This window comes from Micromonospora sp. LOL_024 (assembly GCF_048060415.1).
In the GTDB taxonomy this organism is placed as follows: domain Bacteria; phylum Actinomycetota; class Actinomycetes; order Mycobacteriales; family Micromonosporaceae; genus Micromonospora.
Genome location: NZ_JBHMIS010000035.1, coordinates 1 through 46,150, shown reverse-complemented (window position 1 = coordinate 46,150; position 46,150 = coordinate 1). Strand labels below are relative to the sequence as shown.

The 46,150-nt window shown below is 71.0% G+C and carries 42 protein-coding genes, 5 tRNA genes and 1 pseudogene; 23 read left to right on the top strand and 25 right to left on the bottom strand.

Features of this window, described 5'->3' with window-relative positions:
* The first annotated feature begins 173 nt into the window (after positions 1–173).
* The 3 genes and pseudogenes from ACFHWY_RS24300 to ACFHWY_RS24290 all read left to right on the top strand — a co-directional run.
* Entirely contained in the window at positions 174–428 is a 255-nt protein-coding gene (locus tag ACFHWY_RS24300) for a hypothetical protein (RefSeq protein WP_416582563.1), read from the top strand.
* Positions 428–1,075, top strand: a complete 648-nt coding sequence (locus ACFHWY_RS24295) for a hypothetical protein (RefSeq protein ID WP_416582562.1) — start codon at positions 428–430, stop codon at positions 1,073–1,075. Before ACFHWY_RS24300 ends, ACFHWY_RS24295 begins: the two co-directional genes overlap by 1 nt.
* Before the next feature lie 283 nt (positions 1,076–1,358).
* A pseudogene (locus ACFHWY_RS24290) lies at positions 1,359–1,598 on the top strand (winged helix-turn-helix transcriptional regulator); the annotation flags it as partial.
* Between the two features lie 255 nt (positions 1,599–1,853).
* On the opposite strand, the gene ACFHWY_RS24285 reads toward ACFHWY_RS24290, so the two are convergent.
* The gene (locus ACFHWY_RS24285) at positions 1,854–3,419 is read right to left on the bottom strand and encodes an alpha/beta hydrolase (protein WP_416582561.1); all 1,566 of its coding nucleotides are present in this window, start codon (positions 3,417–3,419) and stop codon (positions 1,854–1,856) included.
* 33 nt (positions 3,420–3,452) lie between these two features.
* The gene (locus ACFHWY_RS24280) at positions 3,453–4,553 is read right to left on the bottom strand and encodes an ATP-dependent DNA ligase (protein ID WP_416582560.1); all 1,101 of its coding nucleotides are present in this window, start codon (positions 4,551–4,553) and stop codon (positions 3,453–3,455) included.
* 136 nt (positions 4,554–4,689) lie between these two features.
* Here ACFHWY_RS24280 and ACFHWY_RS24275 point away from each other — a divergent pair, with 136 nt between their 5' ends.
* On the top strand, positions 4,690–4,902 hold the full coding sequence (locus ACFHWY_RS24275) for a hypothetical protein (RefSeq protein WP_416582566.1): 213 nt from the start codon (positions 4,690–4,692) through the stop codon (positions 4,900–4,902).
* A gap of 17 nt (positions 4,903–4,919) precedes the next feature.
* Here ACFHWY_RS24275 and ACFHWY_RS24270 read toward each other — a convergent pair whose 3' ends face one another.
* From ACFHWY_RS24270 to ACFHWY_RS24225, 10 genes are all read right to left on the bottom strand, one after another.
* Positions 4,920–5,837, bottom strand: a complete 918-nt coding sequence (locus ACFHWY_RS24270) for a DNA-3-methyladenine glycosylase family protein (RefSeq protein WP_416582559.1) — start codon at positions 5,835–5,837, stop codon at positions 4,920–4,922.
* A 114-nt stretch (positions 5,838–5,951) separates the two neighbouring features.
* Complete coding sequence (locus ACFHWY_RS24265; RefSeq protein WP_416582558.1) at positions 5,952–6,611, bottom strand: hypothetical protein; 660 nt, start codon at positions 6,609–6,611, stop codon at positions 5,952–5,954.
* Positions 6,612–6,808: 197 nt separating this feature from the next.
* Positions 6,809–7,591, bottom strand: a complete 783-nt coding sequence (locus ACFHWY_RS24260; protein ID WP_416582557.1) for an anti-sigma factor family protein — start codon at positions 7,589–7,591, stop codon at positions 6,809–6,811.
* Positions 7,588–8,280, bottom strand: coding sequence for a sigma-70 family RNA polymerase sigma factor (locus ACFHWY_RS24255; RefSeq protein WP_416582556.1), 693 nt, complete (start codon positions 8,278–8,280; stop codon positions 7,588–7,590). The genes ACFHWY_RS24260 and ACFHWY_RS24255 overlap by 4 nt, the downstream gene beginning before the upstream one ends.
* Positions 8,281–8,363: 83 nt before the next feature.
* Positions 8,364–9,221, bottom strand: a complete 858-nt coding sequence (locus ACFHWY_RS24250) for a spermidine synthase (RefSeq protein ID WP_416582555.1) — start codon at positions 9,219–9,221, stop codon at positions 8,364–8,366.
* Positions 9,221–10,189: a hypothetical protein gene (locus ACFHWY_RS24245; protein WP_416582565.1), complete on the bottom strand. Its 969-nt coding sequence runs from the start codon at positions 10,187–10,189 to the stop codon at positions 9,221–9,223. Before ACFHWY_RS24245 ends, ACFHWY_RS24250 begins: the two co-directional genes overlap by 1 nt.
* A gap of 50 nt (positions 10,190–10,239) precedes the next feature.
* Positions 10,240–12,714, bottom strand: a complete 2,475-nt coding sequence (locus ACFHWY_RS24240; RefSeq protein ID WP_416582554.1) for an AAA family ATPase — start codon at positions 12,712–12,714, stop codon at positions 10,240–10,242.
* Positions 12,714–13,862 carry an exonuclease SbcCD subunit D gene (locus ACFHWY_RS24235; RefSeq protein WP_416582553.1) on the bottom strand — a complete coding sequence of 383 codons (1,149 nt, stop codon included), beginning with the start codon at positions 13,860–13,862 and terminating at the stop codon, positions 12,714–12,716. Before ACFHWY_RS24235 ends, ACFHWY_RS24240 begins: the two co-directional genes overlap by 1 nt.
* 11 nt (positions 13,863–13,873) lie before the next feature.
* Entirely contained in the window at positions 13,874–15,625 is a 1,752-nt protein-coding gene (locus ACFHWY_RS24230; protein ID WP_416582552.1) for an ATP-binding protein, read from the bottom strand.
* Positions 15,626–15,897: 272 nt separating this feature from the next.
* Positions 15,898–16,644 (bottom strand): pyrimidine reductase family protein, encoded by a 747-nt coding sequence (locus ACFHWY_RS24225; protein WP_416582551.1) that lies wholly within the window; start codon positions 16,642–16,644, stop codon positions 15,898–15,900.
* 153 nt (positions 16,645–16,797) lie between these two features.
* Here ACFHWY_RS24225 and ACFHWY_RS24220 point away from each other — a divergent pair, with 153 nt between their 5' ends.
* The 6 genes from ACFHWY_RS24220 (at position 16,798) to ACFHWY_RS24195 (ending at position 23,378) form a co-directional block, all read left to right on the top strand.
* Positions 16,798–17,343 (top strand): plasmid pRiA4b ORF-3 family protein, encoded by a 546-nt coding sequence (locus tag ACFHWY_RS24220; RefSeq protein WP_416582550.1) that lies wholly within the window; start codon positions 16,798–16,800, stop codon positions 17,341–17,343.
* Positions 17,344–17,601: 258 nt separating this feature from the next.
* Positions 17,602–18,891 carry an ABC transporter substrate-binding protein gene (locus ACFHWY_RS24215; RefSeq protein ID WP_416582549.1) on the top strand — a complete coding sequence of 430 codons (1,290 nt, stop codon included), beginning with the start codon at positions 17,602–17,604 and terminating at the stop codon, positions 18,889–18,891.
* Positions 18,892–19,001: 110 nt separating this feature from the next.
* Positions 19,002–19,967, top strand: a complete 966-nt coding sequence (locus ACFHWY_RS24210) for a carbohydrate ABC transporter permease (RefSeq protein WP_416582548.1) — start codon at positions 19,002–19,004, stop codon at positions 19,965–19,967.
* 10 nt (positions 19,968–19,977) lie between these two features.
* The gene (locus ACFHWY_RS24205; RefSeq protein WP_416582547.1) at positions 19,978–20,820 is read left to right on the top strand and encodes a carbohydrate ABC transporter permease; all 843 of its coding nucleotides are present in this window, start codon (positions 19,978–19,980) and stop codon (positions 20,818–20,820) included.
* Positions 20,817–22,250 (top strand): GH1 family beta-glucosidase, encoded by a 1,434-nt coding sequence (locus ACFHWY_RS24200; RefSeq protein WP_416582546.1) that lies wholly within the window; start codon positions 20,817–20,819, stop codon positions 22,248–22,250. Before ACFHWY_RS24205 ends, ACFHWY_RS24200 begins: the two co-directional genes overlap by 4 nt.
* 81 nt (positions 22,251–22,331) lie before the next feature.
* Positions 22,332–23,378: a LacI family DNA-binding transcriptional regulator gene (locus tag ACFHWY_RS24195; protein WP_416582545.1), complete on the top strand. Its 1,047-nt coding sequence runs from the start codon at positions 22,332–22,334 to the stop codon at positions 23,376–23,378.
* 143 nt (positions 23,379–23,521) lie between these two features.
* Here ACFHWY_RS24195 and ACFHWY_RS24190 read toward each other — a convergent pair whose 3' ends face one another.
* Both ACFHWY_RS24190 and ACFHWY_RS24185 read right to left on the bottom strand, forming a co-directional pair.
* A complete protein-coding gene (locus ACFHWY_RS24190; protein WP_416582544.1) occupies positions 23,522–24,742 on the bottom strand; it encodes an acyl-CoA dehydrogenase family protein in 1,221 nt (406 codons plus the stop codon).
* Positions 24,742–25,815, bottom strand: a complete 1,074-nt coding sequence (locus tag ACFHWY_RS24185; RefSeq protein WP_416582543.1) for a phosphotransferase family protein — start codon at positions 25,813–25,815, stop codon at positions 24,742–24,744. Before ACFHWY_RS24185 ends, ACFHWY_RS24190 begins: the two co-directional genes overlap by 1 nt.
* A 150-nt stretch (positions 25,816–25,965) precedes the next feature.
* Here ACFHWY_RS24185 and ACFHWY_RS24180 point away from each other — a divergent pair, with 150 nt between their 5' ends.
* From ACFHWY_RS24180 to ACFHWY_RS24170, 3 genes are all read left to right on the top strand, one after another.
* A complete protein-coding gene (locus tag ACFHWY_RS24180; protein WP_416582542.1) occupies positions 25,966–26,667 on the top strand; it encodes an amino acid-binding protein in 702 nt (233 codons plus the stop codon).
* A gap of 105 nt (positions 26,668–26,772) precedes the next feature.
* Positions 26,773–27,834, top strand: coding sequence for a GNAT family N-acetyltransferase (locus ACFHWY_RS24175; protein ID WP_416582541.1), 1,062 nt, complete (start codon positions 26,773–26,775; stop codon positions 27,832–27,834).
* 366 nt (positions 27,835–28,200) lie between these two features.
* Positions 28,201–30,849, top strand: coding sequence for a glycoside hydrolase family 9 protein (locus ACFHWY_RS24170; protein WP_416582564.1), 2,649 nt, complete (start codon positions 28,201–28,203; stop codon positions 30,847–30,849).
* A gap of 117 nt (positions 30,850–30,966) precedes the next feature.
* Here ACFHWY_RS24170 and ACFHWY_RS24165 read toward each other — a convergent pair whose 3' ends face one another.
* From ACFHWY_RS24165 to bioB, 4 genes are all read right to left on the bottom strand, one after another.
* Complete coding sequence (locus ACFHWY_RS24165; protein WP_416582540.1) at positions 30,967–31,926, bottom strand: endonuclease domain-containing protein; 960 nt, start codon at positions 31,924–31,926, stop codon at positions 30,967–30,969.
* A gap of 115 nt (positions 31,927–32,041) precedes the next feature.
* On the bottom strand, positions 32,042–32,551 hold the full coding sequence (locus tag ACFHWY_RS24160) for a GNAT family N-acetyltransferase (RefSeq protein ID WP_416582539.1): 510 nt from the start codon (positions 32,549–32,551) through the stop codon (positions 32,042–32,044).
* A 2-nt stretch (positions 32,552–32,553) separates the two neighbouring features.
* A complete protein-coding gene (locus tag ACFHWY_RS24155) occupies positions 32,554–32,772 on the bottom strand; it encodes a hypothetical protein (RefSeq protein ID WP_416582538.1) in 219 nt (72 codons plus the stop codon).
* 5 nt (positions 32,773–32,777) lie between these two features.
* Positions 32,778–33,773 carry a biotin synthase BioB gene (bioB, locus tag ACFHWY_RS24150; protein WP_416582537.1) on the bottom strand — a complete coding sequence of 332 codons (996 nt, stop codon included), beginning with the start codon at positions 33,771–33,773 and terminating at the stop codon, positions 32,778–32,780.
* 179 nt (positions 33,774–33,952) lie between these two features.
* Here bioB and ACFHWY_RS24145 point away from each other — a divergent pair, with 179 nt between their 5' ends.
* A complete protein-coding gene (locus ACFHWY_RS24145; RefSeq protein WP_416582536.1) occupies positions 33,953–35,089 on the top strand; it encodes an 8-amino-7-oxononanoate synthase in 1,137 nt (378 codons plus the stop codon).
* A complete protein-coding gene (bioD, locus tag ACFHWY_RS24140; protein ID WP_416582535.1) occupies positions 35,077–35,814 on the top strand; it encodes a dethiobiotin synthase in 738 nt (245 codons plus the stop codon). The genes ACFHWY_RS24145 and bioD overlap by 13 nt, the downstream gene beginning before the upstream one ends.
* Before the next feature lie 43 nt (positions 35,815–35,857).
* Here the strand turns inward: bioD and ACFHWY_RS24135 are convergent, their stop codons facing one another.
* Together ACFHWY_RS24135 and ACFHWY_RS24130 are read right to left on the bottom strand one after the other, a co-directional pair.
* Positions 35,858–37,027, bottom strand: coding sequence for a cytochrome P450 (locus tag ACFHWY_RS24135; protein WP_416582534.1), 1,170 nt, complete (start codon positions 37,025–37,027; stop codon positions 35,858–35,860).
* A gap of 9 nt (positions 37,028–37,036) precedes the next feature.
* Positions 37,037–37,705 (bottom strand): class I SAM-dependent methyltransferase, encoded by a 669-nt coding sequence (locus ACFHWY_RS24130; RefSeq protein ID WP_416582533.1) that lies wholly within the window; start codon positions 37,703–37,705, stop codon positions 37,037–37,039.
* Positions 37,706–37,881: 176 nt separating this feature from the next.
* On the opposite strand from ACFHWY_RS24130, the gene ACFHWY_RS24125 reads away from it, so the two are divergent.
* Entirely contained in the window at positions 37,882–38,772 is an 891-nt protein-coding gene (locus ACFHWY_RS24125) for a hypothetical protein (RefSeq protein ID WP_416582532.1), read from the top strand.
* A 76-nt stretch (positions 38,773–38,848) separates the two neighbouring features.
* On the opposite strand, the gene ACFHWY_RS24120 is transcribed toward ACFHWY_RS24125, so the two are convergent.
* On the bottom strand, positions 38,849–39,424 hold the full coding sequence (locus ACFHWY_RS24120) for a TIGR03086 family metal-binding protein (RefSeq protein WP_416582531.1): 576 nt from the start codon (positions 39,422–39,424) through the stop codon (positions 38,849–38,851).
* A gap of 81 nt (positions 39,425–39,505) precedes the next feature.
* Positions 39,506–40,108, bottom strand: coding sequence for a TetR/AcrR family transcriptional regulator (locus ACFHWY_RS24115; RefSeq protein ID WP_416582530.1), 603 nt, complete (start codon positions 40,106–40,108; stop codon positions 39,506–39,508).
* 317 nt (positions 40,109–40,425) lie between these two features.
* On the opposite strand from ACFHWY_RS24115, the gene ACFHWY_RS24110 reads away from it, so the two are divergent.
* The 3 genes from ACFHWY_RS24110 to ACFHWY_RS24100 all read left to right on the top strand — a co-directional run bounded on the left by ACFHWY_RS24110 (position 40,426) and on the right by ACFHWY_RS24100 (position 40,690).
* Positions 40,426–40,498, top strand: a tRNA-Gly gene (locus ACFHWY_RS24110).
* A gap of 34 nt (positions 40,499–40,532) precedes the next feature.
* Positions 40,533–40,603, top strand: a tRNA-Cys gene (locus tag ACFHWY_RS24105).
* Positions 40,604–40,615: 12 nt separating this feature from the next.
* Positions 40,616–40,690, top strand: a tRNA-Val gene (locus ACFHWY_RS24100).
* Positions 40,691–40,838: 148 nt separating this feature from the next.
* Here the strand turns inward: ACFHWY_RS24100 and ACFHWY_RS24095 are convergent.
* Positions 40,839–41,081: a DUF6458 family protein gene (locus tag ACFHWY_RS24095; protein WP_416582529.1), complete on the bottom strand. Its 243-nt coding sequence runs from the start codon at positions 41,079–41,081 to the stop codon at positions 40,839–40,841.
* Positions 41,082–41,230: 149 nt separating this feature from the next.
* Here ACFHWY_RS24095 and ACFHWY_RS24090 point away from each other — a divergent pair.
* Positions 41,231–41,303: transfer RNA gene (locus ACFHWY_RS24090), tRNA-Gly, on the top strand.
* A 37-nt stretch (positions 41,304–41,340) separates the two neighbouring features.
* Positions 41,341–41,415 (top strand) — tRNA-Val (locus tag ACFHWY_RS24085).
* A gap of 76 nt (positions 41,416–41,491) precedes the next feature.
* Here ACFHWY_RS24085 and ACFHWY_RS24080 read toward each other — a convergent pair.
* Together ACFHWY_RS24080 and ACFHWY_RS24075 are read right to left on the bottom strand one after the other, a co-directional pair.
* On the bottom strand, positions 41,492–42,133 hold the full coding sequence (locus ACFHWY_RS24080; RefSeq protein ID WP_416582528.1) for a polysaccharide deacetylase family protein: 642 nt from the start codon (positions 42,131–42,133) through the stop codon (positions 41,492–41,494).
* A 118-nt stretch (positions 42,134–42,251) separates the two neighbouring features.
* Positions 42,252–43,445 carry an endo-1,4-beta-xylanase gene (locus ACFHWY_RS24075; protein WP_416582527.1) on the bottom strand — a complete coding sequence of 398 codons (1,194 nt, stop codon included), beginning with the start codon at positions 43,443–43,445 and terminating at the stop codon, positions 42,252–42,254.
* Between the two features lie 713 nt (positions 43,446–44,158).
* Here ACFHWY_RS24075 and ACFHWY_RS24070 point away from each other — a divergent pair.
* Together ACFHWY_RS24070 and ACFHWY_RS24065 are read left to right on the top strand one after the other, a co-directional pair.
* A complete protein-coding gene (locus ACFHWY_RS24070; RefSeq protein WP_416582526.1) occupies positions 44,159–45,451 on the top strand; it encodes an ABC transporter substrate-binding protein in 1,293 nt (430 codons plus the stop codon).
* Between the two features lie 86 nt (positions 45,452–45,537).
* Positions 45,538–46,150, top strand: a 613-nt coding sequence (locus ACFHWY_RS24065) for a LacI family DNA-binding transcriptional regulator (protein WP_416582525.1), incomplete at its 3' end; no start/stop codon positions are given.

Genomic DNA, 46,150 nt, shown 5'->3' with positions numbered 1-46,150 from the left:
AACACCGATAGATTTCGATGCGGCGAGTTGATGTCACACGCGAAAGGCCAGGTGAAACGCCGTGAACACGTAAGTCACACTGCGTGACGGGGTGAAAATCCCACACGTACTATGTGCTCGCCGGCAACACGCCGGTGCTCGTGCACAACACGAATGGTTGTCGAACTGCCTCGATGTATGAGGACGTCACGAGGCCCGGTGCCCGCATGCCGAATAGGCTTACTGATGTCGGCCCCAATGAATTCGGGCGAAACCTTGAGGCAAACGGTTGGAGCCGTGCGGACAAGGATTGGGGCACCGTGTATGAGAAGGCGGGGGCAAGATATCAGCTTCGTGATCATGCAAAGACTCACGATGGATGGACGGCCGAGTTCTTCAAGTCCGGGTCCAAGAAGGCTGATCTCAAGATCAGGCTGGGGGAGGACTGATGTCGGAGACTAGTTCGATCGTCGATCGCAACGGCTACATATCGGTTCGTTCGCATGCGGCTGCGGTCTTCCACCTTGATGCCAGGTTTCCTAACCAGGTCTTCAAGAAGGACGCGAGCGATTCCCTCTTCTGTGAGTTTGATGCAATCCTAGCCCCGGATTTCTGGCCGACCTTCTGCGCGATGGCGCGCTGGCATGGCGACCAGTGGGTCGAGCTGCTTGTTCTGGAACCCGATTGTGATGCATACTATTACTCGAAGTATCGGATTTATTCGGCAATCTCGCTTTCTGTCGAAGCCGGCGTGGACGACTACTGGGCGGCGATCGGTTATGAGCCGCCCGGCGATACCTATTCGTCGATGGCAATCACGGCGAACGTCGTCGCTGTTACTGGAGCTTCTGGAGGATGGGGCTGCTGGGGCGAAAGGGAATCCGAAGTTGCGGTTTTTCGCGGCTTCCCGGATTCCTCTACCCGAAGCGAATGGCGTACCCAGTTTGGTCCATTCCTGGAAGTGTCCGATGCATTGGCTTCGTATTTTCCATGGACTTTCAAAGGTCGCGCTGCACCAGATGGCTACGCTGCTGCGCTGACCGCCAACTATGGCCCCTCGACTGATCCACCTTATGAGATCACGAAGTCTGTCTAAATCGCTGGGAAAAAAATCCCTTCCCGCGGTGACTCATGCGCCGCGGGCGAGAATGAGAATCTCACTACTGTGGGTAATGAAGTGGTGTCGTTGGCCGTAGCGGTCCGCCTGGGTTGCCGTCACGGTTGCCGTCACACGCCTCTAGCGGCTGTGTCCGCAATCCGCATTCCGCTATCTTAAACATAGCTTGTGCTCTCGTGGAGAAAGTAAAGACTGATTGCCTGCCAAGTTGACCTACGCGCACCACGGTGACGCCTGCCGGGCCGCCAACGCCCTCGACCTGGTGGGCGACCGGTGGACGCTCATCGTCGTCCGCGAACTGCTTCTCGGCCCCAAACGCTTCGCCGACCTACAGGAAGCCGTACGTGGCATCACCCCGGCGGTCCTCAGTGACCGGCTCAGATCCCTGCGGCAGGCCGGCATCGTCGAGCAGGTGACCCTGCCCGACCTGGCGCGCACCCGCGCGTACGTCGTCACCGAGTGGGGCCGTGGGCTGGAGACGGTGCTCGCGTCGCTGGGCCGGTGGTACTCGTCCGGCCGGGATCCTCGCACCAGCGGCGGCATGACCCCCGACGCCACCGTCCTCGCCATGCGCACCATGGCACCGCCGGTGCCCGACGACCTGCCGCCGACCACCCTGCGCCTCTACGACGCCCGCCAGACCAACCCACCGGTACGCGAATTACCACCTGGCCGCCGTCGACCGGCTGCTGGAGGCCCAGCCCGGTGCCGCCGACGACGCGACCGTCAGCAGCCTGGCGAGCCGGCACCGACTAGGTCAGCGCGCCGGGCAGCGCTTGCCTTCGGCGGGGACGGTCAGGTCGACGAGGTAGGCGTCGACGGCCTCGGTGATGCAGGCGGTCTGCGGGTAGGCGGTGTGGCCCTCGCCCTCCCAGGTGAGCACCCGGCCGACGCCGAGCATGTCGGCCAGGGCCGGGGTCTGCTCGTACGGCGTGGCGGGGTCGCCGGTGGTGCCGACGACCAGGATCGGCGGAGCACCGTCGGCGCTGCCGGTGGGGTAGGGGTCGCTGCCGCCCGGCCATTCGGTGCAGGAGACCAGGCCGGCGGCGAGCGGTGCGCCGAAGAGCGGATACTGCCCGCGCCACTGGGACTGGAGTTGGCGGATCCGCGCCAGGTCGGGCCGCTCGTCCTCGTCGGCGCAGTTGACGGCCAGATTGGCGTCGAAGAGGTTGCTGTAGCGGCCGTTCTCGTCGCGGCCGGTGTAGTTGTCGGCGAGGCGGAACACGTCGTCGGGGTTGCCCTCGTTGAGCCGGTCGATGGCCTGGGCGAGCTGCTGCCAGCCGGGTTCGGAATAGAGCGAGGAGACGATCGCGTAGAAGACCCAGCCGGCGGTGGCCTCGCGGCCGTCGGCGGAGCGGACCGGGGAGGCGTTGGCCTTGTCGATGGCGGAGGTCACCGCCGCCCGGGCGTCCGGCGCGACCGGGCAGCGGGCCGGGTTGGTTGCGCACCACCGGGTGAAGTTGTCGAAGGCCCGCTCGAAGCCCCTGGCCTGGCTCTCCGAACCGGCGATCAGCCCCTGGCGGGGGTCGACCGCGCCGTCGAGCACCAGCGCGCGTACCCGCTGCGGAAACAGTTGGGCGTAGGTGGCGCCGAGCAGGGTGCCGTAGGAGTAGCCGAGGTAGGTCAGCTTCTCGTCACCGACGGCCGCACGGATCGCGTCCATGTCGCGGGCGGCCTGTTCGGTGCCGTACAGCGGCAGCTGGTCGCCGTACCTGTCGCCGCAGCCCTGGCCGATCCGCCGGTTGAGCGCCACGAAGTCGTCGAACGACTGCTGGCTCTCCGGGTCGGGGTCGTAGCCGAAGGCGGCGTCGAGGTCGGCATCGGGGATGCACTCGACGGGGCTGGACCGGGCCACCCCGCGTGGGTCGAAGCCGACGATGTCGAAGCGTTCCATGATGCTGTCGGGCAGGCCGCCGAACTGCTCGCCGAAGGACAGGTAGACCGCGGTGTCGACCCCCGAACCGCCGGGCCCGCCCGGGTTGACCAGGAGGGAGCCGATCCGGTCGCGCTGCTTGGTGGAGCGGGCGCGCAGCAGCGCGATCTCGAAGGTCTCGCCCGCGCCGGCGCCGCCGGCCCAGTCCCGGGGGACCTGGACGCGGGCGCACTCGTACCGGATATCCGGCGCGCTCCGACCGACCACCTCGTCGGGTACCTCCGGGCAGGGTCGCCAGGTCGCGCCCGTGCCCGGCGCCGCGGCCTCGACCTCGGTGTCGGCGCGCGGCGCGAACGCCGGTAGCGTGCAGCCGGCGGCGACTACAGTGGCGGCGGCCAGGCCGGCCACGGTGAGCCGGAAACGGCGGATCCGGTCGGAAGTACGGGTCACGAACGAGCCTCCGTGATCAGGTCGACGGCCACGCTACGCGGGCCCGGCCGGGACCGCCGGGTCGCCTCGCAGGACCTGGTCCACGTCGAACCGGACCGGCCGGTCAAGTTGATCGTATCGGCAGGACAGCGGGTCCCGGTCGGGCCGCCAGCGGACGAACCGCGCCGTGTGCCGGAACCGGTCGCCCTCCATCGCGTCGTACGCCACCTCGACAACCAGCTGTGGGCGCAGCGGCTCCCACTCCAGGTTCTTCGTGCCGGTCCACCGGCTCACCCCGCCGGGGATGCGCTGGCCCCGCTCGTGGTCGCCGTGCACCCACGGGTGCTCCGTGCCGGTGTCGCGGTAGGGGGCCAGCTCCTCCAGCAGTTCGGCCCGGCGGGTCATGGTGAACGAGGCGCTCACCCCCACGTGATGCAGCACCCCGGTGTCGTCGTGCAGCCCGAGCAGCAGCGAGCCGACCACCGGGCCGGACTTGTGCCAGCGGAAGCCGGCCACCACCACGTCGGCGGTGCGGGCGTGCTTGACCTTGGACATGAGCCGTTTGCCCGGCTCGTACGGCAGGTCGGCGGGCTTGGCGATCAGCCCGTCCAGCCCGGCGCCCTCGAAGACGTCGAACCAGCGGCGTGCGGTGTCGGCGTCGGTGGTGATCTGGGTGACGTGCACGGGCGGGCGCACCTGCGCCAACGCCTCCTCCAGCCGGGCGCGGCGGGTCGGGTACGGCGCGTCGAGCAGGCTCTCGCCGTCGAGCGCGAGCAGGTCGAAGGCGACGAAGTCGGCGGCGGTGGTCTCGGCGAGCAGCTTCACCCGCGAGGCGGCCGGGTGGATGCGCTGGGCGAGCAGCTCGAAGTTGAGCCGGGGCTGACCGTCCGGGCCGTCGCGGCGGATCACGATCAGCTCGCCGTCGACCACGCAGCGCGGCGGCAGCTGCCGGCGGGCCTGCTCCACCACCTCGGGAAAGTAGCGGGTCATCATCTTGCCGCCCCGGCTGGCCAGCTCCACCTCGTCACCGTCGCGGAACACGATGCAGCGAAAGCCGTCCCACTTGGGCTCGTAGGTCATGCCCGGACCGGTGGGAAGCGACGCGACGCTGCGGGCGAGCATCGGCTCCAACGGCGGGTTGATCGGCAGGTCCACGGCGACCAGTCAACCAGACGGCACCGACAGCGGTGAGGCAGATCACCGCCCTTCGGTGGGCGGCATGTCCGTCCGACATCCGGCACGTCCCGCCCGGGCGAATCAGCGAACCGCAGCGCAGAGCTACTTTCGCGGGGTGCCGGAGTTGGTGTGCGGGTGCTGCGGGCGGTGGCGGGTCAGCGTCGAGCTGATCGCCGGCCGGTACGTCTACCGGCTGGTGCACCGCTATCCCGGTCGCTTCGGCGGTGGCAAGGACGTGCTCGGCGAGGTCGGCTCGGTGACCGAGCTGGCAGAGCTGCTGCTGCGGCGTACCCCGGTGAGCCTGGCCGACCTGCGCGAGGCCGCCTGAATACGGACGGCCGGTGCTCAGAAGTGGGCGAACGAGCGGATCGGGGCGCGGGGGCCGAACTTCGGCGCCTGCACGCCGGCGGCCTCCAGCAGCCGGCAGACCCGGCCCCGGTGCCCCCGGAACGGCGCCAGCAGCGTCAGCATCCGGGCGTCGTCGCCGCGTGGCTCGCCGGCCAGGGCCCAGGCGACCGTGTTCGGTACGTGGAAGTCGCCGACGCTGACCGCGTCCGGGTCGCCGTACGCGACGCGGACCACCTCGGCTGCGGTCCACGGCCCCACGCCCGGGATCGCGCGCAGCACCCGGGTGGCCTCGGCGGGGTCGGCGCACCGCTGAAGCCGGTCGGCCATCCGGGCGGCCCGGCGCAGCGTCTCGGCCCGGCGCTGCTCGATCCCGAACGGGTGGAAGACCCAGTACCCGGCGGCGGCCACCGCCGCCGGGTCCGGCGGCAGCAGCAGCCGCACCGGCCCGGGTGCCGGCTCGGCGAAGTGGCGGACGGTCGCCGCGTACCCCCGGTAGGCCTCCTTGCCGGTGACCTTCTGCTCCAGGACCGCCCGCAGCACCCGGGAAAAGAGCAGCCCGGTGGCCGGCAACCGCAACCCCTGGTGCGCCGCCGACAGCCGGGCCACCACGGGGTGCGTCGCCGCGAGATCCGCGAACCCGGTGAGGTCGTCGCGGAGCCCGGCCACCGAGTCGGCCCGCTCGACCACCCACCCGGCGCCCGGGCCGTACCCCTCGGCGACCAGGTCGCCGCCCGCCGTCCGCAGGGCGAGGGTGGCCGGCCCGTCCGGGGTGCGGGTCGCCCACCAGAAGGTGCCCGCGGCGATCCGTGCACAGGGGTCGTACGGGCTGAACGTGAGCGGTCGCACCGACGCGGCCAGGTGGTAGGCGGACGGCGGTCGCAGGGCCCGGCCCGCGTCCGGTTCGGTCCTGGTCACGGCGTCACTCTGCCACGCGCGGCCGACGCGATGCGGGGTACCCGACGGGGGGGCGACGGCGATGGCCGGTCGCGGCCCTCGCGGGCGGCGACCGGCCATCGGTGTGCCGACGGATCAGTAGTCGGAGTCGGAGTCGCTCGACTCGGACTTCGACGGCGGTGCGACGGCCTTCGGGGTGCCCTTGGGCAGGCACTCCAGGTTCTTGCTGCCGTCGGGGTTGACCACGAACCAGGTGCCGCCGACGCCCTGGCCCTTCCACGCGCCTGGCTTCTTGTCACCGATGTAGGTGTAGAGCGGCCATCCGTCGAGGGTGATCTGGCGGGTGCCATCCTCGCGGGTGATGGTGCCCACCGCGTCGTCGGAGACGCCCTTGAGGGCCGGGTCGCCGTCGGTCAGCGCCGGCGGCCACACCTCCGCGCACTCGTCTTCGCAGTTGGACGACGGCGGGTCGTTGGTGTCGCGGTCGAATCGGTACAGGATGAACCCGTCCTGGTTGACGACCGCGCTGCCCATCCGCGGGAACTCCTTGCCGGTCAGACTCTCGGTCAGCTCGGCCCCGTCGGGCAGGGGAACGTCGATCTCGGCCTCCGCGCCCGGTGACGCCGAGGCACCCGGCTCCGCGCTGGCCTCCGGGTCGGCGGTCACGGTGGGCTCGGCCGCGGCCACGGCGACCGGCTCGGCCGCACCGGAGTCAGGTCCGTAGCCCGCGGGAGCGCAGGCCGTAAGTGCGACCATGGCGCTCACGGCGATGACGGTCCGCTTCATCTGTGCCACGTGCCCTCCTCATGCTTGATAGTCACCGATAAGTACGGGAGCGGTGCTGTCAAGGGTTGAATTCAAAACGGTGGCGAACGTCACTGGTTGGCATTGAACCGCCTGGGGCCTCTGATCGTGGAGTCCGGATCGCGCCCCTGCGGCCAGGCACGGCTGAAGGCCCGTCTCGGGCGAGGCGGGCCTTCACGTGCGAAGGGTCAGGCGGTGGGGACGGTCAGCAGGGTGTCGGTGGCACCCCTGGCGTCCACTTCCTGGACCTCGAAGTGCTTGATGTCGTCCAGCTTCGTCTGCGTGGCCGCCGACAACTCCAGCGGCTGTGAGTTGGCGTTGGTGCCGTACCCGCCCTCCGGAACCAGCCAGGTGGAGAGGACCTCCGTCTCGGCGTTCTTGCGCACCACCACCAGACGGCAGGTGCGCGCACCCGGCAGTCGGCTGAGGGTGAAGTCCATCCTGGTGCCGAAGTCCTTCGAGATGAGGAAGAACGTCGCCTGCACCCCGGTGGTCGAGTCGGTGACGTTGACCTGCTCACCATCCTGCTGGTTGCCGCCCAGGCCCGGGTCACCCGGGTCGCCGGGGCGGATGACCGGCGGGTCGAGCGGCGCGCTGGTCTCCGGTCCGGCCTGGATACCCGGCCGGTTGCCGCTGTCGCTCAGGCTGGCGAAGCCGACACCGGTCAGCCCGCCGAAGACGACCACGGCCGCCGCGGTCGCGAGGACCTGCCGGAACCGTGCCCGCCGGCGGTGCCCACGCAACGCCACAAGTGTCCGGTCCAACAGGACCGGGTTGGTGTGGGTCTGCTCCAGCGCCGTGATCGACTCCTCGTCGATGTCGGAGAGCAGCCCGACCACCGGCACCATCGTCTCCAACTCGGCGGCACAGGCCCAGCAGGTCGCGAGGTGTTCCTCGAACCGCTCCATGTCCTGGTCGTCCAGTACGCCGAGCGCGTACGCGGCGACGTCCATGTGGTCAACCCGGCTCATTCCGTCACCCCCCTCTCCTGCAGAGCTGTGCGCAGCGCGCGCAGCGCGTAGTAAACCCGCGACTTCGCGGTGCCCAACGGCAGGCCGAGCTCCTCGGCCGCCTCCGGCACCGTCCGGCCCCGGAAGTAGGTCGCCACCAGGATCTCCCGGTGGGACTGGGTCAACGTTCGTAGCGCGTCCGCCACCGTCATCGAGCGCAGCACCCGGTCGGTGCTGTCCGCTTCGGCGAACGCCGTCAGATCCCGGTCGTACGTCTCGGCCGGGCGGGCCTGTTCGCTGCGGTGCTCGTCGATGGCGATCCGTCGGGCCACCGTCACCAGCCACGGCCGCAGCGACCCCTGCCCCTGTGCGCCCAGCCGGTGGGCGTTCTTCCAGGCACGCAGCAGCGTTTCCTGGACGATGTCCTCGGCCCGCTGCCGGTCGCCGGCGGTCAGCCGCATGACGAACATCAGCAGTGGACCGGCGTGTTCGGCGTAGAGCGTGCGTACCAACTGGTCGGAGTGGGCAGCCTCGGTGGTCGAAGCCTGGTGGCGGCCAGGGGTGGGTCGCGGCGTCACCGGGCTATTCTGGCGAGACGCCGCGCGGGAGTCGACCCCACGGGGGGACGTGGTCGGCCGTGACTGGGACCGGGCGGACATCCAGCCCTCCCGCACCCGGTCGCTCTGCCAACCGACCGCCAGTGCATGCATGCAGACCTCCGGGTGTCCATGGACAGAAGCCGTCCCCCCACGGGCATGGCTGCTGACTGGTACGGACCGACCCGCCGAACAGATCAACGCCGGACGGAAAAAATCCCCGGCGGAGGCGGCGTCGAGTCGACGGCTTCGTCGTCGTGCACCACGGCGGCCCCCCCGGTGAACCGGTCCAGCTCCGCGCCAGCGAGCACCCGGCCCGGAAACCAGTCACCGGCGGCGCGGCGGGACAACGCCGCAACCGGCGGCTCCTGGCGGCCGGCGAGCAACACAAGGTTGCCGTAGCGCCGGCCGCGTAGCACCGCGGCGTCGGAGACCAGGCAGGCCCGGGGCAGCACCGACCGCACGGTGGCGACCTGTCCGCGGGCGTGACGCAGCGGCGGGCCGTCGGCGATGTTGGCCAGGTACCAGCCCGCCGGACGCAGCACCCGGGTCACCTCGGCGGCGTACTCCACAGAGGTCAGCCGGGCCGGTGTGCGGGCGCCGGCGAAGACGTCGGCGACCACCACGTCGTAGCTGGCGTCCCGCGAGGCGGCCAGCACTGCCCGCGCATCGTCCACCCGTACCTTGAGCCGCAGGTCGGCCCGCCACGGCAGTGCCCGCCGGACCAGCTCGACCAACGCCCCGTCCAGCTCGCACACCCGCTGGTAGCAGCCCGGACGGGTGGCGGCCACGTAGCGGGGCAGGGTCAGCGCGCCGCCGCCGAGATGCAGCACCCGCAGCGGCACACCGGCGGGCGCGACCAGGTCGATCGCGGCGGCCAGCCGGCGGACGTACTCGAACTCCAGGTGGGTCGGGTCGGTCAGATCCACATGCGACTGCGGTGCGCCGTCGAGCAGCAGCGTCCACGAACCGGCCCGGTCCGGGTCGGGTACCAGCTCGGCGAGGCCCGTGTCGACCGGCTCGACGATCCGGTCGCCGGTCCGCCGCCGGCCCATCAGCGGCCGGCCCGGGCGGCGGCGCTGCGCGCCGCGGCGGTCAGCGCACGGTGCAGCAGTCTGGCGTCCCCCAGCCGGGACCGCAACTGGCGTTCCAGCCCGGCGATCGGAACCAGGTTCTGCGGGGCCCTGGGATCCTTGTACGGGGTGGAGGCGAACCGCGGCAGGGTGACCAGCGACAAATCCGCCAGCCGCACCGCGTCGACGATCTCCAGATCGGCCGAGCACTCCAGCCGGACGATGCCCGCCCAGGGCGCCCCTGGCGCCACCGGCAACCGGAGGTACCACGACCAGCCACCCCAGGCGGTACCCAGCCGGAACACCGGTGAGCGGTGGCCCGCCGGGAGGCCGGTGACCACGGCGGTGAGCCGGGCGTCGAGGTACTGGCTGTGTTGGGTCTTGATGTAGCCCAGGGTGCGGGGCAACTGCCGCCGGTTGCGCAGCGGCCCGTCCACCACCAGCAGGTCACCGTCGGCACGGGCGGCGGCCGACACCTCCACCTCCAGGGCGGTCAACGGCCCCTGCACCGCGGCCGGCAGCTTGGCCAGCTCACCACTGCCGCTGACCCGGTGCACCAGGTAGCGGACATTGCCGGCCACCACGTCCGTCGCCGCCGGGCTGGCGGTGAACAGCCCGCGCCGGACGGTGGCGCCGGCCAGCTGCGCGACGCCACGCTCCAGGTCACAGCGAACCACCCCGGCGGCGTACGAGGCGGCCAGGCCGGGAAACGAACTGCCGTCCTCCTCGGCTGTCCAGACGCTGGCGTCGATCCGGCGTACCCCGTCGACCAACAGCACCACGTCGGGTGCCCGTACGCCCGGACGCAGCCCGATCGCCTGCCAGTCCACCACCGGAAGCTCGTGCTCCGCCTCCACCTGCGCGCTGCTCGGCGTGGCCGGACCGCCCGGCGACGCCTCGAACGACGCCCCGTAGGCCGGATCCCACGCGTCGACGAAGAACCGGCTCACCGGAATGGTCCCCTGTTCGCGACCGCGGTGCTCCGCTGCGTTGCTTCCGCTCACCGGCCCGTCCGTTCGATGCGGGCCGAGCGGGCGTCCTTGCGTACCTCGAAGCGCACCGGGATGCGTTCGGCCAACGCCGGCACATGGGTGACCACGCCGACCATCCGGTCGCCTCGGGCTGCCAGGTTCTCCAGGGTGGCGGCGACCGTGTCGAGGGTGGCCGCGTCGAGTGTGCCGAAGCCCTCGTCCAGCACGATCGACTCCAGGCTGGCTGAGGTGGTGGACATGCCGGCCAGCTGCTCGGAGAGCGCCAGCGCCAACGCCAGCGACGCCTGGAACGTCTCGCCGCCGGAGAGTGTCCGCACCCCGCGCCGCAGACCGGCGTCGTGATGGTCGACGACGAAGAACTCGCCCTTGTCGTGGACCAGGTCGTACTGGCCGGCGGAGAGTTCCCGCAGGATCCCCGAGGCGCCGTCGACCAGCAGGTCCAGCGCCTCGGCCAGCAGCCACCGCTCGAAGTTGTTGGCCCGCAGGTGCCCCGCGAGCGCCCGGGCCACCTGCGCCCGGCGTTCGTGCTCGACCCGCTGCTCGCGTAGCTCGGCGGCCTGCTCGCGACGCTCGACCAGCCGCCGCCGGTCGGCTTCGGCCCGCTCGACGGCCACGGTGACGGCGCGGACCGGTTCGTCGGGGACGGGAAGGTCGGCGCCGACGAAGATGCCGGCTATACGGGTCGTCACCGTTGCGGCCGTCGCCTGCGCGTCGGCCACCGTCGTAGCCAGCCCGGCCCGCTCCGCCCGGCGACGATCCGCCTGCCTCACGGCCCAGCCGGCCAACGTGGACCAGGCGGCGGCCACGTCATCCCGGTCGGCGGCCGGCGGCCCGAAGCGGGCCACCGCGTCGCGGGTGCTGTCGAAGCGTCGCCACGCCGCCCGCAGTCGCTCCTGCGCCGCGTCCACCGTGCCCCTAGCCCGCCGCGCGGCGTCCCGGCCTGCGCGGACCGCCGCGGTCGCCTCGTCCAACCCCTGCCGCAGCCGGGCCTGCTCGGCCAGCGTGGCCCGCAGCGCCTCGGCGGTGACCGCGCCGGCGAGCCGCTCGTCCAGCTCTGCCAGCCGGCCGGTGATTCCGTCGTGTTCAGCGCGGGCACGCAGGAGTACCCGGTCCAGTTCGCGGGCGGCCGTGTCGCGTTCGGTCACCACCCGCCTGGCGACCTCGCTCGACGTCCGGGCGGCCTTGCCGGCCGCCACCGCCCGCGCCACCGCCGAACCGGCCGGCATCGGCGGCACCAGGAGGACGGTCTGTTCGCAGACCGGGCAGGTATCCCCGGCCGCCAGGTGCGCCCGCAGCGTGGCCGCCTGGTCGGTGGCCTTCGCCTCCTCGTGGGCCTGGAACGCGGCGGCCAGCTCCTGCTCGGCCCGCTCCGCCGCCGTCCGCGCCCCGATCAGCGCCCGCACCGCCGCCTCGTGCTCGACGCCGGCCGTCTCCATCGCGGCCCGTACCGCGTCGCCCTGACCGGCCAGCTTCTCCCGGTCGGCGTACGCCCGCAGCAGCATCCGCAGCGCGCTCTCGTCGCCGGCCGCGGCCAGCTCGCCGCGCAGCTTCTCCTCCCGCTCCTCGGCCAGCGACACCGCGCCGGCCGCCGCGTCGGCTTCGGCCCGCGCGTCGGCGACCGCCCGGGCCACCTCGGCCACTCCGGCCGGGGCGCGCACCTCACCGAGCGCGGCCAGCTCTGCGTCGAGCGTGGCCAGCGCCGCGCCCGCCTCCCGCGCCGTGCTGTGCGCCGCCTCCAGCTCCGGCACGGCGACGGCCACCGCCTCCGCCAGGGCCACCATCCGTTCGAGCTGGTCGCTGGCCCGCTCCAGGGTGGCGTCGTCGACGTCGGCGAGGCCGGCGAGCAGCTGGTCGACGGCCTCCAGCTTCGCGTCGGCCTGCCCGGCCCGGGCGGTGGCCCGCTGCTGCACCCGCTCGTAGACGCCGAGGCCCAGCAGGTTCACCAGGATCTGCTGCCGGGTCGCCGGCCGGGCGTGCAGGAAATCGGCGAACTGCCCCTGCGGCAGCACCACACAGCTGGTGAACTGCTCGTACGGCAGGCCGACCGCCTCCAGCACCGCGGCGTCCATCTCGCCCGGGGTGCCGGCGACCACCTCGCCGAGATCCTCCGGGCTCAGCCCGGTGTCGAGCTTGGTGGCGTCGAAGCCGTCCGGCATCAGCTGCAAACCGGCCCCGGCCGTCTTGGCGTTGCCCCGGCTGTCCCGGCGTACCACCCGGGTGGCGACGTAACGGGCACCGCCGGATTCGAAGACCAGCCTGACCCGTGCCTCGGTCACCGACGGGGCAAGCGCGTTACCCAGCCCGCGCGCGCCACCCCAGCGGGGCACGGTGCCGTAGAGGGCGAAGCAGATCGCGTCGAGCACCGTCGACTTGCCCGAACCGGTCGGCCCCACCAGCGCGAAGAAGTCGGCGTCGGTGAAGTCGACGGTGGTCTCCTCGCGGAAGACGGTGAAACCGGCCATGTCCAGCCGCATCGGTCGCATCAGTGATCGACCTCCTCGACCAGCTCGTCGAAGAGTTCCTGGACGCCCTCGTCGGCGTGACCCCGGCTGCCCAGGTAGTCGGCGAACAGCTGCCGGGGCGAACGGCCCGATCGTTGGGCGACCCGGGTGCCGCTGCCCGGCGCGGGCACCAGCTCCGGGTCGATCCGGATCTCCAGCGCGCGGGGGAACAGCTGCTGCACCTCCTCGCGCAGCCCGGCCCGGGGCTGCTCGCGTACGTACACCCGCAGCCAGCCCTGCGGCGCGGTGATCTCGGCGAGCTGGGCCAGGGTGCCGCGTACCGTGTGCAGCGCCGCCGCGGCGGTCACCGGCTCCTCCCGGATCCGTGCCGCCGTGGTCGCGGTGACCTCGACCAGGGTCACCGACGTAACGTTCTCCTGCTCGCCGAAGTCCACCGCGAGGGGAGCGCCGCTGTAGCGGATCGGGCACGGCCCCGGCACCCGCTGGGCGCGGTGCAGGTGGCCGAGCGCCACGTAGTGTGCGGTGCCCGGGAAGACCGAGGACGGCACCGCGTAACCCATGATGGTGTGCGCGTCCCGTTCGCCGCCGCCGGTGGCCGCACCCACCACGGTCAGGTGGGCGGTGACGAGGTGCACCCGCTCGGGTTCGGTGAATCCCTCGGTCAGCCGGGTGAGGACGCGGCCCAGGTGGTCGGCGTACGTCTGGGTGGACTCGGCGGCGGTCAGCTCGTACATCTCCACCGCGCGGACGGCGTACCGCTGGGACAGGAACGGCAGCGCGGCCAGCCGCCAGCGCTCCCCACCGGCGGTGCTGCCGTCGACGACGTGCTCGGCCGGGTCCTCCCGGACGCCGCCGCGCAGGGTGATGCCGGCGGCCTCCGCCCACGGCCGCAACGCGTCCAGCGCCGGGCCGTTGTCGTGGTTGCCGCCGATCGCCACCACGTCCGCGCCGGTCCGCCGCAGCGCGGTCAGCGCCCGGGTGACCAGGCGGGTCGCCTCCGGGGTCGGCGCGGCGGTGTCGTAGAGGTCACCGGCGATGACGACCAGGTCGGGCCGCTCCCGCTGGGCGATCTCGATGACCCCGGCCAGCACCTGCTTGTGCTCCTCGGCCCGCGACTGCCCCTTGAGGACCTTGCCCACGTGCCAGTCCGAGGTGTGCAGGATCTTCAAGGGAAGCCCTCCTAGAACGGGATGTCGTCGTCGGCGCCGCCGCCGGACCCGACCACCACGAACGGGTCGGCGGACTGGGTGATCGAACGCAGGGTCTGCGACGGCGCGGCACCGGCCTCGGAGACCCGGGTCGCCCAGGCCGGAAACGGAAACTCCAGGCAGAGCGGTACCGGGATGTCGGGTTGGTTGACGAACATGGTGCCCGGCTTGGCCAGCAGCGCCCGCTGTCGCTGCGCCGGGGGGAGGAAGCCGTACTCCGGGCGGGACGCCTCGGCCGGGTCGAGCCGGCCTACCACCCGGATCGCCGAGTTGGTGACGATGCGCCGCTCCACCTCGCTGGCGGTCTGCTGCGCGCCGACCAGGATCACCCCGAGCGAGCGGCCCCGCTCGGCGATGTCGAGCAGCACCTCCTTGATCGGCGAGGAGCCTTCCCGGGGTGCGTACTTGTTCAGTTCGTCGAGCACCACGAACAGCAGCGGCTTGGCGGTGCCGGCCTTCTCCTTGCGCTCGAACTCGCTCTTGAGCGTCACACCGACCACGAAGCGTTGCGCGCGGTCCGGCAGGTTGTGCAGGTCGACGACGGTGACCTGGGCGGACTCCGAGGTGTTGATCGAGTGCGGTCGGCGCGTGGCCAGGTCGCCGCGGATCAACCGGGACAGGTCCTTCTTACTGCCGATCAGCCGGCGGGCGAAGGCGTTGACCGTGCCCAGGCCGACTGCGCTGCCGGCCCAGCCGCTGCGGGTCTCGTCGTCGCTGAGCTGCTCCACGATGTGGTCGACCAGGTCGGCGTAGCTGCCGAGCCGCACCCCGTCGATGCTGATCCCGCCGTCGGCCGGCTGGGCGTGCCGGGCCAGGTGGGCGGCGACCGAGTGGACCACCATCGTGTACTGCTGTCGCTCGTCGTCGGCGTCGGCGAAGACGTACGGCAGCAGGCCGTTGGCGCAGAACTCGGCGAGCGTCCAGTAGAAGCTGTCCACGCCGGTCAGCCGGCTGCTCACGTCCGGCGTGCCGGAGGCGTCGCCGACGCGCGGCGGGGCGTAGACCCGGACGTCGGGGAAGGCGTCGGCGACCAGCCCGAGCCGGGCGTACGCCGCTCGCGTCGGGTCGTCCAGCCGGGCGTTCGGATGGTCGAGGAAGAGGAGATCCTCGCCCTTGACGTTGAAGATCAGCGCCTTGGCGTTGACCGCGTCGCCGCCGAGCTGTCCGGAGCGGAACACCGAGTAGAGGAGGAAGGTGGCGAAGCTGGTCTTGGTGGCCACCCCGGAGATGCCGGAGATGGACACGTGGGCGCCCCGGGTGCCGTCGAGGAAGTCGGCGTTCAGGTAGACCGGCACCCCGTCGCGGCCGGTGCCCATCGGGATCCGCCGCTCCATCCGGTCGAAGTGTAGCGCCCGGGCGCGGGCGTCGCCCTCCGCCCGGTGCACGACCGCGCCGGGCTGCGGCGGCACGTAGATCTCCGGGTCGACCCGGGTCGTGGTGATCTCGGCGGCCTCCTGTACCTGTGCCGGCAGCGTGCCGTCGGCGATGGCGAAGACATCGGAGTCGAACTGCGCGCCCTCGTGCCGGGCCCGGACCTGGGTGACCACCCCGGCGATGGTGACCGGTTCCCGGTCGGGCACCTCACGCCGGGTCACCACCACGTCGTCGAGCTGGAGGTAGCTGCCGGGGGAGACCGCCGTCCAGAACTGCAGGGGAGTGGCGTCGGCGGTGCCCAGCACCCGGCCCACCCCCTCGCCGGGGCCGTTGGGTCCCTCGTCATTCATCGGATCCCTCGTTTGGTCATCGGGCCCCTCGGCGGTCATCGGGCCCCTCGGCGGTCATCGGCAGCTCCGCTCGGCTGGTCGTCGAGGTCGGCACACACGCACTGCATCCTGCCGGAGGAGTACGACAGGCCGCCATGCGACGCGGCGCAGCGCACGTTGTGCCAGCACGTCGACGGCGTGCGGCGACCGGGTCGTGACGGTGCGTGCCGTGGTCTCCGGCTCACCCACCGGATGCCGGCAGGTCAGCCTGGCCATGTGGTGAGGTGACCGGTTCAGGGTCGGGCGTAGCGCAGCAGCAGGGTGCCGTCACCGGCGTGCAACACGTGACGCAGCGGCAGCGCGTGGGCCGGGCTCGGCTCGCCGGTGGTGATCCGGCCGGGGCCGGCGCCGACGAGCAGCGGGGCGACCGAGAGACACACTTCGTCGACCAGATCGGCGGCGGTGAGCGCGCCGAACAGTTGCGGACCACCCTCGCAGAGCACCTGGCCGTACCCACGTCGGCGCAGCTCGGTGAGGCCGGCGGTCAGGTCGACCCGGTCGTCGCCGCACCGCACCAGGTCGGCCACCTCGGACAGGCCGGGCGGTGCGGACGCCCCAGAGCGGGTGAGTACCACCGGGCGGACCGGCGCGTCGGCGAAGGCGGCCTGGGCCGGGTCGAGGTTCGCGGTGCCGGAGACGACCACCAGGGTCGGGTAGTCGGCCAGCCCGTGTGTGCGCCGCCAGTCCCGGCGCCGCCCGTCGAGGCGGAGCGCCCGGTAGCCCTCGTGACGTAGCGTGCCGGCCGCCACCAGCAGCGCGTCGCAGAGCATCCGTAGCAGCCCGAAGACCCGCTTGTCGGGCTGACCGGACAGCCCGGCGGAGTAGCCGTCGACGCTGACCGCGCCGTCGATGCTGGTCACGAAGTTCGTCCGGAGGTGCGGCAGGTTTGCGCGGCCGTAGCGGGCGGTGAGTGTGTCGTCGTCGAGCGGCTCCGGTGACGGGCTCGGCCAGAGTTCCGAGATCGGAATTCCGACGCTCATTCGTTGGCCGGACCGGTGACCGGAGGAGTCGGTCGGGGGGTACGGTGCTGGCAGTCGCACCAGTTCCGGCCCGGGCAGTCGTGGTGCCGCCGCGCCCGGCACGCTCGGCAGATCATGCTCGCAGCCTATGCCGAGGGAGGGATGGGACGCCCCATGTCACGTCAGATCTTCCAGTTGAGGATCTCCCTGTCCGGTGTTCGTCCCGCGATCTGGCGTCGGGTGCTGGTGCCCGGCGGCTACACCCTGGACCGCCTGCACCGGGTGGTGCAGCACGCGATGGGTTGGCGGGACTGTCACCTGCACTCGTTCGAGGTCGACGACGTGCAGTACGGCGAGCCTGATCCAGACGGCGACCTGCCGGTGTTCGACGAGCTGGACGTCCGGCTGGAGGCGGTGGTCGGCAAGGGCGGCCGGCTGCACTACACCTACGACTTCGGCGACTGGTGGGAGCACGACCTGCTGGTGGAGGACATCCTCACCGCGGAGGCGGACGAGCGCTACCCGAGCTGCGTCGCCGGGGAACGGGCGGGTCCGCCGGAGGACGTGGGCGGGCCCACCGGATATCACGTGTTCCTTGCCGGGCTGGCCGATCCGGACCACCCGGAGCACCGACCGATGCGCGACTGGGCGGGTGCCGGCTTCGACCCGGCGGCGTTCGACGCCGGCCGGGTCAGCACGCTCCTACGCCGTTTCTGCTGACGCTGCGGTAGCAGTGCCACTGGCACTGCTGCCGCAATTCAAACCATTCCTGCGGTAACGATCTGGGAACGCTCCCAGCGGCCTATTGACACTCCTGACACGTGCCGGCAATCTCATGGGAGCGTTCCCAGGAGGCGTGGATCACAATTCCGCCCAGCTTGGGCGCCGACACCGGCCGACGAAGTCGGTGCAGGCAGGCGCTGCGGCACCCCCCACCACACACGTAAACCAAGCCTCACCATCGAAAGAGGGGTCAGGATGAGCCTCACCACGCGGCGTACCCGCATGGCGGCGACCGCCCTGGCTGCGATCACCGCCGTCAGCGGTCTCGCGGCCTGCGGTAACAACGACGACGCGCCGGCCGAGGGCGAGAAGCCCGCCAAGCTGGTCGTCGACACGTTTGGCGAGATGGGCTACGACGAGCTCGTCAAGCAGTACGAGCAGCAGACCGGCATCAAGGTCGAGCTGCGCAAGACCGCCCAGCTCAGCGAGTACCGGCCCAAGCTGGTTCGCTACCTGGCCACCGGCAAGGGCGCGGCCGACGTGACCGCGCTGGAAGAGGGCATCCTCAACGAGTTCAAGCCCAACGCGCGCAACTGGGCCGACCTCACCCCGCTGGTCGCCGACCACTCCGCGGAGTACCTGCCCTGGAAGTGGGAGCTGGGCAAGGCGCCGGACGGTCGGCTGATCGGCCTGCCGACCGACGTCGGCAGCCTCGCCGTCTGCTACCGCAAGGATCTGTTCGCGGCGGCCGGCCTGCCCACCGAGCGGGACGCGGTCTCGGCGCTCTGGCCGGACTGGAACGGCTTCCACCAGGCCGGTCTGACCTACAAGCAGGGCAGCGGCGGCAAGGCGCTGATCGACTCGATCACCGCCGTGTCGAACGCGGTGCTGTTCCAGCAGGGCAGCGACCTGTTCTACGACAAGGAAGACAACGTCATCGCGGACACCAGCCCGGCGGTGAAGGCCGCGTGGGAGACCGCGACCTCGATGACGGACATTTCCGCCAAGGCGGCCACCTGGTCCCCGGAGTGGTCGGGCGGTTTCAAGCAGGGCACCTTCGCGGCCACCTTCTGCCCCTCCTGGATGCTCGGCATCGTCGAGGAGAACTCCGGCGAGGCCAACAAGGCCAAGTGGGACGTGGCGGCCGTGCCGGGCGGTGCCGGCAACTGGGGTGGCTCGTGGCTGGCCGTGCCGGCACAGAGCAAGTACCCGACCGAGGCGGCGAAGCTCGCCGAGTTCCTGACCAACGCCACCAGCCAGGTGGAGGCCTTCAAGCTCTCGGGCCCGCTGCCCACCAACCTGGAGGCGCTGAAGAACGAGGCGTTCCTCAGCTACACCAACGAGTACTTCAGCGGCGCGCCGACTGGCAAGATCTTCGGCGAGAGCGTCGCCAAGATCGAGCCGGTTCACCTGGGCCCGAAGCACCAGGCGGTCAAGGAGAACGCGTTCGAGCCCGCACTGCGGGCGTTCGAGAACGGGCAGGCCAGTAAGGACGCGGCCTGGACGCAGTTCGCGAAGGACGCAAAAACTCAGGGTGCTTTCTGAGTGATTCGCAACCGGTGGCGTTCGGGGTCGACCCGGACGCCACCGGTCGGTCCCCCTCCGTGTAGCACCCGCGCGAGGGCCCCCGGGCCTCGCCGGGAAAGGAATTTCGCATGAGCCTGTCGGCCACGACGGCGCCGCCGTCACCAGCACCACCCCCCGATGCCGGGTCCCGGCCCCGCCGGGGTCTCCGCCTGAACCGCCTGGACCTGAAGTACTCGCCGTACCTGTACATCGCGCCGTTCTTCCTGATCTTCGGCGCGTTCGGGCTGTACCCGATGCTGCGCACCGCCTGGATGTCGCTACACGACTGGGACATGATCGGCGACCACTCGTTCATCGGAATCGACAACTACACCCGGCTCTTCTCGGACGACTACTTCTGGAACGCGCTGGTCAACACCTTCGGCATCTTCGCCCTGTCGACCATCCCGCAACTGCTGCTGGCGCTCTTCCTGGCGAACCTGCTCAACCGCACCTTCCTGCGCGCCAAGACTTTCTTCCGGATGGCCATCTTCATGCCGAACGTGGTCTCGGTGGCCGCGGTCGCGATCGTCTTCGGCATGCTGTACCAGCGCGAGTTCGGCCTGTTCAACTGGCTGCTCGGCTTGGTCGGGGTCGACCAGGTCGACTGGGACGGGCAGCGGTGGAGCTCCTGGACGGCGATCGCCTCCATGGTCAACTGGCGGTGGATCGGTTACAACACGCTGATCCTGCTCGCCGGCATGCAGGCCATCCCGAAGGATCTGTACGAGGCGGCGGCGATCGACGGTGCCGGTCAGTGGCGGCAGTTCTGGCGGATCACGGTCCCCATGCTCAAGCCCACCCTGCTCTTCGTGGTGATCCTCTCCACCATCGGCGGCATGCAGCTCTTCACCGAGCCGCTGCTCTTCGCCAACGGCAACATCATCGGTGGCAACCAGCGGGAGTTCCAGACGCTGGCCATGTACATGTACGAGATGGGCATCGAGAACTTGAACACCGCTGGCTACGGCGCTGCCGTCGCCTGGGCGATCTTCATGATCATTGTGCTGCTCTCGTTGCTCAACTTCCTACTAGTCCGCCGCACGGCCAAGTGAGGAGAGATCGATGATCTCGGCTTCCCAGCGCCTGTGGCGCACCAGTCCACTGACCTACATCGCGCTCGTCCTGGCGGTCCTGCTGTCGATCTACCCGTTCTACTACATGGTGGTGATCGGTACCCGCAGCCTGGACTCGATCAACGACGTGCCGCCGCCGCTCACCCCCGGCGGAGCGTTCAGCGACAACTTCGGCCGGGTGCTCGACAACGACGCGGCCAATTTCCTGACCGGTTTGATGAACTCGATCATCGTCTCCTCGGTGGTCACCGTGTCGGTGGTGATCACCGGATCGCTGGCCGGGTTCGCCTTCGCGAAGCTCAGGTTCCGCGGCAGCAACATCCTGTTGCTGGGGATCGTCGTCACCATGATGATCCCGACCCAGATGGGCATCATCCCGCTCTGGAGCATGATGCAGGACCTCGGGTGGTACGACACCCTCTACGCGGTGACCGTGCCGTTCCTGGTCAGCGCCTTCGGGGTGTTCTTCATGCGGCAGTACGCCAGCCAGGCGATCTCCGACGAGCTGATTGAGGCGGGCCGGGTCGACGGCGCGAGCACCTTCCGGATCTACTGGAACATCGTGCTGCCCGCGTTGCGGCCGGCTGCCGGCGTGCTGGGCCTACTGACCTTCATGGAGACCTGGAACTCGTTCCTCTGGCCGTACGCGATCCTCACCCCGGAGAACCCGACCCTGCAGGTGTCGCTCTCCTTCCTGTCGTACGCGTACTACACCGACTACTCCCAGGTCTTCGCCGCCACGGCGATCGGCACCATTCCGCTGGTGCTCGTCTTCATTCTGTTCGGCCGCCAAATCATCGGCGGGATCATGGAAGGTGCAGTCAAGTCGTGAGCAACCCCGCCACCCCACCCGTCGTGGGCGTCCTCGACGAACGCGCGCCGTTGACCTTCCCGCCCGGTTTCCTCTGGGGTGCGGCGACCGCCGCGTACCAGATCGAGGGCGCGGCGGCCGAGGGCGGCCGTACCCCGTCGATCTGGGACACCTTCAGCCACACCGAGGGCCGGACGGTCGCCGGGCACACCGGCGACGTCGCCTGCGACCACTACCATCGGCTCGGCGACGACGTGCGGCTGATGACCGAAATGGGGTTGAAGTCGTACCGGTTCTCGGTCTCCTGGCCGCGGGTGCAGCCGGGCGGGTCGGGTCCGGTGAACGCCGAGGGGCTCGACTTCTACCGGCGGCTCGTCGACGAGCTGCTGGCCAACGGGATCGAACCCTGGCTCACCCTCTACCACTGGGACCTGCCCCAGGAGTTGGAGGACGCCGGCGGCTGGCCGGCCCGGGACACCGCTGCCCGGTTCGCCGACTACGCCCAGCTGATGGCGGACGCGTTGGGTGACCGGGTGAAGTACTGGACGACGCTCAACGAGCCGTGGTGCTCGGCCTTCCTCGGGTACGGCTCCGGGGTGCACGCTCCCGGTCGGTCCGACGGAGCCGACGCGGTCCGCGCCGGGCACCACCTGATGCTCGGGCACGGCCTCGCCGTGCAGGCGCTGCGTACTGCCATGCCGACCGCGCAGCTCGGCGTGACCGTCAATCTCTACCCGGTGACCCCGGCCACCGACTCGCCCGGCGACGTCGACGCGGCCCGCCGCATCGACGGACTGGCCAACCGGTTCTTCCTGAATCCGATGCTGCGCGGGTCGTACCCAGCCGACCTGGTCGCCGACCTGGCCAAGGTGACCGACTTCGGGCACGTGCGTGACGGTGACCTCGCGACCATCGCCACGCCGATGGACGTGGTGGGCGTGAACTACTACAGCCGCCACGTGGTGGCCGCGCCGGTGTCCGGCGAGCCGGCGGAGCGCTACTGGCGGGCCCCGTCCTGCTGGCCGGGCAGCGAGGACGTCCGATTCGTCACCCGGGGCGTCCCGGTGACGGACATGGACTGGGAGATCGACGCCCCGGGCCTGGTGGAGACGCTGCGTCGGGTGCACGAGGAGTACACCGAGCTGCCGCTCTACGTGACCGAGAACGGCTCGGCGTTCGTCGACGCGGTGGTCGACGGGCGGGTCGACGACGCCGACCGGCTAGCCTACTTTGACGCTCACCTGCGCGCCTGCCACGAGGCGATCAGCGCTGGTGTCCCCCTGCGGGGATACTTCGCCTGGTCGCTGATGGATAATTTCGAGTGGGCCTGGGGCTACACCAAGCGGTTCGGCATGATCTACATCGACTACGACAGCCAGACCCGCATCCCCAAGTCCAGTGCCAGGTGGTACGCGGAGGTGATCCGACGTAACGGTCTGGCCGCACAATAGGGGATGAGCAGCCAGTAACGGGCGGCCCGGCACCGACGCTGTACCAGGTGCCGGAGCCGCCTGACGTCGGAGGAGTAGACGATGACAACGCAGCGCACCCGGTCGCTCGGGCGCCCGACCCTGGACGCGGTCGCGGCCCGCGCCGGTGTCGGCCGCGGCACGGTCTCCCGTGTGGTCAACGGCTCTCCCCAGGTAAGTCCTGAGGCCCGCGCCGCCGTCCAACAGGCCATCGCGGAGCTGGGGTACGTGCCGAACCGGGCGGCCAGGGCGCTGGTCACCCAGCGGACCGACTCGGTGGCGCTGGTGGTCAGCGAGTCCGGTGAGCGGCTCTTCGCCGAGCCGTTCTTCGCCGGCATCGTGCGGGGCATCAGCTCGGTGCTGCTGGAGACGCCGTTGCAACTCTGGCTGGCCATGGCGCAGTCCCCGCTGGAACGGGAGCGGGTCGAGCACCACCTGACCAACCAGCACGTCGACGGCGTTCTGCTGCTCTCGCTGCACGACGCCGATCCGCTGCCCACCCTGCTGGAGGAGCGCGGCCTGCCCACCGTGCTCGGCGGCCGGCCGGCGCGGATGCTGCACCCCGACGCCCAACCGGCCTCGTTCGTCGACGTGGACAACGCCGGTGGGGCACGGCAGGCCGTGGAGTACCTCACCGACCGGGGCCGGCGGCGTATCGCCACCATCGCCGGACCGCAGGACATGGGCGCCGGCCTCGCTCGGCTGTCCGGGTACCGGGACGCCGTACGCACCGCAGGCTTCGGCATCAACCCGGATCTGATCGCGTACGGCGACTTCAGCGAGGAGAGCGGGACGACGGCCATGCGTCAGTTGCTGGACCGCTGCCCCGACCTGGACGCGGTCTTTGTCGCCGCCGACCTGATGGCCTTCGGCGCGCTGCGCTCCCTGCGTGAGGCCGGCCGGCGGGTGCCGGAGGACGTCGCCGTGATCGGTTTCGACGACGCACCCATCGCCCGGCGCGCCGACCCGCCGTTGACCTCGGTGTTCCAGCCCGTGGACGACATGGGCCGGCAGATGGCGCGGCTCCTGGTGGCCCGGATCCGTGGCGACGAGATTCCCGCCCCCCACGTCGTCCTGGACACCCAGCTCGTCGAACGCGCCTCCGCCTGATCCGTAGGCCGGTCCTTGGCTGGTGTGGCACGAAGCAGAGCAGAGGACTCGGCCGCGAACACCTGGGCCTGTCGGCGAACAGGACATGTGATGATCCGGGGCGTCACCCACACAGGTGGGGGAGCCCAGCGTCGTAGCCGGAGTCAGGCCGGGCTGGCCCAGCGGCGCAGTTCGCGCTTGGCGAGGCTGGACCGGTGCACCTCGTCGGGGCCGTCGGCGAGGCGCAGCGTGCGGGCCTGGGACCAGAGTGCCGCAAGCGGGGTGTCCTGGCTGACGCCGGCACCACCGTGGGCCTGGATCGCCTTGTCGATCACCCATTCGGCCATCGACGGTGTGGCGATCTTGATGGCCTGGATCTCGGTGTGTGCGCCCTTGTTGCCGACGGTGTCCATCAACCAGGCTGTCTTGAGCACCAGCAGCCGGGCCTGCTCGATGCGGACCCGGGACTCGGCGATCCACTCGCGTACCACGCCCTGCTCGGCGAGCGGGCGGCCGAAGGCGACCCGTTCGGCGGCCCGCCGGCAGAGCAGTTCCAGGGCCCGCTCGGCCATCCCGATCAGGCGCATGCAGTGGTGGATCCGGCCCGGGCCGAGCCGGGCCTGAGCGATGGCGAAGCCAGTCCCCTCGGCACCGACCAGGTTCTCTGCCGGCACCCGTACACCGTCGAAGTCGATCTCGGCGTGCCCGCCGTGCGGGGCGTCGCTGTAGCCGAAGACCGTCATGCCCCGGCGGACCGTGACCCCCGGGGTGTCCCGGGGAACCAGGATCATGCTCTGCTGCTTGTGCCGGTCGGCCTTCGGGTCGGTCTTGCCCATCACGATGAAGATCTCGCAGGCCGGGTCCATCGCCCCGGAGGACCACCACTTGCGGCCGTCGACCATGTAGTGGTCTCCGTCGCGGCGGATCGACGTGGCGATGTTCGTCGCGTCCGAGGAGGCGACCTCCGGTTCGGTCATGCAGAACGCGGAGCGGATCTCTCCGGCGAGCAGCGGCGCCAGCCAGCGCTCCTGCTGGGTGGGGGAGCCGAACTCGGCGAGCAGTTCCATGTTGCCGGTGTCCGGGGCGGCGCAGTTCAGCGCCTCCGGGGCGAGGTGCGGGCTGCGCCCGGTCAGCTCGGCCAGCGGGGCGTACTGGAGGTTGGTCAGCCCGGCACCGTGGCGCGGGTCGGGCAGGAAGAGGTTCCACAGGCCACGTCGGCGGGCCTCGGACTTCAGTTCGGCGAGCACCGGCGGGCGGGCCCACGGGTCACCGGCGGCGAGCACCTGCGCGGCGTGCACCGCTTCGGCCGGATGGACGTGCTGCTCCAGGAACTCGGCCAGTTCCATCCGCAGCTGCTCGGTCCGGGTGTCGTACGCGAAATCCATCAGGCATCCTTCACCGAGGTCAGTCCAGTTGCGACAAGCGGGGCCACCAGGTGGCCGATGGTGTCGAAGCCCTCGCCGAGGGTCTGCCCGAGGGTGTGCCGGTAGTGGATGCCCTCACAGATCACCGCGAGTTTGAAGCAGCCCAGCGCCACGTGCCAGTGCAGCGGGCCGACGTCGACGTCGCTGCGGCCGGCGTACCGGTCGATCAGCTCGCCGCCGGCCGGGAAGCCGGCGCGCGGACCCAGCCCGTCCGCGACCGGGTTGCCGTCGGCGACGTCGTTGCCGCCGAGCACCGTCCAGTACGTCAGCAGCAGCCCGAGGTCGGCCAGCGGGTCACCGAGGGTGGCCATCTCCCAGTCGAGCACCGCCGTGACCATCACCGGGTCGACCGTGGCGAGCAGATTGTCCAGCCGGTAGTCGCCGTGCACGATCCGGCCGGTATTGGCGCCCTCGGGCGCACTGGCGGCGAGCTGGTCGCGCAGCTCGTCGATGCCGGGCAGCGGGCGGTTCCGGGAGCGGTCCAGCTGCCCCGCCCAGCGTCGGACCTGCCGGGCGAGGTACCCCTGCGGGCGGCCGAAGTCGGCCAGGCCGACGGCGGCCGGCTCGACCGTGTGCAGCGCCGCGAGGGTGTCCATCATCGCCATGGCGAGCGCGCGCCGTTGCTCGCCGGTGAGCCTGTTCGTCCGGGACCGGTCACGGAACACCTCACCGGTGACCCGCTCCATGAGGTAGAACGGCGCGCCGAGCACGTCGGTGTCGCCGCAGAGCAGCAGGGCTCGCGGCACCGGCACGGCGGTCGGGGCCAGCGCCGAGATCACCCGGAACTCCCGGGCCATGTCGTGCGCGGTGGCCAGCACGTGCCCGAGCGGCGGACGGCGCAGCACCAGCTCCTGTCCGCCGGCCTGGACGAGGTAGGTCAGGTTCGACCGGCCGCCGGTGATCAACTCGGCCCGCAGCGGCCCGGCGGCCAGCTCGGGTCGGTGTGTGGCCAGGTGACCGCGGAGCCGTTCAAGATCCAGGCCGGCGGGGGAGACGGTGGCGGGAGCGGGGGTCTCCTCGGCCGGATCGGTCATCCAGACAGTCCATGGCAGCTCGAACGGCTTGTCAAGGTCAGGTTTGACTCTGGGGACATGACGCCGCAACAGGGACGAAATGGTCAACTGTCAGGCTGGGACCAGCCTGCCGGCCACCACGCCGGCCTGCCGAGAGCGGAGGGGTTTGAGATGTTGTTGCGGGTTCGGGTCACTCTGCCAGATCGTCCCGGCACCCTCGGCCAGGTGGCGCGCACCCTCGGCGTGTCCGGCGCGGACATCGTGCAGGTGGTCGTGCTGGAACGCCTCGGCGGGCGGGCGGTCGACGATTTCACCGTGGTGTGGCCGGGCGCCGCGCGGGTGGAGCGGCTGCTGGCCGGTCTGGCCGCGATTCCCGGAGTGCGCGTCGACGGGGTGTGGCGGGCGATCGGCGCGCCCACCACCACCGGTCAGGACGCCGAGTTGCTGGCGCAGGTCGCCGCCAACCCGGCCGACGGGCTGGCCACCCTGGTCGACGCCGTGCCCGGGCTGCTCGCCGCCGACTGGGCGGTGGCGGCGATGGTGCCGGTCGACTGGGCGTCGCGTACCGGCGGTGGCGGCGCGACGGTGGGACACGCCAGCTGGCGTACGCCGGTACCGCCGCCGTTGCCGGAGGTGACCCCGCTGCGGGCCCGGTCGATGACCATGCCCGACGGTGGCCACTTCGCGGTCGCTCCGTTCGGTCGGGCCGGGCTGGTCCTAGTGGTCTCCCGCGACTACAGCGAGACGCTCGCACCGGCCGCGTTCCACTGCACCGAGGTCGACCGGCTCGCCCAGCTGGTCCGGGCCAGCGCGGTGATCCTCGGCGACCGGCTGGACCTGGTCGGCACCCCGTCGATCGCCACCAACCCCTGACCTGCGGGATGTGACGCAGACCGCACAGCTGATCACGGCCGGACATGGTGGGGCAACCGGCCGGCAACAGCCGCAGGTCAGGGTGGCACGGGAAGGGAGGCAACGATGACGCTGTGGCGGATCCGAGCCACCGTGGACGACCGACCGGGTTACCTGTCGGTGCTCACGGCGAGCCTCGCGTTGCGTGGAGTCAACATCCTCTCCGTGCAGGTGCACACCACCGAGCACGGTGCCGTCGACGACTTCCTCGTCGACGCGCCGGACACGATCGCCGAGGCGGATCTCATCGCCGCCGTCGAGCGGGGACGGGGCCGGGAGTGCTGGGTGGCGCGCAGCGAGGCGCGCGGCCTGGCCGACCAGCCGACCCGGGTACTCGGGCTGGCGACCCGACTGGTCCACGACCCGGATGCGACCGGTGAGGTGCTGCGCGCCCTGCTCGGCGCCGACGAGGTGACCTGGCGGCCCGCGTCGGCCGTGACCCGCCCGGGAATCGACGGCACGACCATGCTGCTTGCCGACCCCAACGGCGGTTCGTACACCCTGCGCCGGGTCGCGCCGAGCTACACGCCGGCCGAGTACGCCCGGGCACAGGCCCTGCTGGAGTTGGGTGCCACTTCGTCGCGCCGGGCCGGCGAGCAGGTCACCGTGGTGCTCCCGGACGGCGCCGAACTGGTCGTGCGGCCCGCCGTCGCGGACGACCTGACGGCGGTGGTCGAGCTGCACCAGGCATGCTCGGCGCGTAGCCGCCATCGTCGCTACCTGGGCGGTGCGGGGCAGCCGACGCCGGCCCGACTGCGCCGCCTGTTGGAGCCGGCCCGGGGGCTGACCCTGGTCGCTGCGACGACCGGCTCCGGCGGGGCGGCGGAGTCGGTCGTCGCGATGGCGAATCTGCTGGCCGAGGGCGACGAGGCCGAACTGGCGCTGCTGGTGCGCGACGACTGGCAGCGGCTCGGCCTGGGCTCGACCCTGCTGCGGCGGCTGACCCGGCAGGCCGAATCGGCCGGCTACGCGGCGTTGGTGCTGCACGTCCAGGCGGACAACACGCCGATGGTGCGTATGCTGCGCCGGCTGTCCCGACCGACCGCGGTCGAACGGGACGGCAACCTGTTGACCATCACTGTGCCGCTGCCACCTGAGGTGCCGGCGGCGGCGGAGAGCGCCGGCTGAGGCTGGCGCGACGGACGACCGACCTCCGGTGCGGAGGACGGTGAGGTGGGCGGGGCTCCCGGTGCGGTGCCCCGCCCGCCGCCCACGGTGACGGCGCCCATAGCTATCGATCGCATTCGACAGTGTGACGATCCCCCTTTGTCGCTGGCGAGTACGGCAGCGCCACCTCCTGGTGTGTTCCGGGCTCTTCACAAAGCGGTGACCCGCCCGATACATTGCTGAGTGTCCATGGGAGCGCTCCCGGCCCTGCTGGAGCTGCTCGCCCTCGCCGCACCGCCACCCCCACACCGCCACCACACACCGGCAGCCCCGGTCCGCCTGCGCGTTCCGTCGGCGCTGCCGTCACGCATCGACAGGAGCAGCCGCATGCACCACCACCGACGGCCGCCGCGCCCCGCCCCCGACGACCAGCGCCGACCTCGGCCGCGCCCCGACCAGTCCCGGCCGCCACACCGTCCCGACCAGCCCTGGCCGCGCCGTCTGCGCAACGTCGCGACCGCGCTGGCCGCCGGGTTCGCGCTCGCGGTCGGCGTACCCGGTGGCGGTGCCGTCGCCGCGCCGACCGACGGGGTAGCGCCGACCGCCGCCGCGCCCGCCTTCAACTACGCGGAGGCGCTGCAGAAGTCCCTGCTGTTCTACGAGGCGCAGCAGTCCGGGCCGCTGCCGCAGTGGAACCGCGTGTCGTGGCGCGACGACTCCGCCCTGCGCGACGGCGCCGACGTCGGGGTCGACCTAACCGGCGGCTGGTACGACGCCGGTGACCACGTCAAGTTCGGCTTCCCGATGGCGTTCAGCACCACGATGCTCGCCTGGGGAGCGGTCGAGTACCGGTCCGGGTACGCCGCCTCCGGCCAACTGAACCACCTGCTCAACAACCTGCGCTTCGTCAACGACTACTTCGTCAAGGCGCATCCGGCACCGAACGTCCTCTACGGGCAGGTCGGCAACGGCGACGCCGACCACAAGTGGTGGGGACCGGCCGAGGTGATGCCGATGGCCCGGCCCGCGTACAAGATCGATGCGAGCTGTGGCGGCGCGGACCTGGCAGGCGAGACGGCCGCGGCGATGGCGGCGTCCTCCATGGTCTTCCGGCCCACCGACGCCGCCTACGCCGACAAGCTGCTGACCCATGCGCGGCAGCTCTACACGTTCGCCGACACGGTGCGCAAGAACTACCACGAGTGCATCACCGACGTGACCAGCTTCTACCGCTCGTGGAGCGGCTACCAGGACGAGTTGGTCTGGGCGGCGATCTGGCTGCACCGGGCCACCGGCGACGCCGCGTACCTGGCCAAGGCGGAGAGCGAGTACGACCGGCTGGGCACCGAACCGCAGACCACGACCCGCTCCTACAAGTGGACCGTCGCCTGGGACAACAAGCAGTTCGGGGCGTACGTGCTGCTGGCCAACCTGACCGGCAAGCAGAAGTACATCGACGACGCCAACCGGTGGCTGGACTACTGGACCGTCGGGGTGGGCGGGGAGCGGGTCCGGTACTCGCCCGGCGGGATGGCGGTGCTCGACTCCTGGGGTGCGCTGCGCTACGCCGCCAACACCGCCTTCGCCGCGCTGGTCTACAGCGACAAGACCACCGACGCGGCCCGCAAGGCCCGCTACCACGACTTCGCCGTCCGGCAGATCAACTACGCCCTCGGCGACAACCCGCGCAACTCCAGCTACGTGATCGGCTTCGGCGCCAATCCGCCGAGGAACCCCCACCACCGCACCGCACACGGGTCCTGGTGGGACAGCATGACCGTACCCACCGCGACCCGGCACACGCTGTTCGGTGCGCTGGTCGGCGGCCCGTCCTCGCCGAACGACGCGTACACCGACAGCCGGTCGGACTACGTGATGAACGAGGTGGCCACCGACTACAACGCCGGCTTCACCTCCGCGTTGGCCCGGCTGACCCAGCAGTACGGCGGCACTCCGCTGGCCAACTTCCCGGTCGCCGAGCAGCCCGACATCGACGAGTTGACCGTGGAGACCACGGTGATGCAGAACGAGCCACGGGCCACCGGGATCAAGGCGATCATCTACAACAAGTCCGCGTTCCCGGCCCGGGCGCTGACCGACGCGAAGTTCCGCTACTACTTCCGTACCGAGGGCGCCGGGTCGGTGACCGTGACCCCCGGCTACACCCAGGGCTGCCCGTCGCCGAGCACCGCCCGTCAGGCCGGCGGTGACCTCTGGTACGTCGAGGTCGACTGCACCGGGCACACCATCGCCCCGTCCGGCCAGTCCCAGCACCGGATGGAGGTGCAGTTCAAGATCGGCGTGTCGGAGGGCGGCACCTGGGACCCGGCCAACGACCCGTCCTACCAGGCGACCGCCGGCCCCAACCGCAACGTGCCGCTCTACGTCGGGGGCGTGCGCGTGTGGGGCGCGGAGCCCGTGTCCACCCCGGACACCACCCCGCCGACCACCCCCGGTACGCCGGTGGCGACCTCGGTCACCTCCCGGTCGGCCAACCTGAGCTGGACGGCGTCCACCGACAACGTTGGCGTCACCGGCTACCGGATCTACCGCGGGTCGGCCCTGGTCGACACGGTCACCGGCACCACGTACCCGGCCACCGGGTTGCAGCCGCAGACCACCTACTACTTCTACGTGGTCACGATGGACGCGGCCGGCAACGCCTCGTCGCCCTCGACGCGGGTGACGGTGACCACCTCGGCGCCGCTGCCGACCTCGCCCTGCCGGGTCACCTACGGCAGCAACGACTGGGGTAGCGGCTTCACCGCGAACATCACCATCACCAACACCGGCACCACTGCGATCAACGGCTGGACCCTGGCGTTCAGCTTCCCCAACGCCGGGCAGCGGGTGGGCCAGGGCTGGTCGGCCACCTACGCCCAGACCGGGCCGGCGGTGACCGCGACCAACCTGTCGTACAACGGCAACCTGGCACCGGGCGCGTCGGTCGGTATCGGCTTCAACGGTACCCACACCGGCAGCAACCCGAGGCCCGGCACGTTCACGCTCAACGGCTCCACCTGCACCATCGCCTGACCGCAGCGGCGGCGGGTCCGGGCGCATCACCCGGACCCGCCGCCGGACCGGTCGACCAGATCTTGGAAGGTTTCCGTCAGGAGCTGACGGAAACCCTCCAAGATCTGGAGAAGCCGATCACCTGTCCGGGCGCCAGCCGGCGGCGAGCAGGGCGCGGCGGATGGTGTCGGCGACCTCGTCCGGTCGGGAGCGGACCAGCCATGCGGGGAAGCGAAGGATGCGGTCGCCCGTCGTCCAGACGTCGTTCTGTCGCCGCATGTCGTCCGCCCACTGGCGTACGTCCATGTGGTGCGCCCCGTCGATCTCCACGTGCAACCCCCATTTCCGCCAGTACGCGTCCAACCAGCGGGTGCGTCCGGCCGCGTCGGTCCGGGGTTCCTGCAGATCAGGGCGGGGCAGACCGGCGCGGCGGCAGAGCCGGACAAAGTCGATCTCACTGAGCGCCTGGGCGCCCCCGGCGATGTCGTCGATGGTCTGCCGGATCAGCGCCCGTCGGCGCGCCCGGGGCAGCACGTCGAGCACGGCGGCCAACTCCTCCGGCAACACCCGCCGCTGCTGGCAGCCGGCGGCGAGTACCTCCTGCGCCGCCCGCGTCGACGGTGCCCAGCCGGCCGCGTCGACCAACGCGCGCGCGGTCGTGGTCCGGGGCGGCCGGCCGACCTGGAGATGCGTCTCGGGCAACACCGACGAACGGTGCACCAGCACTGCGGGCATGTCGATCGGCAACCGACGCAGAACGCTACGGCTGACGCGTCGGGCTGCCGGCATGAGCACATGCAGAGGCTCGGAACGCAAGCCCCGTACCCCCGCTTCGAGGGCTGCGGTGACACCGGCGAGCACCGCACCCGGCCCGGCGGCGAGGACCGCAACCCACAGTTGCTGGTCTCGGCTGAGCCGCCCGTTCCCGGTGAGCAGCAGACCTCGACTGATCGAGCGCCACCCGCCCATGCGGATCCTGCCGCGCACCTTTCCCTCGGGCAGGACGCTGAGGGCCTGGGTGGTGGTGAGGACACCGGCCTGCTCGAACGCGAGCCACTGCAGGGGATCAGACCGATCGTCGGGGATGGCGGGAGGCATCTGGCGACTCTGGCCGCTCCATCACAGCGGTGCCACCAGATCTTGGACAGTTTCCGTCACGTCCTGACGGAAACTCTCCAAGATCCGCCAGGTGTGCACGACCCTGGCGGGCCGGTCAGGTGGGCAGGTCGGCGGCGAGCAGGTCCATCAGCAGGCCGTCGTGCCAGCGGCCGTCCTCACCGCGCTCGTAGTGGCGCAGGATGCCGACCGGGCGGAAACCGACCTTCGCGTACGCCCGGATCGCGGCGGTGTTGGCCGCCGCCGGGTCGATGGTGAAGCGGTGGTGGCCGTCGACGTCGATCAGGTGCCGGATGACGGTGCGGATGGCGTCACCGGCGAGCCCTCGACCGTGTACCGACGGGGCCAGGAAGATGTCGATGCCGGTGTGCCGGTAGTCCGGATCCTCCTCGGTGTGCCACTGGATCGCCCCGACCACCCGGCCGTCGTGCTCGATCACGTGGACCGACGTGCCCTCCTCGGCGAGGTCCTCCTCGACGGCCGCGACCAGGTCGTCTCCGCCGCGCCACCAGCGACGCACCTCGGGCGTGGCGCGGATCGCCGCCAGCGTGGGCACGTCCTGGCCGCTCGCCGGCCGCAGCGTCACCCGCTCTCCGCGCAGCTGCATGCTCAACCCCGTAATTCTCCGTGCTCGACGCAGGCCGCCGTCCAGCCGACCGGCAACACCTGCACCTTCATCCGGCGTCGGCAGTGGGGGCAGAAGCGCGGCGGCTCCAGCGCCCGCGCCGCCGCGCATCCGTCGTGTGCACCGGCCGAGGCGGCGCCGCACCGGTCGCACCACGGGGCCGGCGACTCGCGGTCGCCCGTCGGCGTCACGGGGGCACCCATCGGCGTCACAGGGTCGCCGAGAGCGCCTTGACCGGCATCTTCAGCTCGTTCAGCAGCTTGAGGTCGTCGGTCGCCGGGCGACCCAGGGTGGTCAGGTAGTTACCGACGATCACGGCGTTGATGCCGCCGAGCAGCCCGTCCCGGGTGCCGAGGTCGCCCAGGGTGAGCTCCCGGCCGCCCGCGTACCGCAGGATGGTGCGGGGCATCGCCAACCGGAACGCGGCGATGGCCCGCAGCGCGTCCTTGCCCTCGACGACCGGCTGGTCGCCGAGCGGGGTGCCGGGGCGAGGATTGAGGAAGTTCAACGGCACCTCGTGCGGGTCCAGTTCGGCCAGCTGCGTGGCGAACTCCGCCCGCTGCCGCACCGTCTCGCCGAGGCCGAGGATGCCGCCGCAGCAGACCTCCATACCGGATTCCCGGACCATCCGCAGGGTTTCCCAGCGCTCCTCCCACGAGTGCGTGGTGACCACCTTCGGAAAGTGTGACCGGCAGGTCTCCAGGTTGTGGTTGTAGCGGTGGACACCCATCTCCACCAGCTCGTCGACCTGCTGCTGGGTGAGCATGCCGAGCGAGGCGGCCACCTGGATGTCGACCTCGGCCCTGATCGCGGCGACGCCCTCCCGCAGCTGCTTCATGAGCCGGTCGTCGGGACCGCGTACCGCCGCCACGATGCAGAACTCGGTCGCCCCGGTCGCCGCGGTCTGCTTCGCCGCCTCGACCAGCGAGGGGATGTCCAGCCAGACCGAGCGTACCGGCGAGGTGAACAGGCCGGACTGCGAGCAGAAGTGGCAGTCCTCCGGGCAACCGCCGGTCTTAAGCGACACGATTCCCTCGACCTCGACCTCCGGACCGCACCAGCGCATCCGGACCTCGTGGGCGAGTTGGAGAGCGGCGGGCAGATGCTCGTCGGGCAGGGTCAGCACGGCGAGGACACCGGCCTCGTCGAGGCCGACGCCGTTGTGCAGCACCTGGTCCCGGGCCTGGTCGAGGATCTCTGGCATGGCACGTACCCTACAAGGCCACTTTGCGGGCGGGAAACGAGCGCGGGCGGCGGGGCCGGGACTCGCGTCGCGGTGGTCCGGTGAGCCGCACCACGCCACGCCGGGGGAGGTCGGGCGGGTGGTAACTTCGCCCGGCGGAAGCGCCTGACGGGCGGTGACGGGCGGGAAGGGACGTGGCGGTGGCGGACTGGCTGGCGGCACTGGACCGCCGCGCCGAGCTGCGGGCTAAAGCCGGACTGACCCGCCGGCTGCATCCGCGCGCCGCCGACGATGCCGTTGTCGACCTGGCCGGCAACGACTACCTGGGCCTGGCCACGCATCCCGAGGTGATCGCCGCCGCGGCCCGCGCGTTGTCCGCGTACGGGCTGGGGGCGACCGGATCGCGGCTGGTGCGCGGCTCCACCGACGCGCACCACGCGCTGGAGGACGCGCTCGCCGGGTGGCTCGGCACCGACCGGGCGTTGGTGTTCTCCTCCGGATACCTGGCCAACATCGGCGCGGTCCGGGCGTTGGTCCGTCCCCGCACGCTGCTGGTCTCCGACGCGCACAACCACGCCTCGCTGATCGACGGCTGCCGGGTCTCCGGCGCGGAGACGGTGGTCACCCCGCATGCCGACGTCACCGCGGTCACGGCGGCTCTGGCTGCCGCTTCGGGCCGCCCGGCGGTGGTGGTCACCGAGTCGGTCTTCTCCGTCGACGGTGACCTGGCCCCGCTGGCCCGGCTGCACGCCACCGCCCGCGAACACGGCGCGTTGCTGCTGGTCGACGACGCGCACGGGCTCGGCGTGACCGGCCCGCACGGGGCTGGCGCGGTGGCCGCGGCCGGGCTGGCCGGCGAGCCCGACGTGGTGGTCACCGCCACCCTGTCCAAGGCGCTCGGCGGCGCGGGTGGCGTGGTGGCCGGCCCGGCCGAGTACGTCCGGCATCTGGTGGAGACCGCCCGGACCTTCATCTACGACACCGCCCTGCCACCGACGGTGGCCGCCGGGGTGCACGCCGCCGTCGGGTTGGCCCGCGCCGGCGACGGGCCGCGTGCCGACCTGGCGCGGCGGGCCGCCCTCGCGGTGCGCCGGCTGCGCGCCGCCGGGCTCGACGTCTCCACCCCCGCCGCCGCCGTCGTCGCGGTCACCGCCCCCGGCCCCGAGGCGGCGACCGGTTGGGCTGCCGCCTGCCGGGACCGGGCGGTGGCGGTCGGGTGCTTCCGTCCGCCTTCCACCCCGGACAGCCGGTCCCGGTTGCGGCTGACCATCAGCGCCGGGGTGTCGCAGGCGGAATTCGAACGGGCCCTGGAGATCATCGTGGAATGTGCCCCATGACGGATCAGTGGCGGGGACCGGTGCTGGTCACCGGGACCGACACCGAGGTCGGTAAGACGGTGGTGACCGCGGCGATAGCCGCGGCCGCGCAGGCTGCGGGGCTGCGGGTAGCGGTGGTCAAGCCCGGCCAGACCGGCACGGCGACCGGCGTACCCGGCGACGTCGAGGTGATCAAACGGCTGGCCGCCCCGATGACCGGCCGTACTCTGGCCAGCTTCCCCGACCCGCTCGCCCCACTGGCCGCCGCCCGGGTCGCCGAACTGCCGCCGTTGGAGCTGTACAGCGCGGTCGACGCCGTCCGCGAGGAGGCCGACAAGCACGACCTGGTGTTGTTCGAGGGGGCCGGCGGGCTGCTGGTGCCGATGGGGCTGCGGCCCTCGGGTGAGGCGTGGACGATAGCCGACCTGGCCGTGTCGCTGGGCGCTGCGGCAGTGGTGGTGGCGCGTGCCGGGCTCGGCACCCTCAACCACACCGCGCTGACCCTGGAGGCCCTGGAGCGGCGGGCCGTGCCGACCGGCGTGGTGATTGGTGCCTGGCCGGCCGAACCCGAGCTGGTGCACTGGGCCAACCTGAGCGACCTGCTGCCCAATCTGCTCGGCACCCTGCCGGGTGGCGCCGGGGCGATGGATCCGGGAGTCTTCCGGCGCTCCGCGCCGGGCTGGCTGACTCCGGCCCTGTACGGCGTACTCGACGACTGGCGTTCCTGGGCCGACGAGATCAGCTGACCGAGCCGGCCTGTGCAGCTCCGTCCGGTGGCAGCGGCGCAGGTCAGCGGCGGACGACGAAGGTGTCGGGCATCCGGAAGGTGAGATTGTCGGGATAGTGGGGCGGGCGAACGACACGTACCCCGGTGAGCAGCGGTGCCGCCTCGGCCACCAGCGTGCTGGCTTCCATCCTGGCGAGCTGGTCGCCGACGCAGCGGTGCACGCCCGCCCCGAAAGCCAGGTGCCGGCGCGACCCGCGCTGCCCCGGGCGGAGTTCGTCCGGCGACTGCACCACCGCCGGGTCCCGTCCGGCTCTGGCCAGCCACAGCACCACACTGGCGCCCGCCGGCACCACGGTCCCGCCCAGCGTGGTGTCGACGCCGGCGACCCGCCGCCAGGTGACGATCGGCGGTTCGAGTCGCAGCCCCTCCTCGACCACGTCGGCGACGTTCACCGAGCCGTCGCGCAGGCCGGCCAGTACGGCCGGTTCCCCGGTGAGCCGGTGCATCAGCAGGGTGAGGAACTGCGACGTGGTCTCCTGCCCGGCGACCAGTAGGAAGAACAGCGCGCCGACGACCACGTCGGGCGGGTGCCCGGCGGCCCGCAGGTCTCCGACCAGACCGTCGCCGGTGGCCGCGAACTCCCGTAGCACCTGGTGGAAGCAGCCCATTTCGGCGGCGAGGACCTGCTGCCGGTCGGCGTCCAGTGGCGCCCAGAACAGTTCCAGCGCCGCACGGGCGAACCGCTTGACCGCCGCCACCGGAGCGTCGGGCAGCTCGACCAGCCGGGCCAGCACCAGCAGCGGCAGGTCGGCGGCGAGGTCGGTGTGCAGATCCACCGGCGTACCCCGGGCAAGGACGACGGACAGGTCGGCCACCCGGTGCCGGACCAGCCCGGCCAGCCAGTCCCGCTGGGCGGCCACTCGGGTGGGGTGCAGGGCGTCGGCGATCAGCGCGCGGATGCCCGGGTGGGTGTCGCCGCCGTTGTTGGCCAGCGTCGGAGGTAACCGGAACCGGTGGGCGGCGAGCATCCGCAGCGCGGCCACCGGAATCGGGGTGATCGCGTCCAGGGCGTTGTCCGGACGGAACGTCCGGGCATCGGTGAGCACCTGGCGGACCAGGGCGTGCCGGGTCACCAGCAGGTGTTCGACGCCCACGTGGTCGACGACGCGCGCCACGTCGGGCCACCGGAGCAGATCACCGCCGGTGGCCTGCTCCCAGCTGCGGAACAACACGGCGTCACGCTAGCCGGCCGCCTTCGGCCGGGCCGTGCGCAACTGCCACACCGTGGTGCGCTTCACCCGTACGCTCTCCAGCGCCTCGCTGACCGGCACCTCGTAGCAGGCCAGTTCGTCGAAGCGGTCCCGGGGCAGGAAGGCCCGGCCCGGATCGCCGACCAGTACCGACGCTCCGGACCGGGCGGCACGCAGCAGGAACCGCAGTACCCGGTTGGCCAGCGCCGCGCTGTAGAAGACGTCACCGGCGAGGACCACCTCGGCGTCGCCGGAGTCGCCGTCGAGGATGTCGCCGAGTTCGGCGTCGACGCGTACCCCGTTGGCCTCGGCGTTGAGGGCGACCGCCGCGACGGCCAGTTCGTCGACCTCCACGGCGCGGACGTGGGCGGCGCCGGCCCTGGCTGCGGCGATGGCCACCAGGCCGGACCCGGCGGCCAGGTCGAGCACCCGGCGGCCGGCAACCGCCTGCGGGTGGTCGGTGACATGGCGGGCGAGGCCCTGACCGCCCGCCCAGGCGAAGGCCCAGAACGGCGGCGGCCGGTCGCTGCGGAACTCGCCCTCCGTCAGCTCCCACAGCCCGATCGGCTCGTCGGCCTGATGCAGCCGCACCTCGGGCACGAAGGCGACGGGCAACAGCCGGGCGTGCAGGCGTACGAAGGCAGCGGAGAGCGTGGACACCGGCTGATTGTGCACCGTCGCCCGTCACGGCGTGTCGAGGGTGTCAGGTAGTCGGTTCACTACCGTAGGTGAAATCGGGCATCTTGCTTCACGGTCTGTGCCAACACGCCCGTCTACCGGGTGGCCTGTGGCGCTCCTACCGTTGCGAATGGAGGCAACCAACAGGAGGACTGATCGTGAAGAGGCTGTGGCGGAGCACGCTACGGATCGGTGTGGTGCTGGCGTGTCTCACCGGGGTGGACGTTGCCATGGCCGCGCCGGCGCAGGCGGCGTTCGCCACCGAACTCGGCGGCCTGCCCGCCGAGTTCACCGCCGGTGGGCGGGTGGAGACGGTCTCCGCCGTGGTGTCCCGCTCGGACCAGGGTGGCTGCATCAAGGTTCGCTGGTCGATGGTGATGAGCGTGCAGGGGCTGCGGCTGGACCAGGTGCGGGTGGATCGGATCGAGGAGACCGGTTCGTTTCCGGTGGAGGTGCGGACCGAGGGCGCCTCGGCGCGGCTGACCGATCGTGAGCTGGACCCGGGTACGCTCTGCCCGGGCCGGACGGTGACCGCCCAGTACCGGATCGCGTTCGCCGGGGACGTCGACCAGGGCCGGGTCAGCCTGGCCGCTGAGGCGTACAACCAGAACCTGCAACTGCTGTCCCGCCAGTCGGCGACCCGCGAGGTGGTCGGGCGGGGTACGGCCCGCCCCACGACCGCGGTACCCACCCCGTCGGAGGGATCGACGGTCGACCCGGCCGAGGTGCCGACGGTGGATCCGACCGAGGAGGACGGTGGCCTCGCCGACGACGCGGCAGCGGCTGGTGGCGCGGCCGACCCGTCGGCTGCGGGTGTCGCCGGCAACCAGGTGTCGCGCAGCGGCGGGATCGGCCTCACCGAAGCCGCGTTCCTGCTCGGTGGTCTGCTGCTGTTCCTCGGGGTCGGCCTGCTGCTGCGGTTGCGACAGCTGAACCGGGAACCCGAGCCGGCGGTCGACGGCTCGGGTGCCGCCGGTCGTTGGGAACGGCAACCCGGCGCGCGGAGCCGGTGGCGGACGGTGCGCAGGGACGGCGGCTACCTGAGTTGACGTCGGCCCTGCCGGGCGGTCGGCTCCGGCCGCGCGCCAGGGGTTTCCGTCAGGACGGCGATGGCCTTCCGGGCGGCTACGGTGCCCAGTCGGGGTCGCGGCCGAAGGCGGCGATGAGCCGGTCCTGCTCGTCGGCCCCGTCGGGCACTTCGGTCTCGGGTCCGACCAGCCCGCCGCGCCGGTAGTCGGCCACCCGGCGGGAGAACCAGCGGGCAGCTGCGGCGACGCCGTCGGCGTCCAGCGTGGGATCCACGCCGATCGCCACGGCGAGGTCCCAACCGTGCACCAGGTGCTCGACCAGCAACTGGTGCAGGTATTCCTCGGCGGGGGTCTCACCGGCCGTCAGGTGCACGGTCCGTGCCAGGGCGCCGGGGTGGGCGGCGGCCAGTTCGGCCTGCGCCGCGGCGTTACGGCTGGCCTCGACCGGGTCGGCGCCGAGTTGGTCGCCGTCGTACCGCTCGCCGATCTGCTCGATGGTGCGTCCGGCGAGCAACGGCACGCTCCAGCGCTCCTCGCTGACCACGTGACCGACCAGCCTGCGCACGTCCCAGCCGGGGCAGGGGGTGGGTGCCGACCATTGGACAGGGCGGACCTCTTCCACCCGGTCGACGAATTCGGCCAGGCTGCGGCGGTACCTCTCCAGCAGGTCCATGCCGCCATTGTGGTCGTCGGTGGCGTGGTCGGCGGCCGGTTCGGCCCATCGGGACCGGCCCTGCCGGATCTGGGCGGTCGGCTACTCCAGTTGGGCGGGTTCGAGCCCGAGTTCTCGCGCGGTGACCAGGCGTACCCAGTCGGCGAACTGCCGGCGGGAGATCACCCGGTCGTGCACCGCGAGCTGCACCGCCAGGCCGTCCATTACGGCGCTGATCCGCCAGGCCGCGCCGGCCGGATCGGTGCAGTCGAAGATGCCCTCGCGGACCCCGTCGGAGATCACCGTGGCGAGGTCCTGCCGCCAGCGCAGGTCGAGCTTGCGGGACACCTTCTCCAACTCGGGGGTGCGTAGCGACTCCGACCAGCCGTCGATCCACATCGACCAGGAGGTGGGTCGCCCGGCCGGGGTGTAGAGGCGCAGGATCCGCCGGAGTTTGGTGAGCGGCGGGGTGTTGGCGCGGGTCACCGCGTCGAGGCGGGCCAGGTCCTGCTCGACGGCGTACGCGAACGCCTGGGCGAGCAGCCGTTCCTTGGTGGCGAAGTGGTAGAAGACGAGCGCCTGGCTGACACCGGCGGCCTGGGCCACGTCCGCCGTGCGGGTGTTCGCCAGCCCGCGTTGCGCGATCACGTCACATGCGGTGCGCAGCAGGGCATCCAGGCGGATCTCGGCCGCACGTCTCGTCACGTCCGTCACCGTAGCCCATCCAAACGGACACGGGCCGTCACCGAACCCCGGCAGATCCAGCTTGCGACAGTCAGAAGGTGGACAGTTGCTGAGCAGGCATGTTGCGCGTCGGCCTGGTCGGGGGCCGTGGTGGCACCGCCGCCACGGCAAGTAGTAACTGCCAGCAAGTGACCCAGCTGCCTAGGAGGCTATAGGCGAGATCCCGCACCCCACCGGCCCGCGGATCTCGGACTCGCCGATGGCGGAACCGATTTGGCAACCGTTCGATCCCTCGGCTAGAGTTCTCATCCGTCACCCGGTTAATTCCGGGGGGGCGTGCGGACGTAGCGCAGCTGGTAGCGCATCACCTTGCCAAGGTGAGGGTCGCGGGTTCGAATCCCGTCGTCCGCTCGAAGCTGCCGCCACGCATGACGGGGGCAACCTCGGTGGGGTGGCCGAGAGGCGAGGCAACGGCCTGCAAAGCCGTGTACGCGGGTTCAAATCCCGTCCCCACCTCGGTAACAGCTAGGGCGATTGGCGCAGTGGGAGCGCGCTTCCTTGACACGGAAGAGGTCACTGGTTCAAACCCAGTATCGCCCACCACGAAGAGGTATCGCTGCACGACACGAAGGCCCGGCTCGGTGAGCCGGGCCTTCGCGCATCGCACATCCAGGGTGCGACACGGAGCCGGCGGATGTGCCGGTCGTCGTAGTCCTCGAAACGAACCACCTGTCGTGACCCCTCAAGGGTGTCACCGCGGAGGTGTGACGTCCCGGCGTTCCTCGACCCGGCGGTACTCCACCGGCTCCTCCGCGGCGGCGACCACCTGCCGGCGGCGGCCCCAGACCAGGGTCGTCAAGATCAGGCCGAGCACGCCGGCGGCCATCAGGATCCACCCGACCACGTCCAGGTCGAGCCCACCGATGCTGGCGTTGACCGCGAAGGTGAGGATGGCGCCGAGCGCCAACAGGAAGATACTGGTGCCGATACCCATGACAGCCTCCTTTTGCGCAGGGGATGCGGTGCGCTGTCGAGGACGTCTGTACCCCTACGGCGATCGGCGCAATCACGGCGGCGTCGGCCCCGCCACCCGAGCGATCTTGGCATCGGGTAGAGTTGCCCCGTCCCCGCCAGTCGGGGCAGGCGGACGTAGCGCAGCTGGTAGCGCATCACCTTGCCAAGGTGAGGGTCGCGGGTTCGAATCCCGTCGTCCGCTCGCGATTCCCACGCCTACTGGTGTGGATGATCATCACGGGCGATTGGCGCAGTGGGAGCGCGCTTCCCTGACACGGAAGAGGTCACTGGTTCAAACCCAGTATCGCCCACCAGAATGATGGATCGGGCTCCAGAACTCGGTGCCGGCCGTGCGTCGGGCGCTGTCACGGTGCCGTCAGGCACGATGGCTCAGTCGCCGGGTAGCGCGAAACGCCAGTTCTGCGCCCGCAGCACGGGAATCGCGCGGTCAACGGCGTCGACAGTCTGGCTGCGGTCGCCGCCGCCGTCGTGCAGCAGCACCACCGCACCCGGCGCGACACCCTCGGTGATCCGCCGCAGCAGTTCGTCGGTGCCGGGCGGCTCCCAGTCGGTCACGGCGAGCCGCCACCCCAGGGGCCGCATCCCGAGCGCGGTCGCCACCGTGGGGGTCTGACCCCAGGCGCCGTACGGTGCCCGGAAGTAGGGGACTCGGGCGTGTGGCACCGCGTGCCGGATGACCGCGTTGGTCTCTAGCAGGTCCGAGGCGATCTGGCCGGCGGTCCAGGCGCCCATGTCGTCGTGCCGCATCCCGTGGTTGCCCAGCGCGTGACCGGCCGCGGCGATACGGCGTACCACTTCGGGGTGTGCGATGACGTGATTGCCCTGGAGGAAGAAGACCGCGCGGACGTGCTGGGCGGCCAGGACATCGAGCAGGCGGGGGGTGTGCTCCGGGTGCGGTCCGTCGTCGAAGGTGAGGCACACGGCCCGGTCGGTGCCGATCATCTCGGTGGGGCGTACCGGTGGCGGTCCGGCGCCCGGCCCGAACCCGGCGGCGGCACGCGGAAGTCGCATGGGCTGCGTGGTTGACGACATCGGTCCGACCCTCCGGGTGGGTGGGCCGTGTGGGGCGCTCGACGCGTCCCACACGGCCCGCTGGTGGTGGCAGGCTGGCCGCCCGTCGTGACGAGTGTCAGCGGCGGGGCTTCGGTGCGAGGCGGGGCAGGACGTACGGCGGACCAGCGAGAATCAGATCGGACTTGATCTCGTGGTACGCGAGCTTGGGCTGGTAGTTCTCGTCGTAGATGGTGGCCAGGCCCTCCGGCGGGTCGTCGAACCACCCCGGCACCCAGGAGTGGTTGTCGCTGAAGCCCCAGACGGTGTACGACAGGCAGCTGCGTACCGCCAGGCAGGCTTTCATCAGCACGCTGAAGTTGGCCGCCGACGCCTGCAACCTGGGGTTGATCTCCTCCGAGTCGCCGGCCCGGACGCCCTCGGTCAGCTGGCTGCGGACGTCGACCTCGGTGAACGCGGTGACGAGCCCGAGTGAGGTGAACCTCCGCAACGCCTCGGTCACCTGGAAGGTGTTGTAGTTGCCGTACTGGGTGCCGAGGTGACCCTGGGAGCCGACACCGTCGACCGGCACGCCCTGGGCGCGCAGCCTTCTGAGCATGTCGTAGACGAACTGGGTCTTGTCGTCGGCCGGGTTGCCGGAGCCGAAGGCCTCGATGTTGTAGTCGTTGTAGTACAGCAGCGCCTTCGGGTCGGCGGCGCGGGCCCAGCGGAACGCGTCGGCGAGGTAGCCGGGCCCGAGGTGCTCCGCCCAGAAGCCCTTGTAGTGCAGGGTGGGTGGGGTGTCCCAGGGGTCGCTCACCGCCTCGTTGACCACGTCCCACTGCCAGATTCTGCCCTGGTAGCGCTTGGCCACCGTGGTGATGTGCCTGCGCAGCAGCTCGCGCAGCTCCGGCTTGCTGATGGAGCCGTCGGCGACGCCGCCGGTGAGCCACTCGGGCAGCTGGTTGTGCCAGACCAGGACGTGGCCGCGCACGCGCTGCCGGTTGCGCTTGGCGAAGTCGACCAACTGGTCGGCCGGGCCCCAGTTGTAGTTGCCACGGGTGGGTTCGAGGCTTTCCCACTTCATCACGTTCTCGGCGGTGACCGAGGAGAACTCGGTAGCGGCGATCTTGCGGTACTGCGGATCGTCGGCGTCGTTCAGCGCGTCCATGCTGATCGCCGTGCCGACCTGGAGGCCATGGCGGAGGCCGAGTGCGCCGAGCGTCTGCGAGGTCGGGTCGTACGGCTTGCCGGCGGCGGCCGGCACCGTGTTCAACGCCGCCACGGTCGCGACGGCGACTGCCCCGGCGGTCATCCACCGTCTCACCTTCATCTGCCGTCCTTTCGGGTGCGACCGACATTCGTCGTCGCGACTCGTCCGGGCCTCGCCGCCGATCACCACTGTCAACGCACTCGCCCCGGACCGGACCCCCGCACTTCATCGCGACGGCCGCGGCGACGCCGATAACTTCCGGAGAGCAATCGGTAACTTTACCGAGACGTTATGGCTATCGATGGCTGCAGTCAACCGCGAGAGCTTCCGAAACTCGGCCGGGTGCCCCACTCGGACTGAGCACTTGCGAACCGGGAACCTCGGATCTGACGGGCACGGCGCCGCCGTCCGTCAGGCATGTGAGAGGGCTGGGTGGTGGGCGGGCGGCTGGGACGTGCCCTACGCGGGCTCAGTGCTCACGATGGTTTGCGTGCGGCGCAGGGTCCGGATCGGAGTCGGTGGGCGCAGTGTCACGGATCGACCGGGCGGTCCTCGCCGCTGCGATCGCGGTCGACCTGCTCGACTCCTTCAGGTTCTGATCCGGCATATTTCCGGAAGTATGCGATCCGGGCGCCTCGGGATTGCGCTCATGGCGACGGCTGGCGTTCACTCGCGACACGGCTCTTGACCGCCGCCGCAAACGCGTCGTAACCTGCCCGCCATCACATCGAAAATATCGGTACTGAACCGAAAATTGCGACCCGGATCAACATAGCTCGCCGTCGATATCGACGATACTCCGTGTGCCTCCTCCGTTCTCGAAGGGACGAACCATGACAGCGCACATCTCCCGCCGGTCGCTGCTGGGTCTGGCCGGTCTGGGCGCCGGCACGCTCGTGCTCGGCGCCTGCGGGGATGACGGCGTCGACGAACCGGGCGACCCGCAGACAGTCAACTGGTGGCACGTCCAGGACGCCGAACCGATGCTCAGCTTCTGGGCGGACATGGCAAGTCAGTACGAAGACAGCCACACCAACGTCACGATCGCGGTGCAGCCCCTGGAGGTCGAGGCGTTCAAGACCAAGCTGGACGGCGCGGTCGAGGAGAAGAGGCTGCCGGACCTGTTCCAGTCGTGGGGCGGTGGCGCGCTGCAACAGCAGGTCGAGGCCGGCCTGGTCAAGGACATCACTGAGGACGTCAGGGAGTGGATCGGGCAACTGCTGCCCGCTGCGGTGCAGCCGTACACGGTGGACGGCCGGATTTACGGTATCCCGTTCGACATCGGCATGGTCGGCTTCTGGTACAACCGGGACCTCTTCGCCAAGGCCGGCATCGAGACGCCACCGGGAACGTGGGCCCAACTGCTGGAGGCCGTCGGCAAGCTCAAGTCCGCCGGCATCGTCCCGATCGCGCTCGGTGGCAAGGACAAGTGGCCCGGGCACTACTACTGGGCGTACCTCGCGATGCGTATCGGCGGCATCGAGGCGCTGGCGCGCGCGGCAGAGGACCAGAACTTCAACACGCCGGACTTCGTCGCCGCCGGCGAACACCTCAAGCAACTGGTCGACATGCGGCCGTTCCAGCCGGGATTCCTCCGCGCGGAATACGGATCCGAGACCGGGCAGGCAGCCACGATGGGCAACGAGGGCGCCGCCATGGAACTGATGGGGCAGTGGGCCCCGTCGGTGCAGGCGTCGTCGTCGACCAGCAAGCGGGGTCTCGGCGACCGGCTCGCCTTCTTCCCCTTCCCGGCCGTCGAGGGTGGCAAGGGGTTGGCGACGGACGCCTTCGGCGGCGGCAACGGCTTCGTCGTGGGCCGCGACGCGCCGCCATCGACGGTGGAGTTCCTGCGCACCCTGCTGCAGGCGAAGAACCAGCGCCGGGCCGCACGGACCGGCGCGGTGCTGCCGACCAACCAGGCTGCGACCGGCGGGATCAGGGACCTGAACAATCAGGTCGTGGCCGCCAACCTCGGCATCGCGACCGGCTTCCAGCTCTATCTCGACCAGGCGTACCCACCGGCGGTGGGCCGGCAGATCAACGACAGCGCGGCCCAGTTGGTCGCCGGTAACAAGGGGCCGGCCCAGATTGTCAAGGACATCACCAGGGTGGCGAAGCAGCAGTGATCCCGGAAGGTCCGCGCCCTCGCCGATCGACAACCTGTCGGCGAGGTGTTCCGGCAGTGTCGAGGATGAGTGGAGAGGGAGGACGCATGGCCACCAACGAGAACCGTACGGTGACCATCGCGGCGATCGCGCGCCTGGCCGGGGTGTCGGTGCCGACGGTGTCGCGGGTGATCAATGGTCGTTCGGATGTGGCTCCACGGACCCGGGAGCGGGTGGAGGAGTTGCTGACGCGGCATGGTTATCGGCGTCGTCCGCCGAGCATGCGGGCGAGTTCGGGTCTGGTGGATCTGGTGTTCAACGATTTGGACAGCCCGTGGGCGGTGGAGATCATTCGGGGTGTGGAGGACGTGGCGCACGCCTCGGGGGTGGGCACCGTGGTCTCGGCCATCCACCGCCGTACCTCCTCCGCCAAACAGTGGCTGGACAACATCCGGACCCGCTCGACCGAGGGCATCATCTTCGTGACCTCCACCCTCGAACCGCCACTACAGGCCGAGCTGCGCCGGCTCAACATTCCGGTGGTGATCGTTGATCCGGCCGGCGTACCGGCCCAGGACGCGCCAACGATCGGGGCGACCAACTGGGCGGGGAGCCTTCGGGCGACGGAGTACCTGATCGGTCTGGGACATCGGCGGATTGGGTTCATCGCCGGGCCGCCGCAGTTGATGTGCAGCCGGGCGCGGATGGACGGCTACCGGG

What these genes read in the sequence shown, in the direction of transcription:
- ACFHWY_RS24300 (WP_416582563.1), top strand. Translation starts at nt 174, where the DNA reads ATGTATGAGGACGTCACGAGGCCCGGTGCCCGCATGCCGAATAGGCTT.
- ACFHWY_RS24295 (WP_416582562.1), top strand. Translation starts at nt 428, where the DNA reads ATGTCGGAGACTAGTTCGATCGTCGATCGCAACGGCTACATATCGGTT.
- ACFHWY_RS24260 (WP_416582557.1), bottom strand. Translation starts at nt 7,591, where the DNA reads ATGAGCCGGGTTGACCACATGGACGTCGCCGCGTACGCGCTCGGCGTA.
- ACFHWY_RS24255 (WP_416582556.1), bottom strand. Translation starts at nt 8,280, where the DNA reads ATGCATGCACTGGCGGTCGGTTGGCAGAGCGACCGGGTGCGGGAGGGC.
- ACFHWY_RS24250 (WP_416582555.1), bottom strand. Translation starts at nt 9,221, where the DNA reads ATGGGCCGGCGGCGGACCGGCGACCGGATCGTCGAGCCGGTCGACACG.
- ACFHWY_RS24240 (WP_416582554.1), bottom strand. Translation starts at nt 12,714, where the DNA reads ATGCGACCGATGCGGCTGGACATGGCCGGTTTCACCGTCTTCCGCGAG.
- ACFHWY_RS24230 (WP_416582552.1), bottom strand. Translation starts at nt 15,625, where the DNA reads ATGAATGACGAGGGACCCAACGGCCCCGGCGAGGGGGTGGGCCGGGTG.
- ACFHWY_RS24225 (WP_416582551.1), bottom strand. Translation starts at nt 16,644, where the DNA reads ATGAGCGTCGGAATTCCGATCTCGGAACTCTGGCCGAGCCCGTCACCG.
- ACFHWY_RS24220 (WP_416582550.1), top strand. Translation starts at nt 16,798, where the DNA reads ATGTCACGTCAGATCTTCCAGTTGAGGATCTCCCTGTCCGGTGTTCGT.
- ACFHWY_RS24215 (WP_416582549.1), top strand. Translation starts at nt 17,602, where the DNA reads ATGAGCCTCACCACGCGGCGTACCCGCATGGCGGCGACCGCCCTGGCT.
- ACFHWY_RS24210 (WP_416582548.1), top strand. Translation starts at nt 19,002, where the DNA reads ATGAGCCTGTCGGCCACGACGGCGCCGCCGTCACCAGCACCACCCCCC.
- ACFHWY_RS24205 (WP_416582547.1), top strand. Translation starts at nt 19,978, where the DNA reads ATGATCTCGGCTTCCCAGCGCCTGTGGCGCACCAGTCCACTGACCTAC.
- ACFHWY_RS24195 (WP_416582545.1), top strand. Translation starts at nt 22,332, where the DNA reads ATGACAACGCAGCGCACCCGGTCGCTCGGGCGCCCGACCCTGGACGCG.
- ACFHWY_RS24190 (WP_416582544.1), bottom strand. Translation starts at nt 24,742, where the DNA reads ATGGATTTCGCGTACGACACCCGGACCGAGCAGCTGCGGATGGAACTG.
- ACFHWY_RS24185 (WP_416582543.1), bottom strand. Translation starts at nt 25,815, where the DNA reads ATGACCGATCCGGCCGAGGAGACCCCCGCTCCCGCCACCGTCTCCCCC.
- ACFHWY_RS24180 (WP_416582542.1), top strand. Translation starts at nt 25,966, where the DNA reads ATGTTGTTGCGGGTTCGGGTCACTCTGCCAGATCGTCCCGGCACCCTC.
- ACFHWY_RS24175 (WP_416582541.1), top strand. Translation starts at nt 26,773, where the DNA reads ATGACGCTGTGGCGGATCCGAGCCACCGTGGACGACCGACCGGGTTAC.
- ACFHWY_RS24170 (WP_416582564.1), top strand. Translation starts at nt 28,201, where the DNA reads ATGCACCACCACCGACGGCCGCCGCGCCCCGCCCCCGACGACCAGCGC.
- ACFHWY_RS24165 (WP_416582540.1), bottom strand. Translation starts at nt 31,926, where the DNA reads ATGCCTCCCGCCATCCCCGACGATCGGTCTGATCCCCTGCAGTGGCTC.
- ACFHWY_RS24160 (WP_416582539.1), bottom strand. Translation starts at nt 32,551, where the DNA reads ATGCAGCTGCGCGGAGAGCGGGTGACGCTGCGGCCGGCGAGCGGCCAG.
- ACFHWY_RS24155 (WP_416582538.1), bottom strand. Translation starts at nt 32,772, where the DNA reads ATGGGTGCCCCCGTGACGCCGACGGGCGACCGCGAGTCGCCGGCCCCG.
- bioB (WP_416582537.1), bottom strand. Translation starts at nt 33,773, where the DNA reads ATGCCAGAGATCCTCGACCAGGCCCGGGACCAGGTGCTGCACAACGGC.
- bioD (WP_416582535.1), top strand. Translation starts at nt 35,077, where the DNA reads ATGTGCCCCATGACGGATCAGTGGCGGGGACCGGTGCTGGTCACCGGG.
- ACFHWY_RS24120 (WP_416582531.1), bottom strand. Translation starts at nt 39,424, where the DNA reads ATGGACCTGCTGGAGAGGTACCGCCGCAGCCTGGCCGAATTCGTCGAC.
- ACFHWY_RS24095 (WP_416582529.1), bottom strand. Translation starts at nt 41,081, where the DNA reads ATGGGTATCGGCACCAGTATCTTCCTGTTGGCGCTCGGCGCCATCCTC.
- ACFHWY_RS24080 (WP_416582528.1), bottom strand. Translation starts at nt 42,133, where the DNA reads ATGCGACTTCCGCGTGCCGCCGCCGGGTTCGGGCCGGGCGCCGGACCG.
- ACFHWY_RS24075 (WP_416582527.1), bottom strand. Translation starts at nt 43,445, where the DNA reads ATGAAGGTGAGACGGTGGATGACCGCCGGGGCAGTCGCCGTCGCGACC.
- ACFHWY_RS24070 (WP_416582526.1), top strand. Translation starts at nt 44,159, where the DNA reads ATGACAGCGCACATCTCCCGCCGGTCGCTGCTGGGTCTGGCCGGTCTG.